The following is a 57,671-nucleotide window of genomic DNA, read 5'->3' on the forward strand; positions in this document are numbered from 1 at the left end:
TAAGCTAACAAAATTCTAAATCTATTATATGTCGTCATTGCGAGCGAAGCGTGGCAATCTGTTTGAGGTTAGTGCTTTTCTTCATGAGATAACCACGTCGCTATGGCTCCTCGTTATGACGGTAATTTTAGAGTCAAGAGAATAGACCGCTTTGCTGTTAGAGTAAAGATGCCTTGTTTCTCTTTTCTTGTTTCTTTGTTCTCATTAAGTTTGTAATACATAAGCTAACAAAATTCTAAATCTATTATATGTCGTCATTGCGAGCGAAGCGTGGCAATCTGTTTGAGGTTAGTGCTTCTCTTCATGAGATAACCACGTCGCTCTCGCTCCTCGTTATGACGGTTTGCTACGTCACCTCGAACCTATGTGAGAGGTCTAAAGAATGCTTGTTACTCATTTTTATTGAGATTCCTCTCTATCGTTCGGAATGACGGTTTACCAATTCTTGATTCCTAATCCCTAATTCCTTTATAAGATAACCACGTCGCTTTCGCTCCTCGTTATGACGGTTTACTAATTCCTAACTCCTTTTAATACCTTCTCCAACAACGCTATATACAACGCAATCCCTTCTTCAATTTCTTGCAGATAAATAAACTCATCAGCGGTATGGGAGCGGGTACTGTCTCCGGGACCTAGTTTTAACGACGGACAACTCAACACGGCTTGGTCGGATAGGGTAGGAGAACCATAGGTTTCTCTTCCTAAGGCAATGCCTGCTTGTACCAGCGGATGGGTTACCGGAATAGAAGAGGAGTTTAAATGTAACCCTCTTGGCTCAATTTTACATGGAGCGTGTTCCTGTAAAAAGTCGCTTACTTCCTGATTGGTATATTGGTCGTTTACACGAACATCTACTACTAATTTTACTTCTGCGGGTATGGCATTGTGCTGCTTTCCGGCATTGATTTGTGTTACGGTGAGTTTGACGTCTCCTAAGGTTTCCGACGTTTTTTCAAACGTAATATCTTTAAACCATTGCAATACTTCAATCGTATTATAAATTGCGTTATCGTGATTCGGGTGTGCAGCATGGCTAGGAGTTCCGCTTACTTCGGCATCAAATACTACCAAGCCTTTTTCGGCAATGGCTAAATTCATTAACGTAGGCTCTCCTACAATAGCCACGTCAATCTTGGGTAAGGTTTTTAGCAATCCGTTTAACCCGTTAGGGCCGCTACTTTCTTCTTCTGCAGTTCCTGCAAATACCAAGTTGTATTGTAGGTTTTCTTGTGCATAAAAATAGGTGTAGGTTGCTAATAACGAAACCAAACAGCCTCCGGCATCGTTACTTCCCAATCCGTAGAGTTTTCCATCTTCTACCATAGCTTTAAACGGATCTTTGGTATATCCGTTGTTCGGTTTTACGGTATCGTGATGTGAGTTGAGTAACAATGTAGGTTTGCTATCATCAAAATATTGATTGATAGACCATACATTGTTTTGTGTTCGGGTATAGGGTATGTTGTATTCCTGAAACCAGTTTTCTAACAGTTGCGCCGTAAGGTCTTCTTCCGAAGAAAAAGAAGGCGTTTCTATCAGGTTTTTTAGTAAGGTAATGGCTTTTATGGTAAGTTCTTGTATCATCATAAGGCTAATGAGGTGTGTTTGTTTGTTGGGTTGAATACCATGTCTGTATTGCCTATATGTACTTTGTGTACGTGGTGTTGTAAGGCATGAAAACAGTTGTCTAATTTAGGAATCATTCCTTCAAAAATAACACCGTTTGCTTTTAATTCTGTATAGGTTTGGGTATTAATGTGCTCTAGTACCGAATCATCGTTGTTAACGTCGGTTAACACGCCCGGTTTTTCAAAGCAGTAATAGAGCTCAGTACTAAAGTGTGCCGATAAACCGATGGCAATTTCCGAGGCTATGGTATCGGCATTGGTATTGAGTAATTGTCCGTTTGCATCATGCGTAATTGCACAAAATACAGGGGTTACCCCATGATTGATTAATAGGGCAGGAAGCTCAGGGTTTACCTTTACTACATCTCCGGCAAATCCGTAATCAATAGGTTTTGCAGGACGTTTTACTGATACAATGGTGTTTCCGTCTGCTCCGGTAAAGCCTATGGCATTGGCATTGTAGGCTTGTAACTGAGCAACAATTTGTTTGTTGATTTTTCCGGCATATACCATAGTAATTACGTCTAAGGTTTGTGTATCCGTTACACGTCTGCCCTCAATCATGGTTACCGGAATGTTGAGTTGGCTGGCCAATTCAGAAGCTAATTTCCCTCCACCATGAACCAATACCTTCGGTCCTTCTAGCTGAGCGAAGTCTGCCAAGAAACTGTTCAACGCTTTTTCGTTGTTAATAATGTTTCCGCCTATTTTAACAATCTTTATGGTTTTCATTTATTGGTTGCTGGTTATTCGTTGTTGGTTGTTAGTGTGTGTTTTAAGAGATTGCTGCGCTTTGCTCGCAATGTCGTCATAACGAGGAGCGATAGCGACGTGGTTATCTCATAAAGGTTACTTGTTACCATCTTGTTAATTATTGTTACTTATAATAGCTTGTTCATTTTTTCTTGATAAAAAACGAACCAAAAAATCAAGTCTATACATAGGAAATTGCTACGCACCACTCATTTTCAAAGCTTCATGCTTAAAGCTACGCTTAGCACTTCCGCTTTTTCATTCGTTATTTCTTAGTATAGACGGTTTTCATTGCTATAATTGGTTTTTTGTATTCAACAGTTATTATCAATTAATTAAATAATAAGATTATTGTTCCATTGCTACATTGTTATATTACAAATGTGTTAATATCTCCTGCAATACTATCTGAGCTGCAAAAGTTCTGTTATTGGCTTGTTCTATCACCAATGCATTATCGCCATCTAAAACCGCATCTTCTGCTACTACATTTCTTCTGATGGGCAGGCAGTGCATAAATTTAGCAGCACCTATTTTTTCTTGCGTAATCATCCAGTTAGGGTCTTCGTTCAATATGTTACCATAGTCATTAAAAGAACTCCAGTTTTTAGCATAGATGAAATCGGCATTTTCAAAAGCTTTCTGTTGGTCATATTCAATAGGGAACTGTTTCGTGATTTCCGGATCTAGCTCATATCCTTTTGGATGAGTAATGACAAAATCTACCTCCATTCTGTGCATTAAGTGTATAAAAGCATTGGCTACCGAGTGCGGCAATGCCTTCGGGTGCGGTGCCCATGACAGCACTACCTTAGGTTTGGCTACCGTTTTAGTTTCTGTAATGGTAATGGCATCTGCCAACGCTTGTAGCGGATGGTCGGTAGCACTTTCCATATTTACAATAGGCACGGTGGCGTATTTTACAAAACTGTTCAGCACGGTTTCGGCTCTGTCTTTTTCTTTGTCCTCTAGGGTAGGGAATGCCCTTACCGCAATAATATCGGCATATTGAGAAATTACTTTGGCTGCTTCTTTAATGTGTTCAGAAGTGTTTAAGTTCATCACAGCACCATCTTCAAACTCCATGTTCCAAGCATTGGTAACGTTTAATACACTTACTTGCATTCCTAGGTTTTTCGCAGCTTTTTCAGTACTTAATCTGGTACGCAAACTAGCGTTAAAGAACAGCATAACTAAGGTTTTGTGTTGCCCTATATGCGTACATTGATACGGGTTCTTTTTTAACTGAATTGCCTTTTGTATGGTATCTGAAAGATTCTCAATATCGTTGATAGCGGTATATTTTTTCATGGTTTTGTATGGATGATTGCCTCTTTAGCAATCTATATTTTGGTATTACGTCACCCAGATGATTCGGGATTGGTAATAAGGTTGTTTATATGTTTCATTTGTATTTGTGGAGGTGTTATATAGAATGCGTTTTTCCGCGATTTTAGTTTAACTTGATGGTGTTGCATAGGTTGTTTGTTTTGAGTTGTTACTTATTAGATGCCAGGCTTAAGTCTATCTTGAACTACAGTTGAAAGACTCGCACTATCGTCATAACGAGGAGCGATAGCGACGTGGTTATCTTATAAAAACGAACTATTCAGCATGAATTAATTTTTAAGTTCTTTTTTTAGTGCGATGATAAAAGCATCTACATGCTCCTTTTGTAAGGTTAACGACGGCAAAATTCTCAATAGGTTAGGACTTTTAGCACTTCCTGTAAATACATGCTCGTTGAATAATAATGATTTTCTTAAGTTGGCAATAGGAAAATCAAATTCTAAGCCTAACATTAAGCCTCTACCTTTTATAGCTTTTAGTTGCGGAATGGTGGAAACTTGCTCAATAAAGTAAGCAGAAACCTCTTGTACATTCTTCATCAACTGTTCTTTTTCTATGGTATCAAGTACCGCTAAAGATGCCGCACAGGCTAAATGGTTACCACCAAAGGTAGTACCCAACAATCCGTGAGAAGCTTGAATGCTTGGGTGAATTAAAATACCGCCAATAGGAAACCCGTTCCCCATTCCTTTAGCCATAGAAATAATATGTGGCGTAATGCCATGTTTTTGAAAAGCAAAGAAATCACCCGTTCTACCAAATCCGCACTGAATTTCATCTGCAATCAGTACAGTGTTGTATTGTTGGCACAAGGTTTCCAATCCTTTATAAAAAGCGGTAGATGCTTCGTCTAAGCCACCAATACCCTGAATGGTTTCAATAATAATAGCGCAAACATCATTATTTTGAAGAGCCTTTTCAACACCTTCTAAGTCTTCAAACTCTAAAAAGATAACTTCTTGTTGTGCATTGATAGGAGCTATGATTTTAGGATTATCAGTAGCTGCTACTGCCGCAGAAGTACGCCCGTGAAACGAGTTTTTAAAAGCGATTACTTTTTGTTTGCCCGTGTGAAAAGAAGCTAGTTTTAAAGCATTCTCATTAGCCTCAGCTCCCGAATTACATAAGAATAACTGATAGTCTTTACAACCCGATAGTTTTTCTAGTTGGTCAGCCAATGCTACCTGTAACGGATTTTGAATGGCATTGCTGTAAAAACCTAGCTTACTTACTTGCTCGCTCACATTTTTTACATACGTAGGGTGTGAGTGCCCGATAGAGATTACAGCGTGTCCGCCATATAAATCTAAATATTGCGTGCCTTTATCGTCATAAACATATACGTCGTTGGCAGTTACCGGTGTAATATCATATAGAGGATATACGTCAAATAAACTCATTAGTTTTCTTTTTTTATGGTGTTAATTTTGTTGAATGAAGCAACCATTCCCTGTATTAAAGCGGCACTTAAACCTTTGTGTTCCATTTCATTCAAACCTTCAATAGTACAGCCTTTAGGAGTGGTTACTTTGTCTATTTCTTCTTCAGGATGATTTCCTGTGGCAATTAATAAATTGGCAGCGCCTTCACTGGTGTGCATGGCTAGTTCTTGTGCTTCTTTAGCATCAAAACCTAGCTGAATCGCCGCCTGTGTAGTGGCACGTATCAGACGCATCCAAAAGGCAATACCGCTTGCACATACTACGGTAGCTGCCTGCATTTGGCTTTCAGGAATCACCATAGAAGTACCTAATTGATTGAAAATAGTGGTTGCGGTTTGCAGGTGCGCTTTTCCTTGAGCATTGCTGCAAATACAGGTCATAGATTTGCCCACAGCAATAGCCGTATTCGGCATCGCTCTCATAATAATAGCGTCAGCTCCAATAAGGTTTTCTATTTTGTCTATGGAAAATCCGGTAATGGTAGAAATTAAGATATGCTTTTCCGTAAGTACCGAGGCGGTTTCTTTTAAAACTCCCTCAAAGTGTCTGGGTTGCACCGCAAAAATAATGATGTCTGATTGCGCAATGGCTTCCTCGTTGTTGGTACTGATGAAAACATTTGAGAGACTTTTAAACTCATTGAGTTCATCCGTATTTCTTTTCGTTAAGAAAAGTTGTGTAAACGAGTTGTGCTGTATCAATCCTTTTGCAATGGATTTACCTAAATTTCCTGTTCCTATAATTGCTATGTTCATCTGGAAAGCTTTGATTGTATGTTGTGTTGTTGCTCGTTAATCTCTTTGTAACTATTAGAAATAGGTTGCTTTTAGTTGCAATCCAGTATCTTCCTGAAAGCCAAACATCAGGTTCATATTCTGAATCGCCTGTCCGGAAGCTCCTTTTAATAAATTGTCAATTACACTGGTAATAAGTAATTTATTACCGTGTTTGTGTACATGAAGTAAACACTTATTGGTATTAACTACTTGTTTTAAATGCAACTCTTGGTCTGTTACATGCGTAAAAACAGCCTCTTTGTAATACTCAGTATAGAGTTGTGTGGCTTCTTCTAAAGTTCCTTCAAAATGGGTGTACAACGTAGCATAAATACCTCTGGAAAAATTTCCTCTGTTAGGCATAAACCACACATCATTGTCAAAACTGTTTTGAAGAGTATGCAAAGTTTGATTGATTTCTCCTAAATGCTGATGCGTAAAAGGTTTATAGTACGAAAAATTGTTATCTCTCCATGTATAATGCGTGGTAGCCGATAACGAAGTTCCCGCTCCGGTAGCTCCGGTTACTGCATTGATATGCACATCCTCTTGTAACAAGCCCGCGTTAGCTAACGGTAATAAAGCTAATTGGATAGCGGTAGCAAAACATCCCGGATTGGCAATATAAGATGCCTGTTGAATGGCTTCTTTTTGGAATTCCGGTAACCCATATACAAACTCTTTCCCTTGAAAAGTGCTGTCTGCTTCCAGTCTAAAATCATTCCCTAAATCAATAATTTTTGTATGATTTGAAAAGGTATGTGTTTCTAAAAACTGTTTAGAATGTCCGTGTCCTAAGCATAAGAATAAAACATCTACAGAAGTGTTGATTTCATTGGTAAAGGTTAAATCGGTACTCCCCACTAAATCCTGATGCACATTCGCTATTTTGTTACCTGCATTAGAAGTGCTGTACACAAAATTAATAGCCGCTTTTGGATGTTGTAATAAAAGTCTGATTAATTCTCCTGCGGTATATCCCGCCCCTCCAATGATTCCTACTTGTATCATATTGTTTGTTGTTTGCTCACTAAGTGAGATTTGTTTGTTGTTTGTTTTGTTATCCGTTTTTCAGGATAACCACGTTGCTATCGCTCCTCGTTATGACACGTCATTGCGAGTGAAACGTGGCAACCTGTTTTTTGGTTATTTATATTTAGTATTTAGACTAACAAAATTCTATATCCATTATATTATGTGTTGTCATTGCGAGCCAAAGTGAAGCAATCTGCTAAGAATAGTATTTCTTTTTATGAGATAACCACGTCGCTCATTTCGACTTTTGAGTTTACCTTGAGCGAAGCTGAAAGGCTCAATGACTGCTCCTCGTTATGGCACGTCATTGCGAGTGAAACGTGGCAATCTGTTCATTTTTTACTGTTCACTGCTCACTGTCTACTGATTCACCTGTTGATATATCTTATTCTGATTTCCTAATAACTTAATAAACCCTTTAGCATCTTCAGCGGTCCATCCTTTGTTCATTTCACCGTAACTACCAAATTTGGCATTCATTAAATCGTGAGGAGAATCAATTCCGTCTAAAGTAAAGTGATATGGTTTTAGCGTTACAAATACATCGCCGGTTACCTTTGCTTGGCTATTAGCAAAGAAAGCTTCCATATCTCTCATCACAGGATCTAAATATTGACCTTCATGCAAATGCATCCCGTAAAAACTAGCCAAATACTCTTTGTGTTGCAATTGCCATTTAGTTAAGGTGTGTTTCTCTAACAAATGGTGCGCTTTAATTGTGATTAACGCCGCTGCCGCCTCAAAGCCAACTCTTCCTTTAATACCTACAATAGTGTCGCCTACGTGAATATCTCTACCAATTCCGAATTTAGAAGCTAAGGCATTCAGTTGCTCAATATTTTGTTCAGGAGCTTTTTCATCGTCATTAACAGCGATTAATTCTCCCTTAAGAAAAGAAAGTTTTACTTGTTCCGGAGCCGTTTTAGTTACTTGCGAAGGATAGGCGTGTTCCGGTAACGGATGTTCTGAAGTTAAAGTTTCTTCACCTCCCACACTGGTTCCCCATAAGCCTTTGTTGACAGAATATTTAGCTTTTTCCCAAGACAAATCAATTCCGTTACTTTTTAAGTATTCAATTTCTTCCTGTCTTGAAAGTTGTAAATCTCTAATAGGCGTTATGATTTCAATTTCAGGAGCAATCGTTTGAAAAATCATATCAAATCGCACCTGATCGTTCCCGGCACCTGTACTACCATGAGCTATATAGCTAGCACCTATGCTTTTAGCGTAGTTTACTATCTCAATGGCCTGTATAATTCTTTCAGCACTTACTGAAAGCGGATAGGTGTTGTTTTTTAACACGTTACCAAAAATTAAGTACTTAATTACTTTGTTGTAATAATCAGTTACTGCATTGATGTTTTTATAGGTAGCCACACCCATGGTGTATGCATTGTGTTCAATTCTTTTAATTTCTTCGGAAGAAAATCCGCCGGTGTTTACACTAACCGCATGAACTTCATATCCTTGTTTTGATAAGCTTACCGCGCAATACGAAGTATCTAATCCGCCACTATAAGCAATTACCAGTTTTTTCATGTTGAGTTTCTTTTTTAGTGAATTAATTAGGTTTGTTGTGGATTTCCTTTATTACTAAGGAGCCAATTTTGGCTTGTTAAATCCATCAGTAGAAGGTTTCTCTTTTTTTAAATAGATACTTTCTTTAATTCTTTTTAATCGTTGAAAAACTTTCTCTTTAACCTTTACCTTTTCTGTCTTTGCTTTCGGATCGTATAGCATACCGGTACACAAACACATTTTTTGTTGTGTTCTTTGTAAAATATCATAGTTTATACAGGTCTGGCAGCCTTTCCAAAAAGAAGGATCTTCGGTTAATTCAGAAAAAGTAACCGGTTTATACCCAAGGTTACTATTCATTTTAATAACGGCTAAACCGGTAGTAATACTAAAAATTTTAGCATCAGGAAACTTAGTTCTTGATAAGTTAAAGATGTGCTCTTTTATTTTTTTAGCAAGTCCCATTCCTTGGTAATCAGGATGTACAATAAGTCCTGAGTTAGCCACAAATTTTCCGTGTTCCCAAGATTCGATATAACAAAAGCCGGCAAATTTATCGCCATCTAAAGCAATAACAGCATTACCTTGTTGCATTTTTGAAATAACGTAGTTAGGGTCGCGTTTAGCAATACCGGTACCTCTCTTTTTAGCTGCTTCTTCAATAGTGCTGCATATAATTTGCGCATAAGAGCTATGTGATGTGTTGGCAATAACAATTTTCATTGTTGTCTACTATTAAATAAGTGAAATATTATGATTACTTGTAATTTATACGATACATTCCGAAGTAGGAACCGGACACACCTGAGTTCCAAATAAAAATGACACCCTTACGGGCGAGGTCGAATTATGTTATGGCACAATACAGATTGCGTGTTATTTATAATAACATGATAACTACAAACGATAAAAAAATAAATGATTGAAATCAAAACGTAAAAAATAAAATTATACAATTACTCAGTTTACAAAAAGGAAAGAGCTAGCGCCGGTAAGAATTACCGCACTAACAAACTGGGTATATGAGTGTATATTTTACTTGTTTGCATGACGGCGCAAATCTATAAATTAATTTTTAATAATATCCATAAAAAGAAAAATAATTTTATAATTTATAGATATATAGAGGGTTACGTAGTGTTTGAAGGAAGTGTTCGTTATATTTTTTTTAAAAATAATTTTGGAGAATAAAAAAAAAATTAAATATTTGCAGTCAAATGAAAAAACAAGTATTAAATATTATTTCTATTATTATTGTCGTTGTGATTTACTCACAAGGATAGGGGAAGTAATATTTATAAATTAACATATATAATTTTAAAAGGCTTCCCAAAACGGGAAGCCTTTTTTATTTAAACGTAAAATGAATCAATTTTTAAACATCGTAGTTATCATCATTATTGTCATTATTAGCTCACCACCGAGTTGATGCAGATAGCTATTGTGTATAAAGAAAAGCCTGTATCAATGTTTTGATGCAGGCTTTTTTTTGCTAAGTGACTGTCATTCATGAGTAAAAAATAAATTACTGAAAAACAGTTGTTTATGTTAAAAAAATAAAAACTGAGAATCATTTTAGAAGAATAAATACAAGAAAAACAACAAAACATTAAAATAATTTCGAAAAACAAAACAACTAAGAAGATGTATTATAATGATGAAACCTTAATTTTTTACAACGGACAATTCGTAAAGGCAAAAGACGCTTCAACCAGTGTTTATGGACAAACTTTACACTATGGGAATGGTGTTTTTGAAGGAATCCGTTCGTATAAAACTTCTGAAGGAACTAAAATTTTTAAAGCTAAAGAACATTATGAGCGCTTAAAGTTTGGAGCAGAAGTAATGGATATAGAATTTAAGTACTCAGTAGAAGAGTTAACAGAACTTACTTATGAACTGTTAGAAAGAAACAATTTAGCAGATGCATATATCAGACCTATAGTAGTTACAGGAGAGAATATGGGCGTGTTTTCAGCTAAAGGTTCAGAATTAATCATACAATGTTGGGAATGGGGTAAATTGATGGGAGATAAATTGTTGAAGGTGAAAACATCACGTTTCCAACGTCCTAATCCAAAATCTTGTTTTGTAGAAGCCAAAGTAACCGGGCATTACATCAATTCTATCTTAGCTAGTAATGAAGTGAAAAAGGCAGGATATGATGAAGCTTTGTTATTGGATATGAATAATAACGTGGCAGAATGTTCCGGAGCTAATGTGTTTATGGAGAAAGAAGGGGTGTTGTATACACCTCCTCGCGGTCATATTATGGCAGGAATTACCAGAGCTACGGTAATTGAATTATGTCAAGAAGAAGGAATCCCGGTAGAAGAAAAACATTTTACTATTGATGAATTAAAACAGGCAGATAGTGCCTTTTTTACCGGAACTGCTGCTGAAGTTGTTGGTTTACAATCAATAGACGAGTATCAATTTCCACAAGCATGGGAGCAATCACACGGAAGTAAATTAATGAAAGTATATAAAGAAGAAGTTTTAGGGCTTCGTAAACACTGTTTAACAAACTAACAAATGGAGTTAAATAAATATAGTAAACGAGTAACTCAAGACGATACCCAACCGGCTGCACAAGCTATGTTACATGCTTTAGGGTTAACGAATGAGGATTTGAAAAAACCTTTTGTAGGTATAGCAAGTACCGGATATGAAGGAAATCCGTGTAATATGCATTTGAACGATTTGGCAAAATTAGTAAAGCAAGGAACTCAGAATGCAGATTTAGTAGGATTGATATTCAATACTATTGGGGTTTCTGACGGAATCTCTATGGGAACACCGGGAATGCGTTTCTCTTTACCATCTCGTGACGTAATTGCCGATTCTATGGAAACCGTAGTACAGGCAATGTCGTATGACGGATTGGTAACTGTGGTAGGGTGTGATAAAAATATGCCCGGAGCTTTAATGGCTATGTTGCGTTTAAACCGTCCATCAGTTTTAGTATACGGAGGAACGATTGCTTCAGGATGCCATGAAGGAAAAAAGTTAGACGTGGTGTCTGCCTTTGAAGCTTGGGGAGAGAAAGTAGCAGGAACCATTACGCAAAAAGAATATCAAAATGTAATAGAAAAAGCATGTCCGGGAGCAGGAGCTTGTGGAGGTATGTACACAGCCAATACCATGGCATCTGCCATAGAAGCATTAGGGATGAGTTTACCTTACAATTCTTCGAATCCTGCAATAAGTAATGAGAAAGAAGAAGAGTCTGTTAGAGCGGGTGAAGCCGTAAGATTACTTATTGAAAAAGATATTAAACCAACAGATATCGTTACTAAAAAATCCTTAGAAAATGCGATTCGATTGGTCACTGTAATGGGAGGTTCTACCAACGCAGTTATACACTTTTTAGCCATTGCTAAAGCGGCTAAAGTGGAATTTACCTTACAAGATTTTCAACGCATTTCAGATGAAACACCCTTCTTAGCCGATTTAAAACCAAGTGGTAAATACTTAATGGAAGACATTCATAGAGTAGGAGGAATTCCGGCAGTATTAAAATATTTATTAGAAAAAGGCTTGTTGCATGGCGATTGTTTAACGGTTACCGGAAAAACATTAGCAGAAAACTTAATTGAAGTACCTAGCTTAACAGAAGGTCAAGATGTGGTAAAACCTTTAGAGACGCCTATTAAAGCTACCGGGCATTTACGAATGTTATACGGAAACTTGGCAGAAGAAGGTTCCGTAGCAAAAATTACAGGAAAAGAAGGTTTGCATTTTAGAGGAAAAGCCAAGGTTTTTGAAGGGGAATATGAGGCTAATGATGGCATACGTGACGGAAAGGTAGAAAAAGGAGATGTGGTGGTAATTCGTTATGAAGGACCAAAAGGTGGACCTGGAATGCCGGAAATGTTAAAGCCTACTGCTGCCATTATGGGGGCTGGTTTAGGAAAAGATGTAGCCTTAATTACTGACGGTCGTTTTTCGGGAGGTACTCACGGATTTGTAGTAGGGCATATTACTCCCGAAGCACAAGATGGAGGAGCCATTGCCTTAGTAAAAGATGGTGATATGATTTCCTTAAATGCCGAAACCAATACTATAACCCTAGAAGTTTCAGAGGAGGAACTTCAAAAAAGAAAAGCAGCTTGGATAGCTCCGGCTTTAAAAGTAGAAAGAGGCGTGTTGTATAAATATGCAAGAACAGTATCATCAGCATCTAACGGATGTGTAACTGATGAGTTTTAAGAAGTAAATAGATAAAAAAACAAAAAGCTTTCAGCCAAAAGCTAGATATAAAATCACAAATCAAATGGCAACAAAAACACAAGAAAAAACACAGGAAACAGCAACGCTTACCGAAAGAATCTCAGGAGCAGAAGCAGTTATAAAATGTTTGTTGGCAGAAGGGGTAGATGTATTATATGGATATCCCGGAGGAGCTATCATGCCTGTTTATGATGAATTTTATAAATATCAAGATAAAATTCATCATGTATTAACCAGGCATGAACAAGGAGCTACTCATGCTGCTCAAGGGTATGCACGAGTTACCGGAAAAGTAGGTGTAGCGATTGCTACTTCCGGACCTGGAGCTACCAATTTAATTACCGGAATAGCTGATGCGCAAATAGATTCTACTCCAATGGTATGTATTACCGGGCAGGTAGCAGAACATTTGTTAGGAACGGATGCTTTTCAGGAAACAGATATTGTTGGGATCTCAACACCGGTAACCAAATGGAATTACCAAATAACCAAAGCAAGTGAAATACCGGAGATAATGGCAAAGGCTTTCTATATAGCAAAGTCAGGGCGTCCGGGACCGGTGTTAATAGATATTACCAAAAATGCCCAATTTGAAGAATTTGATTTTGAGTATAAAAAATGTACTTCTGTAAGAAGTTATACACCAAAAACCAAAGTAGATGAAACCAAATTACGTGAGGCGGCAAGTGTAATTAATGCAGCTAAAAAACCAATGGTGATTTTTGGCCAAGGAGTAATTCTTGGAGAAGCAGAAGCAGAGTTTAAAGCCTTTATAGAAAAAGCAGGATTGCCATCTGCTTGGACTATTTTAGGGTTGTCGGCATTGCCAACTTCGCATCTGTTGAATGTAGGAATGGTGGGGATGCACGGTAATTACGGTCCTAATAAATTAACTAACGAGTGTGATGTGTTAATTGCTATAGGAATGCGTTTTGACGATCGTGTTACCGGAGATTTAAGTAGGTATGCAAAGCAGGCAAAAGTGGTTCATTTTGAAATAGATCCTGCAGAGATTGATAAAAATGTACCTACAGATGTAGCAGTGTTAGGTGATGCAAAAGAAAGTTTAGCGGCAATTCTTCCATATATAAATGAAAACAATCATGAAGAATGGTTAGCAGAATTTAGAAGATTAGATGCTGTTGAGTTTGATAAAGTAATCAAAGATGTGTTGTATCCGGAAAAAGAAGGATTAACCATGGGTGAGGTAATGAAAGAAATTAATAAAGCTTCTGGTGGAAATGCAGTAATCGTTTCTGATGTTGGACAACACCAAATGTTTGCCTGTCGTTATGCAGAATTTAAACAAACCAAGAGTAATATAACTTCCGGAGGATTAGGAACAATGGGGTTTGCTTTACCGGCAGCTATCGGAGCCAAAATGGGAGTGCCGGAAAGACAAGTAGTGGCGGTAATTGGTGACGGTGGTTACCAAATGACGATACAAGAATTAGGAACTATTTTACAAACCGGAGCAGCAGTAAAAATAGTGGTATTAAATAACGAGTTTTTAGGAATGGTGCGTCAGTGGCAACAACTATTTTTTGATAAGCGATATGCTTCTACAGAAATGGTAAACCCGGATTTTGTAACCATAGCCAAGGGGTATCATATCGATGCTACCAGAGTAACTAAAAGAGAAGACTTAGCGAATGCAGTACAGGAAATGATGCAGTCTGAAAGCGCTTACTTTTTAGAAGTATGTGTAGAAAAAGAAGACAATGTATTTCCAATGGTGCCAACAGGATCATCAGTTTCAGATATAAGATTAGAATAATTATGGAAGATAAACAAACATTTACCATTTCGATATATACAGAAAACAACGTAGGGTTGTTAAACAGAATTTCGTCAATATTTCAAAGAAGACATATAAATATTGAAAGTGTCAACGTATCGAAATCAGAAATTAAAAGTGTATCCAGATTTACCCTTTTAGTAAAGTTAACAGAAGAGCAGGTACAAAAAATAATGGGGCAAATAGAAAAGCAGGTAGAGGTTATTAAAGCATTTTATCATAAAGATGATGAAACCATTTACCAAGAGTCTTGCTTGTTTAAGTTGAGTACTGATTTATTAATTGATAATGATGAAATACAGCGAGTTATTAACAGTAGTAAATCAAGAGTTATTAACATAAATAAAGACTTTTTTGTGCTTGAAAAATCAGGTTCAAAAGAAGAGGTAGAAGAACTGTATCATATTTTAGATAAGCATGGTATTATGCAATTTGTACGATCAGGTAGAATTGCTATAACAAAACCGCAAATGAGAGTTTCAGAATTACTGAAAGCTTGGCAATAAAAAATAAACAACATAAACTTATAATAGAAAAGATGAAAAATTATTTTAATCAACTATCACTAAGAGAACAATTAGCTCAATTAGGAAAATGTAGATTCATGGAAGCTAACGAGTTTGAAGAAGGTATTCGAGCTTTAGAAGGAAAAAAAGTAGTGATAGTAGGATGTGGAGCACAAGGGTTAAATCAAGGATTGAATATGCGTGATTCGGGCTTAGATGTTTCGTATGCTTTACGAGCGGCAGCTATTCAAGAACAACGACAATCCTATAAAAACGCTGCAGAAAATGGTTTTGAAGTAGGAACGTATGAAGCGTTAATCCCAACTGCTGATTTAGTGTGTAATTTAACACCGGACAAGCAACATACACAAGTAGTGAATGCAGTAATGCCATTGATGAAAGAAGGAGCAACCTTGTCGTATTCTCACGGGTTTAATATTGTTGAAGAAGGTATGCAGGTTCGTAAAGATTTAACGGTTATAATGGTAGCACCTAAATGTCCGGGTTCTGAAGTTAGAGAAGAATATAAAAGAGGTTTTGGTGTGCCTACATTAATAGCAGTACACCCTGAAAATGATCCAGAAGGAAAAGGATTAGCAGAAGCAAAAGCGTATGCGTTTGCTACCGGAGGGCATAGGGCAGGAGTTTTAGAATCTTCATTTGTAGCTGAGGTAAAATCTGATTTGATGGGAGAGCAAACTATTTTATGTGGAGTTTTACAAACAGGATCTATTTTGTCTTTCAATAAAATGGTAGAAGAAGGAGTAGAGCCAGCCTATGCTTCTAAGTTAATTCAATATGGATGGGAAACTATCACGGAAGCATTGAAGCATGGAGGAATTACGAATATGATGGATCGTTTGTCAAATCCTGCTAAATTAAAAGCTTTTGAATTATCAGAAGAGTTAAAAGGAATTATGCGTCCGCTTTTCCAAAAGCATATGGATGATATTATGTCGGGGTATTTTTCAAAAACTATGATGGAAGACTGGGCAAATGATGATGCTAACTTATTAAAGTGGCGTGCAGCTACCGGTGAAACAGCATTTGAAAAAACAGCAGCAACAACTCAAGAAGTTGATGAGCAAGAATACTTTGATCACGGTACATTGTTAGTTGCTTTTGTAAGAGCAGGAGTTGAGTTAGCTTTTGAAACCATGACCGAAGCTGGTATTATTGAGGAGTCTGCTTACTATGAATCCTTACATGAAACACCGTTAATTGCCAATACTATTGCGCGTAAGAAGTTGTTTGAAATGAACAGAATTATTTCAGATACGGCAGAGTACGGATGTTATTTATTTGATCATGCATGCAGACCGTTGTTAACTGATTTTATGAAAACAGTTTCTACCAACGTTATCGGAAAGCTGTATGCAAATTCTAATAAAGTAGATAACCAACAACTAATTGCAGTAAATAGTGCCTTAAGAAATCATCCGGTAGAGCAAACCGGTAGAGTATTGCGTTCAGCTATGACAGCAATGAAATCAATAAAAACAGTAACAGAAGAACCTGTTTTAGTATAAGAAAACCTTTCTGGAGGTAGTTAGTTTTGTTGAACAATTACCTCCTTTTTTAAATAGATATGAATCATTAAAAGAATAATGATTTGTATGTAAACTAAATTTTTTTTCGTGTGGAACTAAGAACACAAACCTACTATCCGAAGTTAACAGATATCCAAGAGGCGGCAACTACTTTAAAAGAAGTGGTAACGGTAACACCTTTATTGTCTAATTATACCTACTCTAAAAAATACCAAGCAAATATTCTTTTAAAAAGAGAAGATTTACAGCAGGTACGTTCGTATAAAATTAGAGGAGCTTATAATAAAATTAGCTCATTATCAGCAGAAGAGTTAGCTAACGGTATTGTATGTGCAAGTGCAGGTAATCATGCACAAGGAGTGGCTTTAGCTTGTAGTAAAAAGCAAATTTTCGGAACTATATTTATGCCTGCTCCAACACCCAAGCAAAAAGTAGAGCAGGTAAAAATGTTTGGAGGAAAGTATGTAGATATTCAGTTGACCGGTGATACGTTTGACGATGCTTACAATGCCGCAAAATACGTAGCGGATAGCTTAGGGAAAACCTTTGTTCATCCTTTTGATGATGCAAAAATTATAGAAGGTCAAGGTACAGTTGCGCTGGAAATTATAGAGCAATTTAATGATGCAATTGATTATGTTTTTGTACCTGTGGGTGGAGGTGGATTAGCATCCGGTGTATCAGCTGTTTTTAAAACGTTATCACCTAATACTAAGATTATAGGGGTAGAACCGGAAGGAGCACCTTCTATGAAAACAGCGTTAGCGCATAATAAGAATATAAAGCTGGAAGCTATTGATAAGTTTGTAGATGGAGCCGCTGTGCAACAAGTAGGCGATTTAACCTATAAAATTTGTAGAGAAAATTTAGATGGTATGGTAACGGTTCCTGAAGGAAAAGTATGTCAAACCATTTTAGATATGTACAATAAAGATGCTATTGTAGTTGAGCCTGCTGGAGCTTTAACATTATCTGCTTTAGATTTATATGGAGATGAAATTAAAGGAAAAAATGTAGTATGTGTAGTTAGTGGGAGTAATAATGATATTACAAGAACTGAAGAAATAAAAGAAAGAGCGTTACTATTTAACGGTTTAAAACATTATTTCATTGTTCGTTTTCCACAAAGAGCAGGAGCGTTAAAAGAGTTTGTGATGGATGTTTTAGGAAAAAATGACGATATCACTTTTTTTGAATATTCTAAAAAAACCAATAGAGAAAACGGTCCGGCTGTTGTGGGGGTTGAGATAGAAAAAAATGAAGACCTGTTACCTTTGATTACTCGAATGAAAGAGCGAAATTTTTTTGGAGAATATTTAAATGATAAGCCTAATTTATTTGAATTTTTAGTATAATTACAACAATAAAAGCAGTATAGCTTTTAGTTTTCTTTAAAACAAAAAACCCGAACATATGTTCGGGTTTTTTACGTGGTGCCTCCAGGAATCGAACCAGGGACACAAGGATTTTCAGTCCTTTGCTCTACCAACTGAGCTAAGGCACCAGTTGCATCACTTAAGTAGCTTTGGTAAATAAAACTCGCAATTGCTGCGAGTTTTATTTTGTGGTGCCTCCAGGAATCGAACCAGGGACACAAGGATTTTCAGTCCTTTGCTCTACCAACTGAGCTAAGGCACCAGTTAGCTACTTTCGCTAAGCGGATGCAAATATACAATCGTTTTTTAATTTACCAAAAGAAAAGAAATAAAAAAAGTGTAGTAATTTTGCGGTTTTATAAAATTTAAATGATGTATTTAATAGTTGATGTTGGTAACACAAGAGTTAAAGTAGCTGTTTTTGAGAATGATATAATTGTTGCCGATTTTGTTTTTCTGAAGGATGAACTCATAGGGAAATTACAGAAAATTATTTCAAATTTTTCAATTTCTAACAGTATAATTTCTTCAGTAGCCTCTTTTACTAAACAAGAAGTAGAAAAAATAACTCAATTGATACATCCTATATTTTTAGATTCAACAACAAAAGTTCCGTTTACCAATTTATACGGAACACCTAAAACATTAGGAGTAGATAGAATAGCTTTAGCCGCAGCGGCTATAAAAAAATATCCACATAAAAATACGTTGGTAATTGATGCCGGTACCTGTATTACCTATGAGTTTATTACTCAAGAAGGAGAGTATTTAGGAGGAGCTATTTCACCGGGAATAAAAATGAGATACAAAGCATTAAATACGTTTACATCTAAATTACCGTTATTAAACCCGGCACCTGTAACTGATTTTATAGGAATAGATACAAATACGTCAATTCATTCAGGAATTGTTAATGGAGTATGTAATGAAATAAAAGGTCTTATTAATCAATATACAAGAAAATTTCAAGATTTAACAGTAGTTTTAACAGGAGGTGATACAAAATTCTTGGAAGAACAATTAAAAAGTGTCATATTTGCCCAACCGAATTTTATTTTGGAAGGATTACACTCTATTTTGATATATAATTTAGCGAATGATTAAGAGGTTTATAGTAGGAGTTTTAACATTAGGAACAACAACAATCGTAGCACAACGTAATAGTGCATCACCATACTCTTATTTTGGAATAGGAGAAAATTTTGACCCGGTAACAGTAGAGCAATCTTCAATGGGGGATATAGGAGCAGCTTTTAGAGATACCTATCATTTAAACTTTACAAACCCGGCGGCCAATGCTGATTTGAAGTATGCAACATATGCTATCGGTGGAAGTTTAACGTTTTTAACATTAAAGGAAGCCAATAGTTCTCAATCTGGGAACTCAACAAACTTAAGATACATATCTTTAGGGTTTCCTGTAGGAAAAAGAATGGGATTCTCTTTAGGGTTACAACCTTTTTCATCCGTAGGATATGCACTTTTAAATAGCCAATATAACGGAAACGAAATAGCTGAAATAACCAGATTTACCGGAGCTGGAGGTACTAACAGATTATATGCCGGATTTGGAACGTATTTATTTGACGGTTTTTCTATAGGTGCAGAAGCTAGTTTTATTTTTGGAAACATTGAGAATAATGTTTTAAACCAAAAATCCGGAGTACCGTTGGCAACCAAACAACAAGAAAAAATAAACTTAAGAGGAAGTCAATTTAAACTTGGAATGCAATATGGTACGCAGTTAAAAAATAAACTGGAATTTAATGCCGGTGCTGCTGTAACGTTTGGAAGTGATTTGTCTGTAAAAGGAACAGAGCAATTATACACATTATCATTTAGTGGGGCAGGTGCAGAACAAATAAGAGATGTACTGTATAATAAAGGAATTAGTGGAGATATAAATATGCCTCTAAAAACTGTTTTTGGAGTAGGATTAGGAAAATATAATAAATGGTATGTAGGTATTGACCAAGAATATAAAGAAGCAATTTCAGTTACAGATGAAATAAATTCTATTTCTCAAGGTTTTAAATATGAAAGAGGAAGTAGATTTTCTTTAGGAGGTTATTATATACCAAAAATAAACTCAATTTCAAGTTATTGGGATAGAGTTACTTATAGGGCAGGTTTACGCGTTGAAAAATTGGGTATTCTAGTTGACGGAAGCGGAACAGGTCAAAATTTAACATCAATAAATGACTTTGGCATAAATCTTGGATTCGGATTACCGTTGCCAAAGCAAATATCTAATGTTAACCTAGGATTTGAATACGGGCAAAGGGGAACCATAAAAAACAATTTAGTAAAAGAGAATTATTTTAATGTAAAACTAAGTTTATCTCTTAATAGTTCAGAGTGGTTCCTAAAAAGAAAAATAGATTAATAAAAACTGATAAATGATGAAAAAAATTACGTATTTACTAACAGGAGTATTTTTGTTTGTAGCCGTAAATGTAGTTAAAGCACAAGCAAGTCAAGAGTGTAGCGTAAAGTACAACTTATTTAAAGGTGATGCCGTTAATAAAAAATACGAGGCAGCCAAACCCAATTTAGAATATTTACTTGCTAATTGTCCAACATTATCGGTTAATATTTATAAGTACGGTGCTAAAGTTGCAGAAAGCACTAAAGATCATGCTTTAGTAAAAAAAGTTTATGAAGCTAGATTAGCTAACTATCCTGATGTTGATCCGGCTAAGGCACATAGTGATTATGCTGATTATTTAATTGAAAACAAATTAGCATCAGACGAAGAGATCTTTAATATTTTAGAAAAAGGTTATAAAGCAGGAGCTAAAGATATGGGAGTAAAAAACATCTTTAGATATTTCCAAGCAGTAACTGATAGATATAAAGATACTGATCCGCAAAAAGTATTTGATACGTATGATGATGTAATGGAGTCAGTAGATGAAAAGTTAGATGATTACAACAAAAAAATAGCTGATTTACAAGCTAAAGAAGAAGCAGGTACTTTAGATTCAAAGGGAACTAGAAACTTAAAAGCATATACAATTAATTCAACTTCACTAGGTATGGTTGAAGGAGGATTAGATGCTACTATTTCTGAAATAGCAACTTGTGAAAGATTGATAACTATTTATGGTAAAGAATTTGATGAAAAGAAAACAGATGGTGTTTGGTTAAAAAGAGCGGTATCTCGTTTGTATAACAAAGAATGTCAAGAAGATCCTTTATTTGAGAAAATAGCAAAAGCTTATGCAGATGTAACACAGTCGGCTGATGCTACCATCTTTATAGCAGGAATTTTAGAAAAGAATGGAGATAGCAAAGGTGCTGCTCAAATGAGAAAAAAGGCTTTCGATTTAGAAACAGATCCTGTAAAGAAAGCTAAAATGAAATTAAGAGAGGCTCAAGGAGCATCTGGAGCACGTGCTAGAGGATTAGCTTATGAAGCTTTAAAGTACAATCCAAACTATGGTAAAGCTTACTTATTTATTGCAAGTTTATACCAAAAAAGTGCTAACTCATGTGGAAGCGACGAGTTTGAAAAAAGAATGGTGTACGTTGCTGCTTTAGAAAAAGCTCAAAAAGCGCAAAGAGTAGATCCGGGATGTGGTGCAGGAAGATATATTTCTAGCTACCAAGGTCTTATTCCTTCTAAGAAATTAGTGTTCCAAAAAGGATTAGCTTCAGGATCATCATATAAAGTAGGTTGTTGGATTGGTGAGACTGTACGTGTACCTTAATACAAGATGAAAAATATAACATATATAATGTTTAAAAGCATTGCTATCATTAGTTTGGTAGCAATGTTTTTTTCATGTACCAATAGTAAAAAAGAAGTACAGGATTTTTTAGCAGATAAAAACTTACCCATAGCCGTAGGTAAAAATATTTATCATGTTTATAAAGATTCCGGAAAAGTAACATCAAAATTAATTACACCGTTACTTAATGATTTTACAAATAGAAAAGAGCATCCGTATAATGAGTTTCCAAAAGGTATAAAAATTATTACCTATGAAAACAATGGAAAAGACTCTACAACTATTACAGGAAATTATGCTCTAACCTATAATAAAACCAAAATATCAGAAATTAGAGATAATGTGGTAATTATTAACCACAGCCAACACTCAAGATTAGAAACAAATCAATTGTACTGGGATCAAAAAGAAAAATATTTCTTTACTGAAGACGGGTTCAGGTTAACAAATCCAACAGATACAATTAATGGTTTTGGATTCGAGTCTAAACAAGACCTTTCTAAATGGATTGCAAAAGATATTACAGGTAAAATAGAAACTAAAGAAGAAAGTTTATAATGAATACACTTTGGAAATACTTACAATACGGCTATTTAGTAGTGGCTGTTATTTTTTTAGTTGAAGGAATTTTAAAATTAAATTCAGATATACAACAAGCTTTAATAATGTTTGGATTTGCTATCTTTATAACATTGATTTTTTTGTTTAAACGCCGTTTTAGAAGAAAAATTGAAGCAAGAAATAAGCAAAACTAAAAAACGTGTAAATGCAGTTTGAAATTATTATAATTTTCATCTCGATTTTATTGTCAGCTTTTTTCTCAGGTATGGAAATAGCATTTGTTTCGGCAAATAAATTACATATTGAATTAGAGAAAAAAAGAGAAGGTTTTTTACCTAAAGTATTAACCAGACTTACTGAAAAATCATCAAAATTTATTACCACTATGTTAGTTGGTAACAATGTAGCTCTTGTAGTATATAGTTACTTTATGGGGGATTTATTGATGGGATGGTTTCAAACTTTTTTACCTTCTAAATATACGTTAGTAAACTATGTTTTATCAGATATTAGTTTATTAACTCAAACTGTAATTTCAACAGTAGTCATTTTGGTAACTGCTGAATTTTTACCTAAAGCTATTTTTAGAATTTACGCTAATGAAATGCTTAAGCTATTTGCAATACCTGCTTATGTGTTTTATTTGATATTTTATATCGTTACATGGATTACCACTAAAATTTCAGATTTTTTCCTACACGTTTTATTTAAAACAAAAGAAGATGAGATTCAAAGAGAGTTTAGTAAAGAAGAGTTAGGTAATTATATTTCTGAACAGCTTGATGGAGGTACTGACCAAGAAGAATTGGATACAGAAATACATATTTTTCAGAATGCGTTAGAGTTTCACAAAGTGAAAGCCAGAGAAATTATGGTGCCTCGTACAGAAATCATGGCAGTTGATATTCATGAAACGGTAAGCAAGTTAAAAGCACTTTTTATTGAAACGGGATTGTCTAAGATATTGGTTTATAAAGAATCATTAGACGAAATTTTAGGATATGTAAACGCCTTTGAGCTATTTAAAAAACCAAAAACTATTAAGGCTATATTATTACCTGTTGAGTTTGTTCCGGAATCAATGATTATTAATGATGTACTTAACTCATTAATGAAAAAAAGAAAAAGTATAGCAGTCGTTGTTGATGAATATGGAGGAACTTCAGGAATAATAACCGTTGAAGATATTGTAGAAGAACTGTTTGGTGAAATTGAAGATGAACATGATACGCAAGAATTGTTAGAAGAAAGAATTAGCGAAAACGAATTTAATTTTTCTGCACGGTTAGAAGTTGATTACTTAAATGAAGAATATGATTTGAATATTCCGGAAGAAGATGCCTATGAAACACTGGGAGGTTTTATTATAAATCATACTGAAAATATTCCGCAACAAGATGAAATTTTACAAATAGATAAGTTTCAAATTAAAATATTAAAGGTAAGTGCTGCTAAAATTGATACCATACATTTTAAAGTCCTAAAAGAAGAATAAGAACTCATTCGTTGCAAACTTCCTCTAAAACAGCCAAAAAAACGTTGCATTATTAAATGTGAAATTGTATTTTCGCACACTGTTAATAAAATAAAATGACGTATGGCAATTTTATCGAAAATTAGAGAACGTTCAATGTTCTTGATTCTTGTTGTTGGTTTAGCGCTTTTTGCTTTTGTGTTAGACCCTTCTACTATATCAGATTTTTTCAATTCAACAAAAGTTAATGAAATTGGAGAGGTAAACGGTGAAGTAATATCTCGCCAAGAATTTGCCGATGCTTTAGAAAACTACAAGCAACAAACTGGTAATAGAATTTCTGAAATGCAAGCAGCAAAGACTGTTTGGAATAACTTATTACGTCAAAAAATTTACAAAGCTCAGTTAGAAAATGCCGGAATTACTGTTGGAGAGGCAGACATTATGAATGCCCTTTTTGAATCTCCTGGAGTGCAAAATCAAGACAGATTTCAAACAAACGGAATTTTTGATAAGAGTAAATTAAGAGAGTTCTTAGCTAATATTAAAGCAGCAAATGGAGATGAGTGGAAAGCTTGGCAAGGATATATGGCTTCTTTAAGAGATAATATTGAGAAAACTACTTATGATAATTTAGTAGCATCAGGATTAGGAGCTTCTTTAAAAGAAGGTGAACAAAAATATTTAACTGAAAATACAAAAGTTTCTGCTAAATATGTGTATGTACCTTATACTTCTGTTATAGATAGTTTAGTTGAAATCAAGAGAGGTGACATTAAAAGTTATATTGATGCACACGCAGCAGATTATCAAGTTGAGGCTTCAAGAGATGTGAAGTTTGTGAAATTTGATATTCAACCAACAGCTGAAGATGAAGAAGCAATTAAAAATGAAGTTGCCGGTTTAATAGAAGATTCTGTAATTAACGGAACTCCTGTTAAAGGATTTAAAAATACAACGGATTATGCTGACTTTTTTGAAGAAAATAAGTCTGACATAGCTTTAGATCAAAGCTATAAATTTAAAGTTCAAGTCCCTCAGGTAATTGCAGATCAGGTTTTCGAAGGAAAAGAAGGAGATGTTTTTGGACCTTATAAAGACGCCGGTTTATTTAAATTATCAAAAATTACTAAAGTAACTCAGTTACCGGATTCAGCTCAAGCAAGACATATTTTAATTCCTTTTATTGGAGCTTCAAGTGCAGATCCGTCTGTAATAAGAACAGAAGAAGAGGCTAAGAAAATGGCTGATAGCTTACAAACTGTAGTAAAAGAAAGTCCATCAAAATTTGAAGACTTAGCTAAAGAATTATCTTCTGATAAAGGATCTTCAGATAAAGGAGGTTTTTATGATTGGTTTGGATATAATAGAATGGTTCCTGAGTTCAGAGACTTCGTATTTGAAGGTAAAAAAGGAGATGTTGGAGTTGTAAGAACAGTATTCGGATTCCATGTTATCAAAATTGAAGAATTAAAGAATTTCCAACCAGCTGTTAAATTAGTTACTTACGGACGTAACATTGTAGCATCTGAAGCAACTGAAAATGCTGTTTTCCAAAACGCTGAAACATTTTCTCAGGATTTAACTAACGGTAAGAATTATGATGAGTTAGTTAAAGAAAAGAATTTAGTATCAACTCCTGCTGTAGGTTTAAAAGCGTTAGATGAAAATGTACCTGGGTTAGGAAACGTAAGAGAAGTTATAACTTGGTCTTTTGATAAAGATAATAAAGTTGGAGATTTTAAACGTTTTGATATTGAAGGTGGTTATGTGGTGGCAATGTTAACAGCTAAAACAGCTAAAGGTTTAATGCCTGTTGATAAAGCTATTGCTTCTGTTAGACCAATTTTAGTTAACGAAAAGAAAGCTAAGATGATTGAAGCTAAAATGAAAGGTGCTACCTTAGATGAAATAGCTAAATCTTCAGGAGAAATGGTTAGAACGGCTACGGATGTAAATTTACAATCACCAACACTTTCTGGAGTAGGATATGAGCCAAAAGTTATTGGTGCTATGTTAACAGCTCCTGAAAACAAAGTATTTAATAATGTAATAGGTGACAGAGGAGTGTATGCTTTTACGGTTGAAAAGAAAGAGTTACCAACAGCATTACCTAACTATGATACTTACAGAAAGAGAATAGCTAACGACAGAAAAAATAAAACATTCCAAATGTATGAAGCAGTAAAGAAAGCTTCAAAAATTGAGGATAACGTTAGCAATTTTTACGGAATTCAAGAATAACAATTCACAATAATAATAGATAAGACCGAGAATATTCTCGGTCTTTTTTTTGCCTTATTTTTTTATAACCTTAAAGCTTTTTGTTATCTCGTTTAAACTAGCTGTAACAATATAATATCCGGGAGGTAAATTCGAAATGTCAACCATATAAGTAGTGTTTTGAGTGTCAAATGATTTTTTAAGTAAGCATTGTCCATTAATAGTATAAACAGAAAATTCAGGGTTTTTAATGGAAATAGTTGAAGAATTTAAAGTAAACTCAATTGAATTCGATACAACGGGATTCTTAAGAGTTATATTTAAAAGGTTGCTGTTTTTGAGTTCTTGTTGTAATATATTTTTATGAGTTAAAGAGCCTTTTGTAAAACCGGAAATTAAAGACCTGACAAAGTGAGGATGTTTTCCTGTAATGTGAATACTATACATACCTTCATCAAATTCAGAAGTATCTAACACAAAAACAGTCGAATTTCGTTCAGTAGTAAAAGAATGAACAGAGATATTATCATTACTAACCGGATTTCCATAAATATCTGCTGTTTTTGTTATTACTGCATTTACTTGCGTTTGAGTTGGGTTTATCTCAGTATCTGAAAAATGAACTTTTAATAAATTAGTCTCTTTAAAAGATTCAAATATCATTTCTATGCCGTTGGGTTGCTTAAGAAAAGCTACAAAATTATCGTTACTATTAAGATTGATTGATTGTGATTCTGAGGTTACATTATACTCTGAAATGTGAGTATGTAAAGATATATTGGAAGGAGTTTCTTTTTTAATACGACTAAGAGTAGCTTTTGTACTTTTAAGTTCAAATAGGGCTGCATTTTTAGGATGGTATACGGTTAAAACACCTTTAGAATTACCTTTATCTAAATTAATAGCTTCGTATTTATTTTCTGAATTGATAATTTGATAATTACTTTTTACTTGTTGTAAAGAGTGTTTGCTTATTGAATATTTATTAGACGTTGTCTTAGGAAAACTGATATCTAATAAAGGTTTAATGTATTTCCAAACATATTGCCCGAGAGCAACATCTATATGATCAAGTTTAGCTTCTCCTTTACTAAAAATGGAATTGGCCCCCGGGCGTAAAGTGCTGTTATAAGGAGCTACACCATCGTTGGTTCCTTGATGTGTGTATAAAATAGCCCCGCTGGTAAACATTAGAGGAGCTAATAGGGTATGACCATTAGCAAAACCAGAACCTCCTATGATAACAAATTTTTCAGGTTCATTATTTACATGAGCATCAAAGTATGGGCGAACCACCTCTTTGCAATAATACGTTGTAGAAGTAGCGCTACCTTCGTTCAAACCGGTATATTTCCACAACCAATTAAACCACCATTGTTGCGAAATATCAGCTAAATAAGTTCCCCAGTAAGGAGTTCCTAAAGCAAATACACGTTTAACTTTATCATATTTATGATGTACATACATAGCAACTTCTGAAGCTTTACCACCATTACTGTGTGCAACAATTGTAAGATTTTGTACAGCATATTTTTCACATACTATATCAATAGCTTCTGCTAGTAGTTTTCCATTTACCCATAAGCCTTCTCCTCTTGTTGTAGCTACAAAAGCAACTTGATACCCGGCATTATAAGCCTCTTGATAAAATGTATTATTCGTAAAGAAAAGCTGATTTAGATCTATATAACCATGATTGAACAAAATAACTTTTCCGTTATAATTAGGTGGTTTGGCTCCATAATGAATGGTTGAATGAATAAGAGGACCAATAAAAAGTGAGCTCAAATTTTGCGGAGTTGGAAGTTGTTGTTCAATAAAACTCTGAGATAATAGAGTAAAAGATGTAAAGAGTAAGCATAAGGTTTTTAATAATTTTAATTTCATTTTAGAAGGGTTTTTGTTATGAAATTAAAATATATAAAAAAATAACGGGAGTTTTTTAAAAATTAATGATATACGTTTTTATTTTTTTGATAAAAACAAAAGAGCAACTCATAGAGTTGCTCTTTTTAAAATATATTTTTTAATAATTAAGCGTTTAATGGCTGACCATCCCAAGCTGCTTTAGCAGCTTCTTTTATCGCTTCAGAATAAGTTGGATGTCCATGACATACACGAGCAATATCTTCAGCAGATGCTCTAAATTCCATAGCTACAGCCATTTCCATAATTAAGTCGGCAGCACGAGCCCCCACTATATGTACCCCTAATACTTCGTCAGTATTTTTATCAGCTAAAACCTTAACAAAACCATCTAAATCACCACTGGCACGAGATCTACCTAGTGCACGCATAGAGAATTTTCCGGCTTTATAATCCACTTTAGCATCTTTTAATTCTTGTTCAGTTTTACCAACCGCTGCAACTTCCGGCCAAGTATAAACAATTCCAGGAATTAAATTATAATCTATATGAGGCTTTTGCCCTGCTAAATATTCAGCAACAACTACTCCTTCTTCTTCAGCTTTATGTGCTAACATAGCACCACGAACCACATCACCAATAGCGTAAATATTACTAACATTAGTTTGTAAGTGATCGTTAACCTCTATTTGTCCTCTTTCAGTTACTTTAACACCTGCTTTTTCTAAAGCTAAACCATCAGTATATGGGCGACGTCCTACGGCAACTAAACAATAATCTCCTACAAATTCAACTTCTTCTCCTTTTTTGTTGGCTGCTTTAACAACTACGTCATTTCCTTTTCTTTCAACTGAAGTAACACCATGACTAGTATTAATTTTCATACCTTGTTTCTTTAAAACTTTGGTAAGTTCTTTAGAAACATCACTATCCATAGTTGGAGTAATGCTTGGTGCATATTCAATAACTGTTACTTCTGCTCCTAAACGTTTGTAAACAGAACCTAATTCTAATCCAATAACTCCACCACCAATTACTAACAAGTGCTTAGGAACTTCTTTTAACTTTAAAGCCTCAGTAGAAGTAATAACACGCTCTTTGTCAAGAGTAATAAAAGGTAATGTTGAAGGTTTAGAACCTGTAGCTATAACAATATTAGTTCCTTCAATAACTTCTTCTGAACCATCATTTTTTGTAACTTTTACATGAGTTGAATCTTCAAAAGAACCAATACCTTCAAAAACATCAATATTGTTTTTATCCATAAGATATTTAATTCCTCCGGTAGTTTGTTCAACTACAGAGGCTTTACGATTTACCATTTTACCGAAATCAAATGTTGGTTTTTCAACAGAAATTCCATGCTCTTCAAAATGGTGTACAGCATCGTAATAATGATGAGAAGAATCTAATAAAGCTTTTGAAGGAATACATCCTACATTTAAACAAGTTCCTCCTAAAGTTGAATATTTTTCTATAATAGCAACTTTAGACCCTAATTGTGCAGCTCTGATAGCAGAAATATATCCACCAGGACCAGAACCAATAACGATTACATCGTATTTCATTTTAAGTTATTTTTTAAAGCGTTCTGCTTAATTATTTTGTTCCATTCTAGGAGTGCAAATGTACAATTATTTGTGATATTATACCTTAATACTAAAGAATTACTATTTTTAGAACCTCAAAATCAAACGTAATGAAAACAACAAAAAAAATAGGTATAATTATCTTGGGAGGATTATTAGTTGCTCAGTTTTTTCAACCGGAGCAAAATCTTGGAAGCTATGAAACAGTAGCAGGGTTTTTAGCTGAAACTAAGGCCGCTCCGGAAATAGAGACAGTTTTAAAGAAAGCGTGTTTTGATTGTCACAGTAACTCAACTAATTATCCTTGGTACAGCAAAATAACACCTGTTAATTATTGGATGGCAAGTCATGTTAAAGATGGTAAAAAGCACTTAAACTTTTCTGATTGGAGCAATTATTCTTTAAAAAGAAAAGAGCATAAAATGGATGAAGTGCATGAAGAAGTTGAAGAAAAGCATATGCCAATAACTTCTTATACCATTACACATGGTGATGCTAAATTAACGGATGAGGAAATCAAACTTATTGTTGATTGGGGAAAACAAGCACAAGCAGAATATAAACAACAATTAGGTAAGGAGTAATTGAAGCAACATATTTTAATTATAGGATATGTTTGGGTGGAGCCTAACTCATCAGCTGCGGGAAGCAGAATGTTACAACTAATAACCTTGTTTTTAAAACATAATTTTAAAGTAACGTATGCTTCTCCTGCTCAAAAGTCAGACAAGGCCGTTGATTTAGGTTCTTTAGGAGTAGAAGAAAAAGAAATTGAATTAAACTCATCTTCTTTTGATGATTTTATTTCTGAATGTAATCCAACAATTGTGATGTTTGATCGTTTTATGATGGAGGAGCAATTTGGTTGGAGAGTAGCAGAAAATTGTCCTAATGCCTTGCGTATACTTGATACTGAAGATTTACATTTTTTAAGAAAAGTAAGACATCAGTTGTTAAAAGAAGAGAAAGAATTTTCAATTGAAGCTTTATTACTTTCTGAGGAAGCTAAACGAGAAATTGCTTCTGTTTTAAGATGTGATATGACATTAATTATATCCACTTTTGAAAGTAAGTTGCTGAAAGAGGTTTTCAAAGTTGATGAAACATTAATATATCACTTACCTTTTTTATTAAATCCAATTGATACTTCGATAACACAACAATGGAGCTCATTTTCAGAAAGAAAACATTTTGCTTTTATAGGAAATTTTTTTCATGCACCTAATGTAGATGCTGTAGTATATCTAAAAAAAAGTATTTGGCCGGAAATTAGAAAGCAATTACCAAAAGCCGAACTTCATGTTTATGGAGCTTATGTTAATCAACAAATTCAACAATTACATAAACCTCAGGAAGGCTTTTGTATAAAAGGATTTGCTCCTGATGCTATGGATGTAATTATTGCTTCAAAAGTAGTATTGGCACCTTTACGATTTGGAGCAGGAATAAAAGGAAAGTTAACAGAGGCAATGTTATGTGGTACTCCAAGTGTAACTACTACTATTGGAGCAGAAGGAATGCATGATGACTTACCTTGGAGTGGTAGTATAGAAGATGATGTAGCAAGATTTTCTGAATTAGCTGTAGCATTATATACCAATGAACAGTTATGGCAAGAATCTCAAAAAAATGGAATTAGAATTATTAATGAAATTTATAATAAAAATAAGCTAGAAGAAACTTTTATACATCATGCTATTGAAAATTTATTAAACCGGTTAAAAGAGCACAGAAACCAAAATTTTATAGGAAGTTTATTACATTATAAAACATTACAGGCAACAAAATATATGAGTAAATGGATTGAAGAAAAAAATAAAAAGTAAATTAAAAATAGTTATTATATTTGCAACTTAGTTGCTTTTATTTGATTCGTATGATAACCAAACTTAATTTCAATTCAGATAACTTGGGTATTGCCAGTTCTACACTTTGTTTTATTCATTGTATAGCTACCCCTTTTTTATTTTTACTGCATTCAAGTAGTCATTTAATACCAACTTGGTGGAAATCTTTAGATGTTGTTTTTTTACTAATATCATTTTTTGCTATTTATTTTACTATTAAAAACACAGATCATAAATGGGTAAAAGTATTTTTGTTAGGCGCTTGGATACTATTATTGCTAATTATTTTAAATGAACAATTTCATGTAGTGGAAATTGCAGAAGAAATTATTTATGTACCCTCGTTAGTTTTAATAGTTGTTCATTATTACAATAAAAAATATTGTAAATGTAGTAGTAAAGAACAGAAGTAATAAAAAAAACACCTTCAATTTTGAAGGTGTTTTTTTATTATTGAATTTTTATATCAATAGACGTTCTACTTTGCCAACCTGTAACATCAATTACTGAAATTTGACAGTGATAATCGCCAGAATCTATATTTTTCGGAATAGAGATAGAATGTGAGATTTCATATTCCTTTAACTGATTTTTAAGTGTATGATTTTCCATAAAAATAAGAGGGGTAATAGGAGTTTTAAGCGGATCTAAATCGCATTTTGTTCCTTGGTCATCATGAGTATGATGATCAAAATTATGATGAATATCTATAGCATAAGAAGCTAAAGCAATATTATCAGATACTTTTACTTTAATCTGATATGTTTCTCCTTTTTTTAATACGTCACATGATTGTGGAAAACCGCCATTATAATTAACCGTAATTGTTGGCTTTTCTGTGTCTGGTTCTTCATTATCACTACTACAACTGATGATGATTAAACTTAAAATAAATAGAAAACTTAGTTTTTGTACTGATTTCATTGTTATAATTGATAAACAACCAGTCTGCTGAAAAAAAATATCAACAAACTGGTTTAATTAAGGGATTATTTAATTTCAAAAGGAACCGATAGTTTTACAGCTTCACTTTCTCCGCTTTCAGTTACATAAATATTTAACCAATATTCTCCAACAGGTGATCCTTGAATTAAATCAAAATGGTAATGAATATCCGGGTTTTTTATACCTTCGTATAAATTTTTAGGTAAAACCGAAACAATTTTGTCCCATTTACCAATAGCTACATTTTGTCCTTGCCTCCATTCTTTATACCATAATTCATATTTAATTTCAGTTACGGTATTTACTCCGGAAACATATTCAAATTCTGTATGCAATTCATCTTTACCTAATGCTACTACTTTATTATTTCCTACTTCTAAGTTTTTAAACTTTTGAATAATATGTAATTGTTTAGTAGTACGGCTTTTAGTACCATCTTCATGCTCAACAGTAATTATGAATTTATAAATGCCTTCAGCAGGTTTAAAAGAAGGGTTGTATTTGTTTTCTTCGTCGAAGTAAACATGATAATGAATGTGTGGATTTAATTGGCCTTGATAATGATCAACAGGAACTAAATGATTTTTTAATTGCCAAGCAACTTCACCTGTTTTTACAGTATTGATACGTAAAGGTTCAGCATCAAAATAAATTTTGGTAACCTTACTGGTTCCTGAATAATCAAATTCAATATGGATGTCAACATTAGATTGAGGTAAAACAAAACTCGAATTTCCAAGCTCCAGGTCTTTAAACCTTTCTGAATTAATGTTTTCATCAAATGTTTCCGGTAAATTATCGTCGTCATTACAAGAAATGATGAAGAAACTTGCTAAAAATAGTAGTAGGATGTTAAATGTGTTTTTCATGATGTAAAAAATTAAAATGTTTGTATAATGGTTATTGAAAAATTTCTCCCCGGCTCAGGAACTTCTATTAATCGGTAAAAACTAGTATGATCAAATACCTTACTGTTTAATAGATTCTGTATTCGTCCCTGAACTTTTAGAGGATGTTTTTTTGAAAAAATAGGTAAGCTTGTGTGCAAGCCTACATTAATAAGTGAATATCCCTTAGTAGGTCTTTCCGGAGGAACTATTTCATACTGACTTGATGTAAGCCGTATGTTAGAAAAAAGTTTGGTGTTTTTGAAAATTAACCAAGGTTTCAAGTGGTACTCTACAGATAAAATTCCGGTTAAAGGCGGTGAAAAAGGTAACGTAAACCCTTTCTTTGTGCCATTCAATTGTTTGGCACGTACATATTCTAACGATCCGGAAAAGGAAAGTGCTTTAGTAGGAGCATAATCTACAGTTATCTCACCACCATACCTAAAAACCTTACTTTGATTGTATTGATATTTTTGTAATGTCTCATAATATGCAGATGTAGGACTTAAATAAATATAGTTATCAAAATAATTAATAAAAGGAGTTAGCTGTAAGGTTGCATTTTTAAAAGTAGCTTTAACTTCTCCATCTATTTGATAAGAGCTTTCAGGTTGTAGTGAAAGATTACCTTCTTCATATCGATACATATGGTAGTTAACTCCATCTGAAGCCAATTCATTAGCCAAAGGAATTCTAAAACTTTTGCCTATATTTATTTTATATGACATAGGGTTTTGAGCATAGCTAATTCCTACTGAAGCACTGAAACTATTAAAAGTTAAGTCCTTTGTATCGGAACGTTGTAGTTGCTGAAGAGAAGTAGTTCCGTTAGTATCTGTTACAGGAGTCAGAAACCATTCATAATAAGGTTGTGTGTGTATGCTTCCATAATCGTATCTAATACCTCCATCAATATGCAAGTTAGAGTTAATTTCATATAAATCATACAAAAAAGCTCCGGCAGTAAATCGTTTATAAGCAGGGATAAGAAATCCCCATCCTGAAATGGTATTGTGTTGATATTCCAAGTTAATTCCTGTGGTTATTTTATGATGTTTAAATGAACGTAGCTGATTTTTGATATTAAGACTATACGTGTTTTTCTTAAACAAACGTTCCATCGTAGAATCAGGCTTAGGCATATATCCATGAGGAACCGGTTCAGAATGTTCTTCTCTATAATTTTTTTGAAAACCAACCTCAATATCTAAGGTATGATCTGGGAATGTAAGAGAGGTGTTATTTGTTATCTTAAAATGATTGACTCTGTGATATGGCAGGTTAATATCTCTATTGTTTTTATCATAATCAATTTTTGAAGTCCTGACTTCCAATCCATGCGCATTTGCAAAAAATCCGTTTTTAGAATTAACATTACTAAATGTGGTAATAGATGTGAGGTTGTCAGAAGTATATCCTAATGAAAAACTAAGATTATGATTATAACCGGCAGTATTTCGTAAATAGTTTTTATGTAAATCAAAAATGTAATTATCATAAATTATTTTGCGGGTAGGAACCTTATAATCGCCATAATCTTCATGGGTTAATCGGGCTTTGTAAAACCAGTGTTTATATCTCTGTTTAACACCGAATGATAATCCATATAAATCATTATTACTTCTGTTAGTGATGTTAACATCTCCTGAAAAAGAATTGACTTCCGGAAGTATATTATTTTTAAGATTAACCACACCAGCTATTGCATCGGAACCATAGAGTAACGAAGAGGCTCCCTTAGTAATTTCAATCTGTTCAACATTGTATTGATCTATTTCTAAACCATGATCTGCTCCCCATTGTTGAGCTTCATGCTTTATTCCGTTTTCAATAACAGCAACTCTGTTAAAACCTAATCCTCTAATAGTAGGTTTTGATTGACCGGAACCAATTGTAATTGAACTAACTCCGGGTATATCTTTTAGAGTTTGCATTAAACTATTATCTCTGTTTTTTTCTAAAAAAGTTTGATTCACTTTTTTAGAATGAAGAGAGTGTTTAGAGAATGTTTTTTTGTCATTAGAGGTAATTACTACTTCATTTAAATCAGTATTATTTTGCTTAAGAAAGATGGTTACATTGGTTGTTGCAGGCAACGATATAAATGAATTGTAGGTTTCATATCCTACATAAGAAACTTTTAAAGAATATTTTTTTACAGGTAAATTGTAAAAAAAAGCGATTCCTTTAGCATTTGTGTAGGTATGTTTTATGCCCAAAGTTACATGTGCATTGGGTAATACGTTTTGGGTAGTTTCATCAACTATAGTTAAGGTAACATTAGAGTTTTGCCCCACCAACATAGTATGAAACAGTACACAAAATAAAGTAGTTAAACTTTTATTTTTCATGTAAACTGAAATTATAAAGGGTAACAGTTAGCTATTCAGCAATCAATTATTTAATTGCCGTTTAAAAATTGCAGATGTTTTTTATTTCTGCATGAAATTGAAGAAATCAAGAAAAAGGCTATTGAAATTTCAATAAAACAGAAAAATAGATTAAATACTCGGAGGTGCTCTGAGTTGTTTATTTGAATAGTTATAAGTAGACCAAAAAAGAGGGGAGAAGTCTTTAATTACTTTTTGGTAAGGTATATCAAATACCAGAGGGATAAATGTTACAGAAGAAACATAAAATTGCGAAAAAGAAAAATAGCAAATATCACAAATATCATTGGTTAGTTCATGTAAATGCGTTATTTCATCATTACTGTTCTGTTGGTACTCGGCTTCATGAAAGTGTACAGATTTTATAATAAGAGGAATAGCAAGAATGAGTACCAAAAAAATGGATACAAGTTTATTTTTTATGCTATTGTTTTTTAAAGTCATTTTACTTATTGCAACTTAATTGCAAAAATAAATCACTGTAGACTTTAATACCTATCTTACATAGTTAATTTTTTCTAAAAAAAATCTTAAAAAACAACTTAGTTGCTTTAATGTTTTTAAATGAAAATTACTCCTTTTTTAAAGGAGAATAATCTAGAGGAAGCATGTTGGCAAGAGCTTTAAAAGCCCAATATCCTTCATTAAATACAGACGTAGGATTACTTACAATACCGGTAGTGTATATTTCAACAGGTCCATCTAAAAGAACGATACTTGAAGTTTGAACTCCGGATTGTTTTTTTCTTTGACCAAACCTGCCTTTTAAAAAGTTATCTTCTTCAATTTCTTTTGTATAAGTGATGGATAAAAAGTTTTCAAAACTTAAAAGAGGAGTAGTAGTAGCTGTTATCATTTCAGAATAAGGAACATCTGTCTTATATAAAAAATCCTGATATTTAGGTAATCTGGCATTTTTTAAGACAACTAGAGCACTATCGAGAGGTGTTTTAGGAATTGTTATTTCTTGTGAAAAATTAATATTTCCATGTAACTTAACCAATTCTTGTGCTAGTTTAATTTTTTCTTCAGAAGGTCTGTTTGGATTCTCAAGTCGTTTAAATTGATTAACAAAAAAACCTTCATCTTTTAAATTTTGATTTAGTAAACAGCGTAAAAAATTCATACGGGAACCGTTATAGGCTATTCTTCTGTTTTTCTCCCATTTTTTACTTACAGATTTTCTAAGATTTTTATATTGAGCATATCCGCTAAAAACAAGATGTTGAGAAGTAAGTGTAAAGTTTACCAAATCATAAGTAATTAAATACCCCAGCTCTTTATTTTTTATGACTAATGGTTTTTTAGCCAAGGCAGTTAGCGTATTGGTACTGGCATTATAATCAAAATGTAAATCTTTTTCATTAGTTATTACACAATTATCAGCCACTTTTGATCTGCCTAAAAGAGCTTGTTTAAAACGTTGCAGGTTGTACTTCCAATCTTTATCATATACTGTTTCTTTGATTTCAACTTCATTTAAAAGAGTAGTATCAGGAGTTAGTTGTATGTGAAAGTTTATCTTTTGATTCTTATCATTAATTGTTGTTTGAAAACTGTTAAAACCAATAAAAGAAACAATTAAATCATAATTTCCTTTTTTTACAGGTAAACTAAATTCTCCTTCAGCATTAGTAATAGTACCAATGGTTGTGTTATTCAAATACACAGAAGCTCCTTCCAGTGGTTCATTTTGAGAAGTAGTAACTTTCCCGGTAATCACTATTTGTGCATAGAGTAGACCTTGTAAGAAAATTAATAGAAAAAAAATAAGCCCTTTTTTCATGAAAAGTATTTTCACTAAAAATAAGGACTTATTTTCTAAAAGAAAGTTAAAGTTTTATGTCGAAATTTTTAAACAATTTTCTTAAAATGTTTCGTGGATTTACCCCAAGTTAGTAGGCTGTGCTAATAATCCGGCACGTTTTAATAAAGCATCCGAATTCGGCTCTTTTCCTCTAAAACGTTTATACAATTCCATAGGCTTTTCTGTACCTCCTTTAGAAAGTACGTATTCTTTAAATTTATGGGCAATTTCCTGATTAAATATTCCCTTTTCTTTAAAGTATTCAAAAGCATCAGCATCTAAAACTTCTGCCCATTTATACGAATAATATCCGGCAGAATAACCGCCTTGGAAAATATGAGAAAAAGAAGTGCTCATACAATTTTCAGCAACATCAGGGTATAATTGAGTACTGGCAAAAGCATGATTCTCAAAATCTTTTACAGAAGTAATACGTTCAGGAGATTCACCAGCATGCCAGCTCATATCTAACAAACCAAAACTAAGCTGACGTAAGGTTTGCATTCCTTCATGAAAACTGGCTGATTCTTTAATTTTTTCAACATATTCCATAGGAATCATTTCTCCGGTTTCGTAGTGTTTGGCAAAAAGCTCTAAAGCTTCTTTTTCATAACACCAATTTTCTAACACTTGACTAGGTAATTCAACAAAATCCCATGATACTGAAGTGCCGGATAAACTTTTATAAGTAGTATTGGCAAGCATACCATGTAAAGCATGACCGAATTCGTGAAATAGCGTGGTAACTTCGTTAAAAGTTAATAAAGACGGTTTGGTTTCTGTAGGTTTGGTAAAATTACAAACAATAGATACATGAGGTCTTTCATTAACTCCATTGTGTACGTATTGAGATTTGTAAGAAGTCATCCAGGCGCCATTACGTTTTCCCGGTCTAGGGTGGAAATCAGCATAAAAATAAGAGATAAAGTTACCGTCATTATCTGTAACTTCATATGTTTTTACATCTTTATGATATGTGTCAATAGTAGTAATATGTTTAAAATTTAAACTATAGAGCTTGTTAGCAATTTCAAAAACCCCATCAATTACATTTTCTAACTTAAAATAAGGTTTTAAGGCTTCTTGATCTAAACTGAATAATTCTTTTTTAAGCTTTTCAGCATAATAAGCACCGTCCCATTTTTCAAGACGATTAATATTATCTAACTTTTTAGCATAATTTTCTAAGTTAGAAAATTCTCGTTGAGCAGCCGGCTTGGCTTTTTCTAACAATTCATTTAAAAAGTCAAGCACTTTTTCAGGAGTTTCAGCCATACGTTCTTCTAAAACAAAATGAGCATGTGTTTTATATCCTAATAAATTGGCTCTTTTATGGCGTAGGTTAACAATGTTTAACACTATTTGCTCATTGTTGTATTGATTTTTCTGAAAACCTTTTTGTCCGAAAGCAATAGCTAATTGTTTACGTAATTCTCTATTATCAGCATAGGTCATAAAAGGAATGTAACTCGGATAGTCTAAAGTTATCATCCAACCGTCTTTCCCTTTTAGTTTAGCAAGTTCTTTAGCTGCTTCTTTAGCACTTTCAGGCAATCCGGCTAAATCATTTTCATCAGTTAAAAGCATTTCAAAAGCATTGGTTTCTGCTAATACATGCTCTCCGAATTGCAACGAAAGTTTAGCCAACTCGGCATCTAACTTACGTAATTTAGCTTTGTCTGTTTCATTTAAATTTGCCCCATTACGAGCAAAACTTTTGTATTGTTTGTCTAACAACATTTCTTGCTCAGGAGTTAGATTTAAGTCAGACATTTGATGGTATACCGCTTTTACACGCTTGAATAACTCTTCATTTAAAATCATATCATTTTTAAATTCACTTAACCAAGGAGAAATTTCTTTAGCTATTTGTTGAATTTCATCATTTGTTTCAGCAGAATTTAAGTTGAAAAAAATTGAAGTAACTCTATTTAGTTTATCACCTGTATTATCTAGAGCTACTGTAGTATTTTCAAAAGTTGGAGCGGCAGTATTTTTAACAATAGTATTAATTTCATCTTTAGCCAGTTCTATAGCTTTTTGTATTGCCGGTTTATAATCTTTTTCTTTAATTTTAGAAAAAGGTGCGGTATCAAAATCTTGTAAAAGTGGATTCATTTTCAGATTCTTTTTTAATTAACGAAACCTCACAAATTTTTAATCTGTGAGGTTTACTTTTTATATTTTGTACTAAAGTACTTATTTTTTTACTCTTTCAGAAGCTTTTTCAACTTTGAGTTTTAAGCCTTCTTTATAAGCTATTATTTTATCTAAAACACATTTATCAGAAGCGCCAATAATTTGTGCAGCAAGAATACCTGCATTTTTAGCTCCGTCTAATGCAACAGTAGCAACCGGTACACCTCCTGGCATTTGAAGTATAGATAAAACAGAATCCCAACCATCAATAGAATTTCTACTTTTTACAGGAACTCCAATAATCGGTAACGGACTCATGCTGGCTACCATTCCGGGTAAGTGCGCAGCTCCACCAGCTCCGGCTACGATAACTTGTACACCTCTTTTGTGTGCATTTGTAGCGTAATCAAATAATTTTTCAGGAGTACGGTGTGCAGAAACAATATCAACCTCTACTTTTATATCAAAACTTTCTAATACGTCAATTGCTTCTTGCATGATTGGAAGGTCTGAATCACTTCCCATTATTATTCCTACCATAATTGTTATTTTGCTATTACCTTAATTGTTTCTTTTACTTGTTGTGCAATTTTTCTAGCCTCGTTTATATCTTCATTAACAATAGTTACATGCCCCATTTTACGAAAAGGTTTTGTGGTTCTTTTTCCATAAATATGAGGAGTAACTCCGTTAATTTTTAAAATTTCTTCGATATTTTCATATACAACCTCTCCGGTATAGCCTTCAGCTCCTACTAAATTAACCATAATTCCGGTTACTTTACTGTCTGTATTCCCTAGAGGAAGGTTTAAAATACTACGTAAGTGTTGTTCAAATTGATTGGTATAACTGGCTTCAATTGAATAGTGCCCTGAATTGTGAGTTCTGGGAGCTACTTCATTTACCAGAATTTGATCATCTTCGGTTTGAAACATTTCTACAGCTAGCAAACCAACAAAACCGAAAGTATCAGCTACTTTAAGAGCTACTTCTCGTGCTTTTTGTGCTACATGAGCTTCAATTCTGGCCGGACAAATTACATATTCTACCTGATTTGCTTCCGGATGAAACTCCATTTCAACTACCGGATAGGTTTTGGTTTCACCTTTAGCATTTCTGGCAACAATAACTGCTAACTCATTTTTAAAAGGAACTAACTTTTCTGCAATACATTCTCCTGACGGAAGATTGTTTAAATCATGAATAGATTTTACAATTTTTACTCCGTTACCATCATAACCAAATCGGGCAGATTTCCAAACAAAAGGAAAAGAAATAGCTTCATTATGTATAGAGTGTTTTAGCTCTTCTAAAGAAGTAAATCTTGAAAAATCTGCTGTAGGTATTCCTTTGTCATGATAAAATACTTTTTGATGCGCTTTATTTTGAATAGTTCGCAAGTTTTTAGGCTTAGGATAAATAGTAAGTCCTTCAGCTTCTAAAGTATCTAAAGCATCAATGTTTACATTTTCAATTTCTATGGTTAACAAATCTACTTGTTTACCAAAATTATAAACCGTATCATAATCCAGTAAGTCACCTTGATGAAATTCATTGCATATTTGCGCACAAGGCGCATTGCTATCAGCATCTAAAATACTTGTATGAATATCAAATTTTTGTGTTTCAGCAAGTAACATTCTACCTAATTGCCCGCCACCAAGAACGCCCAATTTAAAGTTTGAAGAAAAATAATTTTTCACGATAAATTTGTTAGTTGTGTTGTTGTTGCTGCAAAAATAAGAATCTATTTTGGAGTACCTTCAAATTAATTACTTATTTGCAGAGTACTACCGCTTTGGGTAACTGTATACACTCTGGCGCCTCCCTCACAACTGTTACTGCCCGATATAAGGCTACCGTTTAACATACTGTATTTGCTTTTATCACAAGGGCATTCAAGTACCGGAGGATTAGAAACCATTGGAGTTGAGCAATCTTTATTAGGACACTGTCTGTCAAGAGCAATATAAGGAGTAAAAGAACCTCCGGTTCCTTTATTAAATAAAAGAATACCGTTAATTCCTCCGCTTACTTCTGCTGTACCATTAGGTGTAAGTAATCCGTTTAGTTGCGGCGTGTTTAAATCTAAAGTAATGGGCTGAATCGTATTTCTAAAACAACCATTAATAGAAACATTATTGCTACAACTGGCAATAACACATAAGAAAAGTAAAAAGGTTATTTTTTTCATTTATAAATCTGTAGATATAAACATAACGCTACGAATTTACGAAAATTTTGTACATTTGTAAGACGATCTCATTCCGGCTGGTATGAGATTTTTAAATTTATAGAAGTTATGAGCAATGTATCTTATTACACAGAAGAAGGGTTAAAAAAGTTAAAAGAAGAACTGGCACACTTAGAGTTAGTAGAAAGACCACGTGTGTCTCAGGAGATTGCTGATGCCCGAGATAAAGGAGATTTAAGTGAGAATGCAGAATATCATGCAGCTAAAGAAGAACAATCATTATTAGAAACCAAAATAGCTAAACTAAAAAATTTAGTAGCTAATGCTCGTGTTATTGACGAAAGCCAATTGGATAATTCTAAGGTGTTGATTCATTCTATAGTAAAAATAAAAAATACCGTAAATGGTATGGTGTTTACGTATACTTTAGTAGCGGATAGTGAAAGTGATCTGAAAAACGGAAAACTATCTGTGAACTCTCCTATAGGAAAAGGGTTATTAGGAAAAAAAGTAGGAGATAGTGCAGAAATTCAAGTGCCAAATGGTATTATGAAATTTGAGGTGGTTGATATTTCTCGATAGAAAAAATTGTATAAAACTTAAAAAATAATATTCGGGTTTTGGTTTTACTAAAACCCGAATTCTTTTATATTTTTACTACTAAAAATTAAACGAACATAACATGGCAAGTATTTTTACAAAAATTATTGCAGGAGAAATACCTTCATACAAAATAGCTGAGGATGAAAATTATTATGCTTTTTTAGATATTAACCCCAATGCTAAAGGGCACACATTAGTAATACCTAAAAGAGAAGAAAATAAAATTTTTGATTTATCAAAAGATGAATACGATGGATTAATGTCGTTTTCTTACAGAGTAGCTAAGGCATTAGAAAAAACTATTCCTTGTGAGCGAATAGGAATGAGTGTTATAGGTTTAGAAGTACCTCATGTACATGTACATTTAATTCCGATTCATAAAATGGATGATATGCGTTTTATATCCAAAGAAAAATTGAATCAGGACGAGTTTGTTGCCATAGCAAATGCCGTTGCTGAAAATTTTGAATAAAAAAATACCTAAAGAATTTTCTTTAGGTATTTTTTTATTGGTTTCTTATTGAAGCAGCATTTTTAAAGTAACACTTTTAGTGTCTTTAAAGTTAAACGTAAGCATATAAATTCCTGTAGGGAAAGAATGTAAATTAATATTGATTGTTTGCTGGTTAACTGAGTTATGTGTGATAATTTTTCTTCCGGAAAGATCAATTACATCAATGTTTTTTAAAAGAATAGTTCCGTTCGTGTTTTGAGTAATTTGTAACTGTTTATTTTCTAAATTAATCGTAAAACCTTTTAGGTACAATTCATCATCTTCACTACTTAAAGTACAATTAGGACCTTCATTACAACCGGTAACTTCTTTCCAAACACTATTTTCTCCCGGAATTTCATTCGGATTTGCCCACCAGCTATTTTCCCATATTTTACAGCTATGGTAAACTTTAGTTCCCGCAGTTGGATATTCATTACTAGCATTGTATTCAGAATATCCGCAATATGTATTAGAACCACTTCCGCCTGAGCATCCTTCAGCACCTCCGGTATATGGTGATAAGCTATAATTATTGGCTTCATTAATAGCAGTAGAAGTAGCAACACCGTTTAAAACTTTAGAAGCTACATTTAAGTATGAATAAGCAGAACTGTTACTACCTTTTAATAAAAGTTGCCATATCATAATTCCGTCGTTTCTTTTATTTCTATTAGGTTCATTATAAATGTGTTGTGATAATGAAGCTACATTTTCATGGGTATATTCATAATAAGGTCCCCAAGGTTCATTAGGATAGTGTATTCCGGCTACTACTTTAAAACCATAAGTTTTGGCATAGTAAGCATAAGCGTCATACATAATGGTTCTATTGGTGCTTCCTCCCAAATTATATCCTTGATAAGCAATAATGTCTATATGATTTCCTACAGCTTTTATTACGGGAATCATATGTCCGGTAGCAGAGAAACCAAATAAATTAATTCCGTTTGTTTGAGCAGTACCATTATATAAATTTGTATCATCTTCACCGGTTATCGTATTTCTTTGAGAATAAGAGAATGGTGATGAAGCATCGTCGTTAGTTTGACCTCCTAAAGCGCCAACACCACTAGGTGCACAGGCTAGAATATAACCTTCACTTTTAGGCATAATTTCTCTTGATTTATTAAAGAAATCAATAAAATGTTGCACATTTTCAGGACGTCCAATGTTTGCAAAAGATCCGTTAGGCTCAAAATCCCAGTCTATCCCGGCAAACCCCAAATCATCTACCAAATCTTTGATTTGTTGATAGTTAATATTTTCGTAGGTGGAATTATCTCTCCAATAGGTTTCACCACCTACAGAGAGAATCACTTTAATTCCTTTCTTTTTTAAAGCGTCAACACTTTCTTTAAGGGTACAACCGTCATAAGGAACTTCAATACCTGTTTTAGAAATATCGTAAGAACTTTTTGTGTATTGAAGGTCAGGTTTAGCAAAAGCTAAGAAAACATGATTTACATAGTTAGGAATACTTCGCAATTTAGAATCTTGATTAGCACCTACATAATTTTCTGACCAAGAAGGAAAATAGGCTAAAATAATAGGTTTGTCATTTGTTTGTGAGAAACTAAGTTGAGAAATCAATAACACGATAAAAATTCCTTTTCTCAAAAAAGAATTTAATTTAGTCAATAAATAATAAGTCATAATTTAGAAGGGTACGTTGTTTTTAGTTGTTTGTTGTTTATTAATTTTTATTCAGGGTAATTTCAAAAGTAGTGCCTTTTCCCAGTTCAGATTTTAGCACAATTATTTTTCCTTTGTGATAGTCTTCAATAATTCTTTTAGAAAGAGATAAACCTAGTCCCCAACCACGTTTTTTAGTGGTAAAACCCGGTTTAAAAACTTGTTTAAATTGTGATTTTGGAATTCCTTTACCGGTATCAGAAATATTAATTTTTACCAGTTTACTGTATTCTGTAATTGATACCGCTATTTTTCCTTTTCCGGACATAGCATCAATAGCATTTTTAATCAAATTCTCAATTACCCATCCAAATAACTCCGTGTTTATTTGAGTATTTATTACTTCTCCGGAAGATGTAAAAGAAAAATCAATTTGCTTGGAACTTCTAGATTCTAAATAATTAAATACGTTTAAAGTTATAGAAACAATGTTATGAGTTTTTAACTCGGGCAATGATCCTATTTTAGAAAAACGATTGGCAATAATATTTAAGCGATTTACATCTTTTTCAATTTCATCAACATACATATCGTTTATGTTTTCTGTTCGTAAAATCGCAATCCAACCAAGTAAAGATGATAAAGGGGTTCCTATTTGATGCGCTGTTTCTTTGGCCATTCCTGTCCAAAGTTTGTTTTGTTCTGCAATTTTATTGGATTTAAAAACCATATAAATAATACTCAGGAATAATCCGAATATTAAAAGTAAGGCCAAAGGATAGTATTTAAGCTTATAAATTAAGTCTGAATTTCTATAGTAAACATATTGTTTTTGAGTGTTCTTGTAGCTAATTTCAATAGGTGCATTCTGATTCTTCATAATTTGCAACTGACTATGAAGATAGTTAGGGTCAGCAGCTTTAATGCTATCTAAATTTCGAGTACCCTGAATTTCACCTTTTAGATCAGTTAAAATTAAAGGTATGTTTCTTACATTTTCAATTACTTTTCCTTCAATATTAAACTCATCATTCAAATTTTCATTTGCATTGAATTCTTTTAGAGCAGAAGCAAATAATTCCATTTTCATACGTTCTTCTTCTTTAAATTTTTGAAAGAAAACGTATGTATTCCATAAGATAAATGAAACAATGATAATTGAAATTAAAACAGCAATACGTTTTAACCAAAGTGTATTGTTAAAAAAACTCATAGGTCAAATATAAACTATTCTCTAGTATAACATGATATATAAAACTGTAGTATATTTACACTAAAATAAATAAATAATGTTATCAATAAATCCTAAAGATATACCCATAGCAAAGTTACACGGATACTTATTAGGAGCAATTGCACCAAGACCTATTGCTTTTGCAAGTACTGTTGATGAAGATGGAACCCCGAATTTATCACCGTTTAGTTTTTTTAATGTATTTGGAGCCAACCCTCCTGTTATGATTTTTTCTCCGGCAAGAAGCGTGAGAGAAAATACAACTAAACACACTTTAGATAATGCTGAGGCTACGCGAGAAGTAGTAATTAATGTGGTGAATTATGACATCGTACAACAAATGTCATTAAGCAGTACCATGTATCCTAAAGGTGTTAATGAGTTTGAAAAATCAGGATTAACCATGTTGGCTTCTGATATTGTAAAACCATTTAGAGTAGCTGAATCACCCGTACAGTTTGAGTGTAAAGTTAAAGATATTATTTACACAGGAGAAGAAGGCGGAGCCGGAAATTTGATTGTATGTGAAGTAGTTAAACTTCATGTAAATGAAGATGTATTAGCTGAAGACGGAAGCATAGATCAATATAAAGTTGATTTAGTGGCAAGGGCAGGAGGGAACTATTACACCAGAGCAAGAGATGGCTTTTTTGAAATACCCAAACCTTTAACTACCCTAGGTATGGGAGTAGATAAAATTCCGTTTGAAATTAGAAATAGCAAGGTATTAACAGGTAATAATTTGGGAATGTTAGGAAATGTTGAAGAGTTACCTACTGAGACTGATGTTAATAACTTTGCTAAAGAACATCCTCAATTTGTAGGGATATCTGAAGAAAAAAAACATACTTTTGCACAAGAGTTTTTAGAAAATAATGATGTTGAAAGTGCTTGGAAAGTACTTTTATTAAAATAAAAAGTAATGGAAGTAATTGGTAAAATTAAATTAATTAACGATACGCAAACTTTTGGAAGCAATGGTTTTAGAAAGCGTGAACTAGTAATAACTACAGATGAGCAATATCCGCAAATGATTATGATTGAATTTGTTCAAGATAAATGTGATTTGTTAAATAGCTACCAAGTAGGGCAAGATGTAAAAGTTTCAATTAATTTAAGAGGTAGAGAATGGATTAATCCGGAAGGAAAAGCAATGTACTTTAATTCAATTCAAGGATGGAGAATTGAAAATTTAGCACAAGCAGCTTCTCAAAATATACCTCCGGCAGATCAATTTACACCAGCTTCTGATTTTTCAGATAATGAACCAGATGATTTACCTTTTTAATATAAAAAGGATACTTAATAATTTAAAAGAGCGTATATACGCTCTTTTTTTATGAAAAATTTATACTTTTTCACGGGAAATTACATTTTATTTAACGGAATTCCCATTTTTTAATAGATAAAACCTGAGTACATTTGTAATATCATCAATCAGTTAATACTGAGAGAGGAATTTAAGGGGAAAAATAAACCTTCTAGCTTACTAGAAGGTTTTATTTGAAAACAACTTAATTTAATTTTCGAGAAGGGTTTTTTTATATAAAAAAAACACCATAATTGATTTTATATTCTATATCAATTATGGTGTTTTTGCTTTATCTGGTAACTAGTAGTTTAACTTACCATACTAAAAATAGCCCATGCATAAATGGCAAAACGTGCAAAACGAAATAAACCAACTACCACTACATTTTTAAAAGGGTACTTAATCATACCGGCAGTTAAACAGCTAATAGCAAAAGGAAGCGGTAGTAAAGCTCCTACCAATATTAGAAAACCTCCCCACTTACTAGTATTTTTAAGGTTTTTAGCCATTTTAACTTCTAAGTAATTTCGTACAGAATCAATTTTTAAAGAAGCTCTCCCTATAAAATAGGCACATAAGCCTCCTAAATAAGATAAGGTAGCCAAAAGAGAAATATTAAGAATAGGATCAGCTGTTTTTTTAGACCAAGCAATAAATATTTCCGGTGGAATTAACCCTAATAATGTTTCTGAAATAAAAAAGGTAGTTAATACCCCAACTCTAGAGAAGGTTTCGGTCATGGCCTGTAAACCATCATTGATATTGTACACATATTTGTTAAACAAAATCAATCCTACAATAACAGCAACAATCGGCCAAAAAGCCTTTTTCAAACTTTCCCAAATAAACAGATAAAAACCAGTACGTTGGTAATATACATGTAAACGTTTAGCCTTATGCTTTTTGTTTTTTTTCTTCTCTTTTTTGGTTGGTTTCATTACCTACTTTTTCTTTTAATATTTGAAAGCCGCAAAAGTACGAGGTACTAATTGATAAATCAAAGAAAATAATGTTAATAAAAACTTATATTAGATTAATGGCAGCTTCGGCACAACGTTCGCCATCCATGGCAGCAGAAATAATACCACCGGCATAGCCACCACCTTCACCACAAGGAAATAATCCTTGAATTTGCGGATGTTCTAAATGTTCATTTCTTGGAATATTTACAGGAGAAGAAGTTCTGGATTCTACCCCAACAATATTAGCTTCTGCTGTATAATATCCGTGCATTTTTTGACCAAATGCGGCAAAACCTTTACGAAGTCTGCCTCCGATAAGTTTTGGAAGTAACGAATGTAATGGAGAAGAGTTTAATCCCGGTTGATAAGAACAATCATTCAACGTAGAAGAAAACCTGCCTTCAACAAAATCAGTAAGTCTTTGTGCTGGGGCGGTTTGACTTCTTCCTCCTGCATTGAATGCTAATTTTTCCAAATCTCTTTGAAACTGTAATCCTTTAAATACACCAAACTGCTCATATTTAGGTAAATCTTTGTCAATATTAATTTCAACAACAATTCCTGAGTTAGCAAACTTGTTATTTCTACGAGAAGGAGACATTCCGTTTACCACAACTTCACCATTGGCTGTTGCCGCCGGAACAATAAAACCTCCGGGACACATACAAAAAGAATATACACCGCGATTGTTTACTTGATGAACTAAACTATAAGCGGCGGCAGGTAATAATTCATCTCGTTCACCCGGACAATTATACTGAATTTGATCAATTAGCTCTTGCGGGTGTTCAACACGAACTCCCATAGCAAAAGATTTAGCTTTTAAAAGAATGTTTTTCTTATGTAAAAGTTCATATATATCTCTGGCAGAATGCCCGGTAGCTAAAATAACCGCATTTACTTGCATTTCTCTTCCATCCAGGAGCTGTATAGCTTGAAGTTTGTTATTTTTTACTACAAAATCAGTAACTCTGGATTCAAAATGGATTTCACCTCCGTATTTTAAAATAGTTTCACGGATGTTTTGTATAATTTTCGGAAGTTTGTTAGTACCTATGTGCGGGTGCGCATCAATTAATATTTGTTCAGTGGCTCCATGGTATACTAAATTTTCAAAAATACGTCTAACATCACCACGTTTTAAACTACGTGTATATAATTTTCCGTCAGAATAAGTTCCGGCACCACCTTCACCAAAACAATAATTAGAATCTTCATTTACTTCATGAAATTGATTTATAGCACGTAAATCTCTACGTCTGTCCTGAACATTTTTACCACGTTCTAAAACAATAGGTTTATATCCTAACTCAATACAGCGAAGTGCTGCATACATACCGGCAGGACCAAAACCTATAATATGAATTTCCTTGGCATTAGATACCTCTTTATACTCAAAAACATACTCCGGTGTTTCAGTAATAGGCTCTTCAATATAAACGGCTATTTTATAATTAAAAACAACTTCTTTTTTACGTGCATCAATTGATTTACGTATCACTTTTACAGCGGTGATTTTTGATATAGGAATACTTAAACCAGCAGCGGCTTTTTTCTTTAAAATATCAGCTACTTTTTCTTCTGTTAAATTAACACGTAATTGAAGTTCTTTTACCATGCTGCAAAACTAGTTAAAAAACAATTTAGTCTATTTGATTATTTTAGCAAATCAAATAGTATCTTATGAAACTAACGCAACTTATCGAAAATCTTTTTAAAAAGTATTTGCCATCTCCTTTTACCATTGCTATTCTATTAACTTTATTTACCCTGTTTTTAGCATTGGTATTTACAAAGCCTGAGCAAGAATCAGCAGTTACCTATACGTTAAACGTATTTAATTTTTGGGAAAAGGGAATATGGTCAGACGGGTTGTTAGTATTTGCCTATCAAATGATGCTGATTTTGGTTTTAGGGCACGTATTAGTATTAAGTAAACCCATAAGTAACTTAATACTAAAAGTTACTCAATATTGTAATAATACGGCAGTTAGTGCAGCTATTGTAAGTTGTACAACTATGTTAGTGGCTTTTTTTAATTGGGGATTGGGATTAATTTTCGGGGCATTATTGGCTAGAAAAGTAGCAGAACACGCTCAAAAGAACGGAATTTCTTTAAACTATCCTATTATCGGAGCTGCAGGTTACACCGGATTAATGGTGTGGCATGGTGGTATTTCCGGATCTGCTCCGATAAAAATAAATGAAAGCGGTCATATAAAAAGTATTATGAAATCTATTTCTTCGGAAGAAGTATTAGGAAAGATTCCGGAGGTGATAGACTATTCACAAACTGTTTTTAGTTGGTGGAATCTCCTTATTTTTTTGGCAGTAGTTGTAGGAGTAACCGTAACTTTTTATAGGGTAGGAAAAAAAGCAACACCTACCTCAATTAATTTACCGGAATATCAAATGAATATTCAGGAAACAGCTACAACACAAGCAGAAAAATTAGATAGCTCTAAAATGTTAGCGTACTTTTTTGGTTCGTTGATACTTATAGCATTTTTATATCGTTATTTTGAAGAGATAATAAGTTTGAAAATTACACCTAATCTGATAAACTTTTTTATGTTAGGGTTAGGAATTATTTTACACGGAAGTTTTAAGAAGTTTACAAATGCGGTGGGAGATTCTATTAGTGATGTGTCAGGAATTTTAATTCAATTTCCTTTATACTTCGGAATTATGGGAATTATGAAAAGTACCGGGATGGTTACCTTAATTTCTGATTTTTTCGTTTCAATTTCTACCACAGCTACCTTGCCTGTTTTTACTTTTTTTAGCGCAGGATTAGTCAATATTTTTGTTCCTAGTGGTGGAGGACAGTGGGTGGTTCAAGGACCAATTGTGGTAGAAAGTGCCTTGCAATTAGGAGTGCCGTTACCAAAAGCTATAATGGCTATGGCTTACGGAGACCAAATTACCAATATGTTACAACCTTTTTGGGCTTTGCCATTGTTGGGAATTACAAAATTAAAAGCAAAAGAAATTTTGCCTTATACACTCATAGCTATGTTTGTTGGGAGTGCTATTTATTTAGTAGGATTATTGATTTTTTAATACAGTATAAACTGTATTTTTATATAAAAAACGGAAGGGTTAATACGGGTTAGTTATGTTTTGGTTAGATGATGAAATAGCGTTTCCTCCTTATGAATTTGCCTCAGAAGAGGGAATTATAGCTTTAGGAGGTGATTTATCTGTAGAAAGATTAGTACACGCTTATAGGAAAGGAATATTTCCTTGGTTTAGTGAAGGAGAACCTATTGTATGGTATTGTCCGGAAGAACGGATGGTGTTATTTCCTGAAAAGGTGAAGATTTCTAAATCAATGAAGCAAGTGATTCGGAAAAGTGATTATAGTATTACAGAAAATAAGGCTTTTGCTGAGGTTATTTTTAATTGTAAATATATAAATCGTTCTGACCAATACGGAACTTGGATTACAGAGGATATGCAACAAGCCTATATTGAGCTTCATAGAAGAGGATATGCTAAATCTATTGAAGTATGGAAAGATAGAAAAATTGTTGGAGGTTTGTACGGGGTTGATTTAGGTAATGGAGTATTTTGTGGTGAGAGTATGTTTAGTAAAGAAAGTAACATGAGTAAACTTGCTTTTATTCATTTAGCCCAAAATTGTGGATACAAGCTTATAGATTGCCAAGTGTATAACGATCATTTGGCTAGTTTGGGTGCCATTGAAATAACAAGAAATGAGTTTTTAAAATACCTGAAATAAAGAGAATTTTATAATAACCATTGATTTAATGATTCAGGGTTTAAGGTTTTAATAACAATTGTAACCACTGCGCCTAAAATCATAAAAAAGACCAAGAGAATTATTGAAATTATAATTAGGACAACAATAAAACGTAAAAACTTTAAAGCCTTTTGTTTAAAATTTAGATTGTATAGTTTACCAAAAGCATATAAATAGTATAGCATATAAATAAAGGTGCTATAAACATATATTTTAGGATGAATTAATACACTCAATAAAAACATAATAGAAGAAAAATACATGGTAGTACCTTGTAAATAGGCATTCATAACTATATGTTCTCCGTAATTATTAGGTTTTCTAAAGGTCCATTTACTCATAGCAGCATAAATAGGAAGAAACAAAAAGGTCATTATATTGAAATACTTTAAAAAAGAACTAACCCATAAATCCTGAAACTTAAGTTGCATTTTAGCATTTTGTTGTTTTTGTTTTAATGTAAAAAGCTCTTTTTCAGAAAGGTCTTTAACTTTAGAAAGATCTTTTTCAGCTAATTCTTTTAATTGTTCTAATTGTTCAGTATTAAAGCTTTTTTGTAAGTCAATAAAATTATTGGTAAATAAGTTAATAACTACAATTGATACGGCTGCTCCAACAGCTAAATAAGCAAACGGATTAACGTATTTTTTTCGAACACCATTCAAATAATCTCTTAAAACAATATGAGGAGCTGTAAGTAATTTTTTTAGAGTTCTAAAGTACAAACTATCAAAGCCAAGCATTGCAAAAAGCTCAAGTAATAAAAAGCGAAACGTAATTCTATTGGTAACAACTTTAGCTCCGCAATGATTACAAAATAGCGCATCTTTTTCAAGAGGTTCGTTACAGTTTTTACAGTTCATGTTGGTTGGTTGATTTTTGTTTTCTGCTGCCAAATGTAACGAAAAGAGTTTTTATTTCAATAAAATTAATAGGAACGAAAAAGAACTGGAATTGATTGAGAAAGAAGAGTTAATAAAAAACTCGCAGGTTTTTCCTGCGAGTTTTCAATGTTATTTTAAAACAGTAAATTTTAAGTTATTGTATTATAATTTTTGTATTTGTATACAATACCTGTTTTTGTTTTGCACGGTTTTACAATATAATATTTTTTGAATTAGTTTTTTTTCGTTTTCTAAGAATTATATTTGACCAAATAAATAATAGTAAACAAAAAATAATGAAACTATCACCAATCTTAGAGTATACAGTACGAATACCTTTTGTAGGTAATTGCGTTATTAGTACTTTGTTATTATCTGTAAAATGATCCATTTTACTAAGTACTTTTCCTGTATAATCTGTACCCATTGATAATCCAAAACTGGTTTGACGAATTAAATTAAAGCCTTGCTCAATAGCTCTAAATTTTGCCATATTTGTATGAATAGGGTCAATTTCTTTATAGTCATTACTAGGAGCTAATAGGATATCAGCTCCTTTAGCTTGCTTTAAATAGTCAGGAAAATCTAAGTCAAAGCATATTGCTCCACTAATAGTTCCATAGTCTGTTTTTATTTTTTGAATACCTGTAGTTTTATTATTACTAATTGGATTTTCTGCTCCGGGAACTGAAATACCCTTCCAGTAATCAATTACCTTTTTACCTTTCTGGTCAAATAATACAAATTTATTTTCAAGAAATTTATCATTCTTCGGATCTATAACAGCTAAGCCTAAACCTAAGTATATCTTTTGGGTAGAAGCTATTTGACTTGCTTGCTCATATAGTTTGTTTTCATCTTCTTTTAATATAGTACCATTACCTTCTGCCCAAAAAACTATTTTTGCTCCAGCTTTTGCTTCCGTGATACTTTTATTAAATAAATACTGATTTAATTTTGATGTATTTATTCTAGTTTCTGTTTTAACACTATTCTCAGTTTCTTTATTATTTAACCCTTGAATGTCAATCAAAACCTTAAGACTATCCAAGGCAGAAATAGAAGCGACTCGAATAGTTTTAGAATTAGGTTTTTGAAAATGAATGCGAAGGCCACCATACATAAATGTTAGGCCTAAAGTTAAACTATATATAAGGATACCTTTTTTTACATTTTTCCATTCATTTTTTTGTTCATAAATCCAGTTGAAAACAGATGAAAACCATGTGATTAAAAAGGTAATATACCCCATACCGAAAAGAGAAATGGATTGTAGTAAAACACTTTGTGATTGTTGAGTGTAAGCAAAGTGCCACCAAGTACCAAACGGATCAAATTGGTGATAAACATATTCTATCAAAACAGTAGATGTGGGAAAAATAAAAGTACTCATAAATGAGCTTCGGTGTTTTGAAAGATAGGAATCAATTAAGTAAGGTAAAGAAGCTAATAAACTAAAAATTATGGTAATAATAATTGATACAAAAACAGGCAAAAAAGGAGCAACATCTGTACCTATATAATATCCTATTGCTATAATAAAGAAAGCAAATAAAAATCCTTTCCAACGTGGTAATTTTCTAACAGCTAAAAGCAGCAATGCTGTAAAAAACCATGTAGCAAAAAAGAGAACATATTGCCCATTAGATAATATAGATAAAAACAATAAAGCCAAAACGAATAGGAATTTTTTAAGAATATTAGCTTTCATATTTATGATATTTAATTATTATGTTATTACAAATGTCTAATATAAAATTAGAATGTATCTGACACATATGTGTCATAATTATTTTTTTGCAAGTTTACTACGTATTCTAGTCAGAGATTGTCGTTCAATTCCTATATATGAAGCTATATGAGTTAAACTTATTCTATTTATAATATTTTTATGAATTTTAAGAAAGTTTAAATATCGTTCTTCTGCATTATCAAATAAAAGGCTTTCAACTCTATCTGTTTCTCTAGTCAAAACTTGTTCAGCAACTAATCTTCCATACATCTCATTTTCTTTGTGTTTTAGATAGGCCTTTTGAAGTTCTTCATAGGGCATTTTAATAATAATTGAAGGTTCTAAACATTGAATATAATACTTTGATGGTTTTTGCCTTAAAAATGAAGGGTAATCGGTAGCATATCCTTTTTCACTTATAAATCCTGTAGTGATTTTATTTCCTTTTTCATTAAGATAGTACTTTCTTACCAATCCTTTACATACATAACCTATTTCTTTTTGTATTTCACCGCTCTTATATATAAACTGCCTTTTATCGTATTGATCTAATATTAAAAATGAGCGTGTAAACTTTTTAGCCTCATCACTTAAGAGAGGGAACTGTTCCATAAATAGATCAAAATAAAGTTGTGTTTTATTTTCCATTGATATAATACTATTTTTTAATTATAATCCTTACAATTTTCGGGTAGCAAGCAAACAGCATTAGTGAAGATATGATTCCTTTTTCAAGGAATTATATCCTATGATAACGAAGTTATTTATAATAATTTTAAGAAGCAAACCATCTAAATGAGAATAACTCACAATAACTTATTGTGAGTTATTCTACCTAAAAAAGGTTATTTTTATTTTAAAACAGTAAATTCTATAGAAGAATCTGTAAAAACAGAGTGCGTTTGCGTTTTAAAGTCTTTTTCATCTGCTTTGTAAATATTATCTACATACGTTTGCGGATTCAAATCAATTAAAGGAAACCACGTACTTTGTACTTGTATTTGCAATTTATGACCTTTTTTAAAGGTATGAAATATGTCTTGTAATTTGATGTTAACAGCTGTTTTTTTATTTGGAGTAAATGGTTCCGGTGCAGAAAAACTATTTCTAAAACGACCACGCATAACTTCACTACGTACCATTAAATGATAATTGCTTAATTTTAAATGCGTTTGGATTTCTTCATTATCATTTTTTAAGTCGCTCGGGTGTACATCAATAATTTTTACAATCCAATCGGCAGCAGTTCCGGTAGTAGCTACTTGCAGTTTGGCTATAATATCTCCTGAAAGTGTAAAATCATTAGCTAAAACATCAGTTTCAAAAACTAATACATCCGGTCTTCTTGCAGCAAATCGTTGATCATCTGTCATGTATTTACGAGGTGTAAATACGGTTTTTATATCTTCTGAATACGGAACAGGATGCTTAATATCACTAACAAAATTAATTTTAGCCACGCTTTCTTGTGAGTCGCTTAATTTTTGGTTTTCAGACAAGAAAAATGTTTGTTTGTGTGCATTTTTCGGAGGCCAAACATCATAAGATTTCCATTCTTTTTTTCCGGTGTCAAAAACATACGCTTCCGGTAAACCGCTATTTTTAGAACCATCTCCTTTTAAGAAATGATTAAAGAATTTTGTTTCTACATCTCTTTGAAATTTAAGAGAAATAGAATCACCAAAATAATAATTACCTACTTTGTTTGCAACCTTATCTCTGGCCCATCCGCCATGATCCCAAGGTCCGAAAACTAATGTGTTGTAGTTATTAGGTTGCTGTTTTTCAATACCCTTATAGGTTTCTAACGGGCCGTATAAATCTTCTGCATCAAACCAACCTCCAACAATCATTGTTGCTACAGATGAAGGCACTTTGTTTAAGTGTTGAATAAGTCCTTTGCTTTGCCAAATAGAATCGTAATTGGGGTGTTCTACAATTTCCTTCCAAAAGAAATCATCAATACGTTCTTTGCTGTCCGCTGTTTTAGTATCTAGCTTATCATATTGAAAATATTCATTTAAGTTTTTTAACGGACCTTTATCTAAAAAGAATTGATACTGGTCTTGTGTTTTCATATCAGGAAATGAATACCAGGCAGAATCTGTAGGTTGATCTTTATACGTTCCGAATAATGAAATTGCTTTAAAATAGCTTAATAAAAAAGCACCGTTATGGTGAAAATCATCAAAGAAAAAATCACCAATACACGCTTGTGGAGAAGCTGCTTTTAATGCCGGATGAGCATCTATAGCTGATACGGTTGTATAATGCCCCGGATACGATATACCCCATGTACCCACATTGCCATTATTATTAGGTACGTTTTTAACCAGCCAATCAATGGTGTCATACGTATCACTGGTTTCATCTGTTTGTTTTCCTGTTTTATTAGGAATATAAGCACGCATATTATCATATACCCCTTCACTCATCCATCTTCCTCGAACATCTTGATATACAATAATGTTGCCTTCTTTCATTAAATTCGGATTCGGACCTATTTTTTTTCTGAATTCATTTTCGCCATAGGGTTGACAGCTATAAGGAGTTCTTTGTAGTAAAATAGGGTATGTTTTACTGGTGTCTTTTGGTGCATATATGGTAGCATGTAATTTAACACCATCTCTCATGGTAATTTTCACTTCTTTTTTGGTGTAGTGATCTTTAACATACGTGTCTTCTTTCTTATCAGTACTATCAGAAGGAGTTTCTTGTTTACAACTTCCAAAGATTAGTAGCAGAGAAAGAATAGCTAATTTCAAAAAATTGTTCATAGTAGGAAATAGTTGTTTACGGGTAAATATATTAAAAAAACAACAGCAATCGTATGATTGCTGTTGTTTGAAGTGGTATTATTTGGTTGGATTCAGAATAACATCTATTCTATCAACGGCATCTTGTAAATGGAAGCGGGTAATTGTATTTCTGGCAGTAGGAATACTTCGTTTAATATCATTTTTTAAACGTTTTAATTCACCTCTTACCACAGGTTTAATATCAGATTGATTAATAGTTACAGCAGTTTGCTTAAAGTAACCTCTATCACTTCTTGGTGCTTGTTGGTTTTTAGCTTTGTTTAATAAAAAGTCAAATCTATCTAAATAGGCACGTTGTAAATTTCTACGATAAGGGTCTATAGCTTTGTTAGTATATATTTCACTCCATATACCTTTTCGTAAATCGTTCATCATTTCGATAAGAGAATAAGCCTTAGTTCCGTTTAAGGTTTCATTCTCAATCATACGAGTTAATCTACCTGTTTTTAAAATTCTGTCTAAAGTTTGTTCTTGTAATCCTCTTATACGTTCAATAACTCCTGAATGTTGAGTTTTACTTATAATGTTTTCGTCAATTAGCCAATTGGGAGTAGCAAACAATTCTTTATTAATAAATTGTAATGCTCTTTTTTGATGTTCTTTA

Annotated in this window: 50 protein-coding genes and 2 tRNA genes (1 of these 52 cut by a window edge); 22 read left to right on the forward strand and 30 right to left on the reverse strand. The window is 33.2% G+C overall.

Going from position 1 to position 57,671, the window contains the following annotated elements; translation table 11 throughout:
- Positions 1-513: 513 nt before the first annotated feature.
- The 8 genes from ACQY1Q_RS03235 to ACQY1Q_RS03270 form a co-directional block, all read right to left on the reverse strand.
- Positions 514-1,587: a M20 family metallo-hydrolase gene (locus tag ACQY1Q_RS03235; protein ID WP_431003973.1), complete on the reverse strand. Its 1,074-nt coding sequence runs from the start codon at positions 1,585-1,587 to the stop codon at positions 514-516.
- The gene (gene argB, locus ACQY1Q_RS03240; RefSeq protein WP_431003851.1) at positions 1,587-2,363 is read right to left on the reverse strand and encodes an acetylglutamate kinase; all 777 of its coding nucleotides are present in this window, start codon (positions 2,361-2,363) and stop codon (positions 1,587-1,589) included. The genes ACQY1Q_RS03235 and argB overlap by 1 nt, the downstream gene beginning before the upstream one ends.
- A gap of 396 nt (positions 2,364-2,759) precedes the next feature.
- Entirely contained in the window at positions 2,760-3,695 is a 936-nt protein-coding gene (locus ACQY1Q_RS03245; RefSeq protein WP_431003852.1) for an acetylornithine carbamoyltransferase, read from the reverse strand.
- 308 nt (positions 3,696-4,003) lie between these two features.
- Complete coding sequence (locus ACQY1Q_RS03250) at positions 4,004-5,134, reverse strand: aspartate aminotransferase family protein (RefSeq protein WP_431003853.1); 1,131 nt, start codon at positions 5,132-5,134, stop codon at positions 4,004-4,006.
- Positions 5,134-5,931, reverse strand: a complete 798-nt coding sequence (proC, locus tag ACQY1Q_RS03255) for a pyrroline-5-carboxylate reductase (protein WP_431003854.1) — start codon at positions 5,929-5,931, stop codon at positions 5,134-5,136. Before proC ends, ACQY1Q_RS03250 begins: the two co-directional genes overlap by 1 nt.
- A gap of 54 nt (positions 5,932-5,985) precedes the next feature.
- Positions 5,986-6,963: an N-acetyl-gamma-glutamyl-phosphate reductase gene (argC, locus tag ACQY1Q_RS03260; RefSeq protein WP_431003855.1), complete on the reverse strand. Its 978-nt coding sequence runs from the start codon at positions 6,961-6,963 to the stop codon at positions 5,986-5,988.
- A 384-nt stretch (positions 6,964-7,347) separates the two neighbouring features.
- Positions 7,348-8,526: an argininosuccinate synthase gene (locus ACQY1Q_RS03265; protein ID WP_431003856.1), complete on the reverse strand. Its 1,179-nt coding sequence runs from the start codon at positions 8,524-8,526 to the stop codon at positions 7,348-7,350.
- Between the two features lie 54 nt (positions 8,527-8,580).
- Positions 8,581-9,228 carry a GNAT family N-acetyltransferase gene (locus tag ACQY1Q_RS03270; protein WP_431003857.1) on the reverse strand — a complete coding sequence of 216 codons (648 nt, stop codon included), beginning with the start codon at positions 9,226-9,228 and terminating at the stop codon, positions 8,581-8,583.
- Between the two features lie 921 nt (positions 9,229-10,149).
- Here ACQY1Q_RS03270 and ACQY1Q_RS03275 point away from each other — a divergent pair.
- The 6 genes from ACQY1Q_RS03275 to ilvA all read left to right on the forward strand — a co-directional run bounded on the left by ACQY1Q_RS03275 (position 10,150) and on the right by ilvA (position 17,947).
- On the forward strand, positions 10,150-11,037 hold the full coding sequence (locus ACQY1Q_RS03275) for a branched-chain amino acid transaminase (RefSeq protein WP_431003858.1): 888 nt from the start codon (positions 10,150-10,152) through the stop codon (positions 11,035-11,037).
- Between the two features lie 3 nt (positions 11,038-11,040).
- Positions 11,041-12,717 (forward strand): dihydroxy-acid dehydratase, encoded by a 1,677-nt coding sequence (gene ilvD / locus ACQY1Q_RS03280; protein ID WP_431003859.1) that lies wholly within the window; start codon positions 11,041-11,043, stop codon positions 12,715-12,717.
- Between the two features lie 64 nt (positions 12,718-12,781).
- Entirely contained in the window at positions 12,782-14,515 is a 1,734-nt protein-coding gene (ilvB, locus tag ACQY1Q_RS03285) for a biosynthetic-type acetolactate synthase large subunit (RefSeq protein WP_431003860.1), read from the forward strand.
- A gap of 2 nt (positions 14,516-14,517) precedes the next feature.
- Positions 14,518-15,042, forward strand: coding sequence for an acetolactate synthase small subunit (gene ilvN / locus ACQY1Q_RS03290; RefSeq protein ID WP_431003861.1), 525 nt, complete (start codon positions 14,518-14,520; stop codon positions 15,040-15,042).
- Positions 15,043-15,074: 32 nt separating this feature from the next.
- The gene (ilvC, locus tag ACQY1Q_RS03295) at positions 15,075-16,571 is read left to right on the forward strand and encodes a ketol-acid reductoisomerase (RefSeq protein ID WP_431003862.1); all 1,497 of its coding nucleotides are present in this window, start codon (positions 15,075-15,077) and stop codon (positions 16,569-16,571) included.
- A gap of 110 nt (positions 16,572-16,681) precedes the next feature.
- On the forward strand, positions 16,682-17,947 hold the full coding sequence (gene ilvA, locus ACQY1Q_RS03300; RefSeq protein ID WP_431003863.1) for a threonine ammonia-lyase: 1,266 nt from the start codon (positions 16,682-16,684) through the stop codon (positions 17,945-17,947).
- Between the two features lie 76 nt (positions 17,948-18,023).
- On the opposite strand, the gene ACQY1Q_RS03305 is transcribed toward ilvA, so the two are convergent.
- Positions 18,024-18,096 (reverse strand) — tRNA-Phe (locus ACQY1Q_RS03305).
- A gap of 61 nt (positions 18,097-18,157) precedes the next feature.
- Positions 18,158-18,230 (reverse strand) — tRNA-Phe (locus ACQY1Q_RS03310).
- 107 nt (positions 18,231-18,337) lie between these two features.
- On the opposite strand from ACQY1Q_RS03310, the gene ACQY1Q_RS03315 reads away from it, so the two are divergent.
- From ACQY1Q_RS03315 to ACQY1Q_RS03345, 7 genes are all read left to right on the forward strand, one after another.
- On the forward strand, positions 18,338-19,072 hold the full coding sequence (locus ACQY1Q_RS03315; RefSeq protein ID WP_431003864.1) for a type III pantothenate kinase: 735 nt from the start codon (positions 18,338-18,340) through the stop codon (positions 19,070-19,072).
- Positions 19,065-20,354: a hypothetical protein gene (locus tag ACQY1Q_RS03320; protein ID WP_431003865.1), complete on the forward strand. Its 1,290-nt coding sequence runs from the start codon at positions 19,065-19,067 to the stop codon at positions 20,352-20,354. The genes ACQY1Q_RS03315 and ACQY1Q_RS03320 overlap by 8 nt, the downstream gene beginning before the upstream one ends.
- Positions 20,355-20,367: 13 nt before the next feature.
- Complete coding sequence (locus ACQY1Q_RS03325) at positions 20,368-21,681, forward strand: hypothetical protein (RefSeq protein WP_431003866.1); 1,314 nt, start codon at positions 20,368-20,370, stop codon at positions 21,679-21,681.
- Between the two features lie 6 nt (positions 21,682-21,687).
- Complete coding sequence (lptC, locus tag ACQY1Q_RS03330; protein WP_431003867.1) at positions 21,688-22,260, forward strand: LPS export ABC transporter periplasmic protein LptC; 573 nt, start codon at positions 21,688-21,690, stop codon at positions 22,258-22,260.
- Entirely contained in the window at positions 22,260-22,457 is a 198-nt protein-coding gene (locus ACQY1Q_RS03335) for a hypothetical protein (protein ID WP_431003868.1), read from the forward strand. Before lptC ends, ACQY1Q_RS03335 begins: the two co-directional genes overlap by 1 nt.
- A gap of 11 nt (positions 22,458-22,468) precedes the next feature.
- Positions 22,469-23,758, forward strand: a complete 1,290-nt coding sequence (locus ACQY1Q_RS03340; RefSeq protein ID WP_431003869.1) for a hemolysin family protein — start codon at positions 22,469-22,471, stop codon at positions 23,756-23,758.
- A gap of 102 nt (positions 23,759-23,860) precedes the next feature.
- Positions 23,861-25,981, forward strand: coding sequence for a peptidylprolyl isomerase (locus tag ACQY1Q_RS03345; RefSeq protein WP_431003870.1), 2,121 nt, complete (start codon positions 23,861-23,863; stop codon positions 25,979-25,981).
- A gap of 54 nt (positions 25,982-26,035) precedes the next feature.
- On the opposite strand, the gene ACQY1Q_RS03350 is transcribed toward ACQY1Q_RS03345, so the two are convergent.
- The gene (locus ACQY1Q_RS03350; RefSeq protein WP_431003871.1) at positions 26,036-27,847 is read right to left on the reverse strand and encodes a T9SS type A sorting domain-containing protein; all 1,812 of its coding nucleotides are present in this window, start codon (positions 27,845-27,847) and stop codon (positions 26,036-26,038) included.
- 146 nt (positions 27,848-27,993) lie between these two features.
- Entirely contained in the window at positions 27,994-29,394 is a 1,401-nt protein-coding gene (gene lpdA, locus ACQY1Q_RS03355; protein ID WP_431003872.1) for a dihydrolipoyl dehydrogenase, read from the reverse strand.
- 131 nt (positions 29,395-29,525) lie between these two features.
- Between lpdA and ACQY1Q_RS03360 the strand changes: the two genes are divergently transcribed.
- Genes ACQY1Q_RS03360 through ACQY1Q_RS03370 form a run of 3 tightly spaced genes read left to right on the forward strand, consistent with a single transcriptional unit; the run spans position 29,526 to position 31,675 of the window.
- Positions 29,526-29,999: a heme-binding domain-containing protein gene (locus tag ACQY1Q_RS03360; protein ID WP_431003873.1), complete on the forward strand. Its 474-nt coding sequence runs from the start codon at positions 29,526-29,528 to the stop codon at positions 29,997-29,999.
- Positions 30,000-31,241: a glycosyltransferase gene (locus ACQY1Q_RS03365; RefSeq protein ID WP_431003874.1), complete on the forward strand. Its 1,242-nt coding sequence runs from the start codon at positions 30,000-30,002 to the stop codon at positions 31,239-31,241.
- Positions 31,242-31,291: 50 nt separating this feature from the next.
- Complete coding sequence (locus ACQY1Q_RS03370; protein WP_431003875.1) at positions 31,292-31,675, forward strand: MerC domain-containing protein; 384 nt, start codon at positions 31,292-31,294, stop codon at positions 31,673-31,675.
- 37 nt (positions 31,676-31,712) lie between these two features.
- Here the strand turns inward: ACQY1Q_RS03370 and ACQY1Q_RS03375 are convergent, their stop codons facing one another.
- From ACQY1Q_RS03375 to ACQY1Q_RS03415, 9 genes are all read right to left on the reverse strand, one after another.
- Positions 31,713-32,186: a DUF4625 domain-containing protein gene (locus tag ACQY1Q_RS03375; protein ID WP_431003876.1), complete on the reverse strand. Its 474-nt coding sequence runs from the start codon at positions 32,184-32,186 to the stop codon at positions 31,713-31,715.
- 65 nt (positions 32,187-32,251) lie between these two features.
- Positions 32,252-33,076 carry a hypothetical protein gene (locus tag ACQY1Q_RS03380; protein WP_431003877.1) on the reverse strand — a complete coding sequence of 275 codons (825 nt, stop codon included), beginning with the start codon at positions 33,074-33,076 and terminating at the stop codon, positions 32,252-32,254.
- An 11-nt stretch (positions 33,077-33,087) separates the two neighbouring features.
- Positions 33,088-35,448 carry a TonB-dependent receptor gene (locus ACQY1Q_RS03385; protein WP_431003878.1) on the reverse strand — a complete coding sequence of 787 codons (2,361 nt, stop codon included), beginning with the start codon at positions 35,446-35,448 and terminating at the stop codon, positions 33,088-33,090.
- A gap of 150 nt (positions 35,449-35,598) precedes the next feature.
- Entirely contained in the window at positions 35,599-35,883 is a 285-nt protein-coding gene (locus ACQY1Q_RS03390) for a hypothetical protein (RefSeq protein WP_431003879.1), read from the reverse strand.
- 175 nt (positions 35,884-36,058) lie between these two features.
- Positions 36,059-37,273, reverse strand: a complete 1,215-nt coding sequence (locus ACQY1Q_RS03395) for a carboxypeptidase-like regulatory domain-containing protein (protein WP_431003880.1) — start codon at positions 37,271-37,273, stop codon at positions 36,059-36,061.
- 99 nt (positions 37,274-37,372) lie between these two features.
- Positions 37,373-39,412 carry a M3 family metallopeptidase gene (locus ACQY1Q_RS03400; protein WP_431003881.1) on the reverse strand — a complete coding sequence of 680 codons (2,040 nt, stop codon included), beginning with the start codon at positions 39,410-39,412 and terminating at the stop codon, positions 37,373-37,375.
- Between the two features lie 81 nt (positions 39,413-39,493).
- On the reverse strand, positions 39,494-39,973 hold the full coding sequence (gene purE / locus ACQY1Q_RS03405) for a 5-(carboxyamino)imidazole ribonucleotide mutase (RefSeq protein ID WP_431003882.1): 480 nt from the start codon (positions 39,971-39,973) through the stop codon (positions 39,494-39,496).
- A gap of 5 nt (positions 39,974-39,978) precedes the next feature.
- Positions 39,979-41,136 (reverse strand): 5-(carboxyamino)imidazole ribonucleotide synthase, encoded by a 1,158-nt coding sequence (locus ACQY1Q_RS03410; protein WP_431003883.1) that lies wholly within the window; start codon positions 41,134-41,136, stop codon positions 39,979-39,981.
- Between the two features lie 65 nt (positions 41,137-41,201).
- Positions 41,202-41,627: a hypothetical protein gene (locus tag ACQY1Q_RS03415; RefSeq protein ID WP_431003884.1), complete on the reverse strand. Its 426-nt coding sequence runs from the start codon at positions 41,625-41,627 to the stop codon at positions 41,202-41,204.
- A 108-nt stretch (positions 41,628-41,735) separates the two neighbouring features.
- Here ACQY1Q_RS03415 and greA point away from each other — a divergent pair, with 108 nt between their 5' ends.
- Both greA and ACQY1Q_RS03425 read left to right on the forward strand, forming a co-directional pair.
- Entirely contained in the window at positions 41,736-42,209 is a 474-nt protein-coding gene (gene greA / locus ACQY1Q_RS03420) for a transcription elongation factor GreA (protein WP_431003885.1), read from the forward strand.
- A gap of 100 nt (positions 42,210-42,309) precedes the next feature.
- A complete protein-coding gene (locus ACQY1Q_RS03425; RefSeq protein WP_431003886.1) occupies positions 42,310-42,702 on the forward strand; it encodes an HIT family protein in 393 nt (130 codons plus the stop codon).
- A 45-nt stretch (positions 42,703-42,747) separates the two neighbouring features.
- Here ACQY1Q_RS03425 and ACQY1Q_RS03430 read toward each other — a convergent pair whose 3' ends face one another.
- Together ACQY1Q_RS03430 and ACQY1Q_RS03435 are read right to left on the reverse strand one after the other, a co-directional pair.
- The gene (locus ACQY1Q_RS03430; protein ID WP_431003887.1) at positions 42,748-44,343 is read right to left on the reverse strand and encodes a glycosyl hydrolase family 18 protein; all 1,596 of its coding nucleotides are present in this window, start codon (positions 44,341-44,343) and stop codon (positions 42,748-42,750) included.
- A 76-nt stretch (positions 44,344-44,419) separates the two neighbouring features.
- Positions 44,420-45,571: a sensor histidine kinase gene (locus ACQY1Q_RS03435; RefSeq protein WP_431003888.1), complete on the reverse strand. Its 1,152-nt coding sequence runs from the start codon at positions 45,569-45,571 to the stop codon at positions 44,420-44,422.
- Between the two features lie 76 nt (positions 45,572-45,647).
- Here ACQY1Q_RS03435 and ACQY1Q_RS03440 point away from each other — a divergent pair, with 76 nt between their 5' ends.
- Both ACQY1Q_RS03440 and ACQY1Q_RS03445 read left to right on the forward strand, forming a co-directional pair.
- On the forward strand, positions 45,648-46,508 hold the full coding sequence (locus tag ACQY1Q_RS03440) for a flavin reductase family protein (protein WP_431003889.1): 861 nt from the start codon (positions 45,648-45,650) through the stop codon (positions 46,506-46,508).
- Between the two features lie 6 nt (positions 46,509-46,514).
- Entirely contained in the window at positions 46,515-46,880 is a 366-nt protein-coding gene (locus ACQY1Q_RS03445; protein ID WP_431003890.1) for a DUF3127 domain-containing protein, read from the forward strand.
- Between the two features lie 332 nt (positions 46,881-47,212).
- Here ACQY1Q_RS03445 and ACQY1Q_RS03450 read toward each other — a convergent pair whose 3' ends face one another.
- Both ACQY1Q_RS03450 and ACQY1Q_RS03455 read right to left on the reverse strand, forming a co-directional pair.
- Positions 47,213-47,842: a YqaA family protein gene (locus tag ACQY1Q_RS03450; protein WP_431003891.1), complete on the reverse strand. Its 630-nt coding sequence runs from the start codon at positions 47,840-47,842 to the stop codon at positions 47,213-47,215.
- Positions 47,843-47,927: 85 nt separating this feature from the next.
- Positions 47,928-49,484 carry an NAD(P)/FAD-dependent oxidoreductase gene (locus ACQY1Q_RS03455; protein ID WP_431003892.1) on the reverse strand — a complete coding sequence of 519 codons (1,557 nt, stop codon included), beginning with the start codon at positions 49,482-49,484 and terminating at the stop codon, positions 47,928-47,930.
- A gap of 65 nt (positions 49,485-49,549) precedes the next feature.
- Between ACQY1Q_RS03455 and ACQY1Q_RS03460 the strand changes: the two genes are divergently transcribed.
- Complete coding sequence (locus ACQY1Q_RS03460; RefSeq protein ID WP_431003893.1) at positions 49,550-50,929, forward strand: short-chain fatty acid transporter; 1,380 nt, start codon at positions 49,550-49,552, stop codon at positions 50,927-50,929.
- A 55-nt stretch (positions 50,930-50,984) separates the two neighbouring features.
- On the forward strand, positions 50,985-51,611 hold the full coding sequence (aat, locus tag ACQY1Q_RS03465; protein ID WP_431003894.1) for a leucyl/phenylalanyl-tRNA--protein transferase: 627 nt from the start codon (positions 50,985-50,987) through the stop codon (positions 51,609-51,611).
- An 8-nt stretch (positions 51,612-51,619) separates the two neighbouring features.
- On the opposite strand, the gene ACQY1Q_RS03470 is transcribed toward aat, so the two are convergent.
- The 5 genes from ACQY1Q_RS03470 to ACQY1Q_RS03490 all read right to left on the reverse strand — a co-directional run.
- Positions 51,620-52,528 (reverse strand): DUF3667 domain-containing protein, encoded by a 909-nt coding sequence (locus ACQY1Q_RS03470; protein ID WP_431003895.1) that lies wholly within the window; start codon positions 52,526-52,528, stop codon positions 51,620-51,622.
- Between the two features lie 199 nt (positions 52,529-52,727).
- Positions 52,728-54,227 (reverse strand): nitrilase-related carbon-nitrogen hydrolase, encoded by a 1,500-nt coding sequence (locus tag ACQY1Q_RS03475; RefSeq protein WP_431003896.1) that lies wholly within the window; start codon positions 54,225-54,227, stop codon positions 52,728-52,730.
- A 78-nt stretch (positions 54,228-54,305) separates the two neighbouring features.
- Positions 54,306-54,896, reverse strand: a complete 591-nt coding sequence (locus ACQY1Q_RS03480) for a Crp/Fnr family transcriptional regulator (protein WP_431003897.1) — start codon at positions 54,894-54,896, stop codon at positions 54,306-54,308.
- 203 nt (positions 54,897-55,099) lie between these two features.
- Complete coding sequence (locus ACQY1Q_RS03485) at positions 55,100-57,025, reverse strand: CocE/NonD family hydrolase (RefSeq protein WP_431003898.1); 1,926 nt, start codon at positions 57,023-57,025, stop codon at positions 55,100-55,102.
- A gap of 78 nt (positions 57,026-57,103) precedes the next feature.
- On the reverse strand, positions 57,104-57,671 hold the 3' portion of the coding sequence (locus ACQY1Q_RS03490; RefSeq protein ID WP_431003899.1) for a zinc-dependent metalloprotease. The gene runs 1,928 nt beyond the window's last position; the window shows 568 of its 2,496 coding nt (coding positions 1,929-2,496); its start codon lies off the right edge, out of view; it ends in the stop codon at positions 57,104-57,106.

This window comes from Tenacibaculum sp. TC6 (genome assembly GCF_050606265.1).
Lineage (GTDB): Bacteria > Bacteroidota > Bacteroidia > Flavobacteriales > Flavobacteriaceae > Polaribacter.

What these genes read in the sequence shown, in the direction of transcription:
- ilvB (WP_431003860.1), top strand. Translation starts at nt 12,782, where the DNA reads ATGGCAACAAAAACACAAGAAAAAACACAGGAAACAGCAACGCTTACC.
- ACQY1Q_RS03335 (WP_431003868.1), top strand. Translation starts at nt 22,260, where the DNA reads ATGAATACACTTTGGAAATACTTACAATACGGCTATTTAGTAGTGGCT.
- ACQY1Q_RS03320 (WP_431003865.1), top strand. Translation starts at nt 19,065, where the DNA reads ATGATTAAGAGGTTTATAGTAGGAGTTTTAACATTAGGAACAACAACA.
- greA (WP_431003885.1), top strand. Translation starts at nt 41,736, where the DNA reads ATGAGCAATGTATCTTATTACACAGAAGAAGGGTTAAAAAAGTTAAAA.
- ACQY1Q_RS03375 (WP_431003876.1), bottom strand. Translation starts at nt 32,186, where the DNA reads ATGAAATCAGTACAAAAACTAAGTTTTCTATTTATTTTAAGTTTAATC.
- ACQY1Q_RS03445 (WP_431003890.1), top strand. Translation starts at nt 46,515, where the DNA reads ATGGAAGTAATTGGTAAAATTAAATTAATTAACGATACGCAAACTTTT.
- ACQY1Q_RS03435 (WP_431003888.1), bottom strand. Translation starts at nt 45,571, where the DNA reads ATGAGTTTTTTTAACAATACACTTTGGTTAAAACGTATTGCTGTTTTA.
- purE (WP_431003882.1), bottom strand. Translation starts at nt 39,973, where the DNA reads ATGGTAGGAATAATAATGGGAAGTGATTCAGACCTTCCAATCATGCAA.
- ACQY1Q_RS03485 (WP_431003898.1), bottom strand. Translation starts at nt 57,025, where the DNA reads ATGAACAATTTTTTGAAATTAGCTATTCTTTCTCTGCTACTAATCTTT.
- aat (WP_431003894.1), top strand. Translation starts at nt 50,985, where the DNA reads ATGTTTTGGTTAGATGATGAAATAGCGTTTCCTCCTTATGAATTTGCC.
- ACQY1Q_RS03440 (WP_431003889.1), top strand. Translation starts at nt 45,648, where the DNA reads ATGTTATCAATAAATCCTAAAGATATACCCATAGCAAAGTTACACGGA.
- argC (WP_431003855.1), bottom strand. Translation starts at nt 6,963, where the DNA reads ATGATACAAGTAGGAATCATTGGAGGGGCGGGATATACCGCAGGAGAA.
- ACQY1Q_RS03475 (WP_431003896.1), bottom strand. Translation starts at nt 54,227, where the DNA reads ATGAAAGCTAATATTCTTAAAAAATTCCTATTCGTTTTGGCTTTATTG.
- lptC (WP_431003867.1), top strand. Translation starts at nt 21,688, where the DNA reads ATGAAAAATATAACATATATAATGTTTAAAAGCATTGCTATCATTAGT.
- ilvD (WP_431003859.1), top strand. Translation starts at nt 11,041, where the DNA reads ATGGAGTTAAATAAATATAGTAAACGAGTAACTCAAGACGATACCCAA.
- ACQY1Q_RS03400 (WP_431003881.1), bottom strand. Translation starts at nt 39,412, where the DNA reads ATGAATCCACTTTTACAAGATTTTGATACCGCACCTTTTTCTAAAATT.
- ACQY1Q_RS03480 (WP_431003897.1), bottom strand. Translation starts at nt 54,896, where the DNA reads ATGGAAAATAAAACACAACTTTATTTTGATCTATTTATGGAACAGTTC.
- ACQY1Q_RS03345 (WP_431003870.1), top strand. Translation starts at nt 23,861, where the DNA reads ATGGCAATTTTATCGAAAATTAGAGAACGTTCAATGTTCTTGATTCTT.
- argB (WP_431003851.1), bottom strand. Translation starts at nt 2,363, where the DNA reads ATGAAAACCATAAAGATTGTTAAAATAGGCGGAAACATTATTAACAAC.
- ACQY1Q_RS03360 (WP_431003873.1), top strand. Translation starts at nt 29,526, where the DNA reads ATGAAAACAACAAAAAAAATAGGTATAATTATCTTGGGAGGATTATTA.
- ACQY1Q_RS03275 (WP_431003858.1), top strand. Translation starts at nt 10,150, where the DNA reads ATGTATTATAATGATGAAACCTTAATTTTTTACAACGGACAATTCGTA.
- ACQY1Q_RS03350 (WP_431003871.1), bottom strand. Translation starts at nt 27,847, where the DNA reads ATGAAATTAAAATTATTAAAAACCTTATGCTTACTCTTTACATCTTTT.
- ilvN (WP_431003861.1), top strand. Translation starts at nt 14,518, where the DNA reads ATGGAAGATAAACAAACATTTACCATTTCGATATATACAGAAAACAAC.
- ACQY1Q_RS03250 (WP_431003853.1), bottom strand. Translation starts at nt 5,134, where the DNA reads ATGAGTTTATTTGACGTATATCCTCTATATGATATTACACCGGTAACT.
- ACQY1Q_RS03455 (WP_431003892.1), bottom strand. Translation starts at nt 49,484, where the DNA reads ATGGTAAAAGAACTTCAATTACGTGTTAATTTAACAGAAGAAAAAGTA.
- ACQY1Q_RS03315 (WP_431003864.1), top strand. Translation starts at nt 18,338, where the DNA reads ATGATGTATTTAATAGTTGATGTTGGTAACACAAGAGTTAAAGTAGCT.
- ACQY1Q_RS03385 (WP_431003878.1), bottom strand. Translation starts at nt 35,448, where the DNA reads ATGAAAAATAAAAGTTTAACTACTTTATTTTGTGTACTGTTTCATACT.
- ACQY1Q_RS03270 (WP_431003857.1), bottom strand. Translation starts at nt 9,228, where the DNA reads ATGAAAATTGTTATTGCCAACACATCACATAGCTCTTATGCGCAAATT.
- ACQY1Q_RS03460 (WP_431003893.1), top strand. Translation starts at nt 49,550, where the DNA reads ATGAAACTAACGCAACTTATCGAAAATCTTTTTAAAAAGTATTTGCCA.
- ilvC (WP_431003862.1), top strand. Translation starts at nt 15,075, where the DNA reads ATGAAAAATTATTTTAATCAACTATCACTAAGAGAACAATTAGCTCAA.
- ACQY1Q_RS03340 (WP_431003869.1), top strand. Translation starts at nt 22,469, where the DNA reads ATGCAGTTTGAAATTATTATAATTTTCATCTCGATTTTATTGTCAGCT.
- ACQY1Q_RS03395 (WP_431003880.1), bottom strand. Translation starts at nt 37,273, where the DNA reads ATGAAAAAAGGGCTTATTTTTTTTCTATTAATTTTCTTACAAGGTCTA.
- ACQY1Q_RS03415 (WP_431003884.1), bottom strand. Translation starts at nt 41,627, where the DNA reads ATGAAAAAAATAACCTTTTTACTTTTCTTATGTGTTATTGCCAGTTGT.
- ACQY1Q_RS03370 (WP_431003875.1), top strand. Translation starts at nt 31,292, where the DNA reads ATGATAACCAAACTTAATTTCAATTCAGATAACTTGGGTATTGCCAGT.
- ACQY1Q_RS03380 (WP_431003877.1), bottom strand. Translation starts at nt 33,076, where the DNA reads ATGAAAAACACATTTAACATCCTACTACTATTTTTAGCAAGTTTCTTC.
- lpdA (WP_431003872.1), bottom strand. Translation starts at nt 29,394, where the DNA reads ATGAAATACGATGTAATCGTTATTGGTTCTGGTCCTGGTGGATATATT.
- ACQY1Q_RS03450 (WP_431003891.1), bottom strand. Translation starts at nt 47,842, where the DNA reads ATGAAACCAACCAAAAAAGAGAAGAAAAAAAACAAAAAGCATAAGGCT.
- ACQY1Q_RS03325 (WP_431003866.1), top strand. Translation starts at nt 20,368, where the DNA reads ATGATGAAAAAAATTACGTATTTACTAACAGGAGTATTTTTGTTTGTA.
- ACQY1Q_RS03245 (WP_431003852.1), bottom strand. Translation starts at nt 3,695, where the DNA reads ATGAAAAAATATACCGCTATCAACGATATTGAGAATCTTTCAGATACC.
- proC (WP_431003854.1), bottom strand. Translation starts at nt 5,931, where the DNA reads ATGAACATAGCAATTATAGGAACAGGAAATTTAGGTAAATCCATTGCA.
- ACQY1Q_RS03265 (WP_431003856.1), bottom strand. Translation starts at nt 8,526, where the DNA reads ATGAAAAAACTGGTAATTGCTTATAGTGGCGGATTAGATACTTCGTAT.
- ACQY1Q_RS03425 (WP_431003886.1), top strand. Translation starts at nt 42,310, where the DNA reads ATGGCAAGTATTTTTACAAAAATTATTGCAGGAGAAATACCTTCATAC.
- ACQY1Q_RS03235 (WP_431003973.1), bottom strand. Translation starts at nt 1,587, where the DNA reads ATGATACAAGAACTTACCATAAAAGCCATTACCTTACTAAAAAACCTG.